Origin of the sequence: Paraburkholderia sp. WS6 (assembly GCF_030464835.1) — a bacterium.
GTDB classification, from domain to species: Bacteria; Pseudomonadota; Gammaproteobacteria; order Burkholderiales; family Burkholderiaceae; genus Paraburkholderia; species Paraburkholderia madseniana.
This window is the reverse complement of the sequence record NZ_JALQCK010000060.1, coordinates 1-46,297: the sequence shown is the minus strand read 5'-3', so window position 1 is coordinate 46,297 and position 46,297 is coordinate 1. Positions and strand designations below refer to the sequence as shown.

Genomic DNA, 46,297 nt, shown 5'->3' with positions numbered 1-46,297 from the left:
CACCCAGACGATTTCGAGCGGTGGCTCGTCAGTCGATACCACCGTCAGCAGCGGCAGCAACGAAACCGTCTCCTCCGGCGGCACTGCGACCAGTACGACAGTCGGCAACGGTGGCGCCCTGACAATTTCAAGCGGCGGATCGTCGGTCGATACGACTGTCAGCAGTGGCGGCAACGAAGTGGTTTCGTCCGGGGGCACCGCCACCAGCACTACGGTCGACAGCGACGGCACACAAACGATTTCGAATGGTGGCTCGTCGGTCGACACGACCGTCAGCAGCGGCGGCAACGAAGTGGTTTCGGCCGGGGGCACCGCGACCAGTACAACCGTAAGCGGGGGCGGCACGCTGACGATTTCGAGCGGCGGCTCGTCGGTTGATACAACGGTCAGTAGCGGAGGAAACGAAGTGGTCTCCTCCGGTGGCATTGCGACCAGTACGACAGTCGGCAGCGGCGGCACCCAGACGATTTCGAGCGGCGGCTCGTCGGTCGATACCACTGTCAGTAGCGGTGGCCGCGAAGTGATCTCCTCAGGCGGCACGGCTACCAGCACAACCATTGACAACGGTGGCAGCCAGACCGTTGCGAACGGTGGCTCAGCTGTCGATGCGACCATCAACAGCGGCGGGACCCAGACTGTCCAGAGCGGCGGCTCTGCTATCGGCAGCATCCTGAATAGCGGAGGTACCGAAACGGTTCTGTCAGGCGGCAGCGCCACAAGTACCACTGTCGGGAACGGCGCAATCGAGAACGTTTCGAGCGGCGGCGCTTCCACCGGCACGATCGTTGATAGTGGCGGCAGTGAAGTCGTATCGGCAGGTGGGATCGCCAGCGGCACAACCGTCGAGGGCGGTGGCACACAAACCATCGTCGCCGGCGGTTCGTCGATCGATACGACGGTCAGTGGCGGTGGCAACGAGGTCGTCTCGTCAGGCGGCACGGCGGTAAGCACGACGCTTGATGCCGGTGGCCAGCAGACGGTCGGCAGCGGTGGCGCAGCAACCGGTACCACCGTAAGCGGTGGTGCCCAACAAACGGTCCAGACTGGCGGCTCGTCCACTAATACCACCGTCAACAGCGGCGGAGCGCTCGATGTAGAGGGAGGTGGCACCGCCACAGGCGTGACGCAAAACAGCGGCGCGGCGATCGTGACCAACACCTCCGCCAATGTATCCGGAACCTACGTATCCAGCGGCACTTCCTCCACTTTTACAATCGCCGACAACAACGCAAGCGGTGTGGTGGTGGAAAACGGAGGGGCCCTGACCGTCCTCGCAGGTGGAACCTCAACCGACACAACCATTAATAGCGGTGGTTCCGAGACTATCTCATCCGCGGGCGTAGCAACGAGTTCCACGATCAACAACAGCGGCACCCAGCACGTACTGTCAGCAGGATCCGCTGTTGACGCAGCGATCAACGGCGGTGGCCAGCAAATCGTCGATAACGGTGGCGTCACCATCAACACGCACGTGAACAGCGGCGGTGATGAAATTGTATCCAGCGGCGGCTCGTCGGTTGACACGATTGTGAGCGGCGGCGGCAACGAAATCGTCTCCTCAGGCGGGACCGCCATCAGCACGACCGTCAGCAGTGGCGGCACGCAGACCATTTCGAACGGCGGTTCGTCCGTTGACACCACAGTCAGCAGCGGAGGTATTGATGTGGTCTCCTCCGGCGGCTCGTCGGTCGATACCACTGTCAGCAGCGGCGGCAACGAAACCGTCTCCTCCGGAGGCACGGCGATCGGCACCATTGTAGACGGCGGCGGCACACAGACGATTTCAAGCGGCGCTTCGTCGATCGATACCACCGTCAGTAGCGGTGGGAATGAAGTGGTCTCGTCCGGGGGCACGGCGACCAGCACGACGGTCAGCGCTGGCGGGTCGCAGACGATTTCGGGCGGAGGCTCGTCCATTGACGCCACCGTCAGCAGCGGAGGCGTTGAAGTGGTCTCCTCCGGCGGCTCGTCGATCGGTACCACTGTCAGCAGCGGAGGCAACGAAACAGTCTCCTCCGGAGGCACCGCGATCGGCACCATCGTAGACGGCGGCGGCACACAGACGATTTCAAGCGGCGGTTCGTCGATCGACACCACGGTTAGCAGCGGCGGAAATGAAGTGGTGTCGGCCGGAGGCGTGGCGACAAGCACGACGGTCGACAACGGTGGTACGCAGACGATTTCGAGCGGTGGCTCGTCAGTCGATACCACCGTCAGCAGCGGCGGCAATGAAATCGTCTCCTCCGGCGGTACCGCTACCAGCACCACGGTCGACGCCGGCGGCGCCCTGACGATCTCAGGCGGTGGCTCATCGGTCGATACCACGGTTAGCAGCGGCGGCAACGAAGTCGTCTCCTCCGGTGGCACGGCAACCAGCACCACGGTTGACAACGGCGGCACCCAGACGATTTCGAGTGGCGGCTCGTCGGTCGATACCACTGTCAGCAGCGGCGGCAGCGAAGTCGTCTCCTCAGGTGGTACGGCAACTAGCACCACGGTCGACAGCGGCGGCACCCAGACGATTTCGAGTGGTGGCTCGTCGGTCGATACCACCGTCAGCAGCGGTGGCAACGAAATTGTCTCGTCGGGCGGCACCGCGACCAGTACAACGGTTGACGGCGGAGGCACTCTGACTATTTCGAGCGGCGGCTCGTCGGTCGATACCACCGTCAGTAGCGGCGGCAATGAAATGGTGTCTTCGGGAGGCATTGCGACCAGCACAACGGTCAGTAGCGGCGGCACCCAGACGATCTCGAGCGGTGGCTCATCGGTCGATACTACCGTCAGCAGTGGCGGCAACGAGGTGGTCTCCTCCGGCGGTATCGCAACCAGCACAACGGTCGACAGCGGCGGCACACAAACGATTTCGAGCGGCGGCTCGTCCGTTGACACAACGGTCAGCAGTGGCGGCAACGAAGTGGTTTCGTCCGGGGGCACCGCGACCAGTACGACCGTCAGCGGGGGCGGCACGCTGACGATTTCGAGCGGTGGCTCGTCGGTCGATACGACTGTCAGCAGCGGTGGCAACGAAGTGGTCTCCTCCGGTGGCATTGCGACCAGTACAACGGTCAGCAGCGGCGGCACCCAGACAATTTCGAGCGGCGGCTCGTCGGTCGATACCACAGTCAGCAGCGGTGGCAACGAGGTGGTCTCCTCCGGTGGTACCGCAACCAGCACGACCGTCAGCAGCGGCGGCACTCAAACGGTTTCGAGTGGCGGTTCATCGGTCGATACCACCGTCGGCAGCGGCGGCAACCAGGTAGTCGCCTCCGGTGGCACGGCGACCAGCACCACGGTCGACAGCGGCGGCACACAGACGATATCGAGTGGCGGGTCTTCGGTCGACACGAACATCAGCAGCGGCGGCAACGAGGTGGTCTCCTCCGGCGGCACCGCGACAAGCACAACCGTCAGCAGCGGAGGGACGTTGACCGTATCGAGCGGAGGGAATGCAAGTGGCACCAACGTGAGCAGTGGCGGATCCATCAGTACGGGTAGCGGTGGCACCGTCAGCCAGATTGTTGTCAACAGCGGAGCAGTCGACGTGGTGTCTTCCGCAGCGTCCCAGAACGACGTTCTCGTCAAAAGTGCAGGCCTGCTGGATGTCCGCACGGGTGGCAGCGCCACGAACGTGGTGCAACAGGCAGGCGGTGAAATGAGCGCCACGACTCTCTCACTTGTCTCTGGCGTGTACGTGTCGGGCGCGACCTCGAGCCATTTCTCGATCGGGAACAACAGTGCTTCCGGTGTTGTCATCGAGAATAGCGGCTACCTGGGTGTACTGGCGGCCGGTATCGCGGTCAACACGCGCGTCAACAGCGGAGGCGAGCTCGTCATCGCCGATGGCGCAACTGCAACCGGCATCGTGCAAAACAATGGTGCCGATCTGCGCCTCACCACCCTCTCCGAGGTGGCGGGCACATACGTCTCGGCCGGCACCTCCCGCACGTTCTCGGTAAACAGGGGCACGGCGTCAGGTGTCGTCGTCGAAAACGGTGGCTATCTTGGCGTGCTTGCTGGCGGCTCATCGCTCAACACAACGATCAATAGCGGCGGTACGGAAGACGTGCGCTCAGCCGGAACGACGATAGGCGCAAACATCAACAGCGGCGGTCAGCAGCTGATTCACTACGGCGCATCGGCCGTCAATGCCACGGTCAACGCCGGCGGCGTCCAGACGGTTAGCAGCGGCGGCTACGTCATCGGTACGAATGTAATGTCCGGTGGACAACAGAATCTCCTGTCAGGCGCCGAGTCCGTCAGCACCACGCTCAATAGCGGGGCTTCGGAGAACGTCGCATCGGGGGCGATCTCGATCAATACAATCATCCGGGAAGGAAGCACTGAGAACGTCATTGTCCAGGGGTATGCCTCCTCCTCCACCGTGCTCGGCGGCGGTACGCTCGTCGTCTCCAGCGGGGGCGTACTAAGCAATGGCGCCGTCAGCTCAGGCGGGACGGAAATGGTCCTGGCCGGTGGTTCGTCGACACAAACCACGGTCAACGACGGCGGGCTGCAGTACGTCGATGGCGCACCGGAGGGCTATGCCTACGCTGCGACGATCAATAGCGGGGGCACGCAGGAGGTGGCGACTGGGGGCACCGCGATCGGGACGCTCGTCAACGCGAGCGCATTCCAGCTCGTCGACAAAAACGGTATCGCGGTTTCGACCACGGTCTACGGCACACAGATAGTGTCGTCCGGCGGGTATGCAAGCGCGACAAACGTTCTCGCCGGCGGCACCACGCACCTTCTGGCCGGTGGTTCATCCAGCGATATCACCGTCACGTCCGGTCAGGCCATCATTGACGGCGTTGCAGACCATCTGCAGGCCAACGCATCAAGGATAGGAGGGACAGGCTCTGTACTTGGAGCGCTTGAGTTGACACCAGGAAGCACGCTCATCGCCGATACTCCTGGCACAGGCCTGCACGTCAGCGGTAACGTCTCGTTCGACACGGGATCAACGTACAACGTGACTCTGGTTAAGGGCGGACAGGTCGGCGTCCTCACTGTGACCGGTAACCTCACGATCGCCAGCGGCACGAAAATGGTTGTCACCGCTCAGGACGGCGCCTATTCGCCGGGCATCATCTATACGCTCGTGCATTATTCCGGCACTGAAACCGGCAGTTTCGTCCAGCCGACCAGCAACCTCGCCTACCTGACGCCGGTGCTCACTTACCAGCCGGGCTTTGTCAATATGCAACTGAGCGCGAACTCAACGTTCTCGCAAACGGGATTCGTCTTGCCGGGAGCCACTGTCAACGAAAGTAATGTCGCCAGCGCGCTCAACCGGATCTACGCTGGCAACGGGAATGTTGGAAACGCCATTACCAAGCAGTTGCTCGTCGCGTCTAACCCGGAGGCATCGAACGCCCTGGATCAGTTGTCAGGCGATGAGTCGGCCGTATCGCGCCAGATTGCTGAAGACCGGGTCGCGCAGGCGCAGGGCGTAATTGCCGACCGTATGGCTGCAGCAGGCTCCGACAAGCCGAACGGGTTGTGGGTGTCAGCTGCAGCTGAGCATGACAGCACAGTCGCGAATGGCTCCCTTGGGTCCACTGCGTGGCAGGACAGATCGGCGAGCCTGTCTATTGGCTACGACCATCAGATCAAGCCAACGACACGGGTCGGCGCCGCCTTGATTGCCAACAATGACGTGGTCGATTTCACGGACAGGAACGCTAATTCCTACATTAATGGTGCGCAGGTTGCGGTCTACGGGGCTTACACGCCGGAACACACCGCGGTCTATCTGTTTGGTATGGCCGGAGTTGGATACTGGAACAACGGCACGTCCCGTACTGTCACTGTCGGGCCGCTTTCAGGAACAGCGAAAGCTTCGTTCGATACCCTCAGTGAGGCAGTCTACGGTGAAACCGGGCTTAACCTGCAAGCTACTCTCGGCACCGTTCAGCCCTACCTCGGCGTACGAGCCGCGCATTACGCACAGAACGGCTACCGTGAAACCGGCAGTGACATGTTCGACCTGAACGTCCAGAATGCCAGCGATAACATGGTATCCAGCGTACTGGGCGTCCGGTTTACGGGCAACTCTGGCAGTCTGTTGAACCGCCCTATCCAGATGCAGACCAGCTTCGCTTGGGAGCATCGCCTGACCGGTACAGGACGCTCGGTGGTGGCCGCACTCTCGAGCAACCCCGACCAATCCTGGAAGGCATTTGCAACACCCGCGGATCGTGATGTTGTGCGAGCCTCCCTCGGTGCATCGTGGCAGGTCTCCCCTCGCACGACGGTCTATGGCAACGTCAACGGTGAAATCGGGTCCCACACCGAAGACTACGGTGTGCGCGTCGGCGTCCAGTGGAAGTGGTGACGAATCACTCGATGCGTTGACAAGCCGGGAAACCACGCAAGATGCATCGCTTGGTTCCCGGCTTGTTTTTTCAGGTCGCGCTACCGCAGCGCCCTCTCTGATTGACCTACGCCACAGGCCCTAAAGCTAGGACTGGATCGCCCAATACGGCATCGTTCCCAAATCCAGTATGTCGTTGCTCTGGATTCCGAAATAAATCGTCTTTCCGTAGAAAAATGGCATACCCAGGTCGAGATACGCCTGACCGAACAGGTTCGTATCGACGCCGATGTTGTTATAAGCCACGAAACTGTTGTTCACCATCGTGCTCATGGCGTTGGCGATCGAAAACGTCACGCCAGTTATCATGCTGCCGTTTGACCCGCCAAGGGCAGCCGTCAACGTTAACGCGGAAGTCGGACAATAGTAGGCTTGCGATGAGAACGTCGTTGGGCACTGTGTGATGGTCGCGTCAGGGAAGAAATACGCACCGGAACCGCTATCGATGATCCCGTTCATGGTTTGGCCGCCGTACGAAGCGCTCAAAGCGCTATCGGAATGAGTCAGCTGCGTGAGGGACGACGCCATCGTGTTGTCGGGTTGCGTGTCGATACCAAAGGTCATGGTCCCCGTTACCAGAGCACTCCCGGTTGCCGGAATACCAGGAAAGGTCAACACCACTCCATTATTGTCGCTTGCGAACCGCGTGGCCGGATTCGGCACCTGGTCTGATATCGGCATCGTCACCGCATGGCAGATTTGCCCCACGCAGTCGTAATAGATGGTCTGCGCGACTGATAAGCAGAGGCTGTTGCAGTCCCGCCGCAATGAACTGACGCCCAGAATCCCTTTTGCGCCAAGGGACTGTGCGCCGTTTGCTGCCATGTCCGCACCAAAGCCTGCACAATCGGCCGGCACGGTCGCGAATGAGTCATCGATGATCTGGATCGGGAGCGAAGACGCAGTTTCACCGGCTATTTTCAGATCGACCGATGAAATCGGACCCCACGAGTGACCAGAACCGAACTCCGAACATTCAGCAAGCGGCAGTCCCGTATTCGGGTTTGTTGAATTCGCAAGCCCCAAAGACGAAGGAAGAGCTGAGCGCAGCAGGCGTAGACCGGTCGAACCGGTGTCTACAAGCACATGATCGATCGTGGTGCAGTTGCTAGTGCCTGGAGCGCAAACCGTCAACGTGACGTACGGCGTGTTGAGCTGCGCATACGTCGAGTCAACTGTAACCGCCACCGTGTTCTGAGCCAGTGCGGTCGTAGTCGTCGCAGGTTGCTGAACCGTTGAGTTGCCGCTTGAGCTGCCAGTCTGTGTCGATGGTGCCGTGCCGCCACCACCGCCACCACATCCCGCAATGGCGAGTGCCAGCAGCCATGCTAAAAGCATCTTCTTCATGGTAGTCCTCGCTTATCGGATATCGGACAGGGAAACGCCAGACGGCACGGCGGCCGGAAGATAGGCATAGCCTTGAAAGTCGCCGGCGTGTCCGTACGACTGCACAACCAGATCGGATGAAGACAATCCGCGCTGCGACGGCCCTGCTGAATGAAGACCCGGGTCGGAGAGTTTGGCTTTTGAGAAACGGCTAAAGTAGCTTCCCAGCAATACGTCGAGGTTTGGCAAACGCGGGCCCGTCCAGGCGACCGCAAATACCAAATTGTTCGCCTTGGCGACGAATTCGCGGACAACAGTTCCCGATTCCAGGGTGACGGTGTTCACGCTGTATGCAGATGTTGCCCCGCTGTTTGCCGACGAGGCGCCCGATGCGCTGTAGCTTCGGGCGCTGATCGCTGCTCTGGGTGATGCCAGAACTGCCGACTGCACGTGAGCACTTCCGCCGCTGAGAGGAAAGCTGCCCAGAGCCGCATGTGCGAAGGTCGCGGCAAAAAGGCTCACCGGCATGACCGCCACAATGACAGCCCGATCGAGCATCCGCCGTATCGTTGCTCCTGACACTGCATATGATTGAATCACTTCTTATTTCCCCGTTTTTATTGGATTCTATTTGTTCAAAACGAATAGATAGAATCCTTTGGCCATTGATTATTCTACTGGTGGAACAAATGCATTGAAATATATCGGTCTGAAAGTTCCGCCTTTCCGTGGTCAATCTCGGATCGTTGGATCCATGGCCAAGACTTTCTCCCACGTCCTGGAAATCGGGTCTCGCTCGAACGCGCGCCTAACCCCATCGGCAAATACGATCTTCATCAAATCAAGGGGCGATCCGGTTACCAGGGGTTTTGCTTGAAACACTCTCAGCTGGTTCGCTTGTCCACAGGTCACTCAGCTTGAGATCTGTGTGTTCACCAGAGTGATGAGCTCTTCGCGAAACGCCTTTGTCCTTTCGACGTTAGCCATGCTGTTCCTCGCTATGCATCTGTTATCGGCACATGCACGCCGACCATGAGGAATTTTCAGTTATTTATGTTTCCCGGTCAACATATATTCGGCCAGAATCGCATCGAGCGCAGCGCCTAAGTTACGCAGCCCGTGTTGTTTACGATATGCCTCCAAAAACGCCTTGGAACGGGCCTCTACCGCTGCGTCGAGGCGGACCTTGCCGACGTTGGCCACACGCTCGCGGTGAGCCACCTTGCCCGCTCTAAGCTGTTCCTGTCGTCGCTCTGGTGTCAGGGACGCTGGGCGTCCACGACCACGCTTTTCTTCACTCATTTAAACGACCTCAAGCACTTCGCGAACCGCCGTTTCCAACTGGGTAAGTTCGACATACAACGACTCACATAACGGACTGTCAAACGCGGGTGACAGGAAACAGCACGAAAACCGAATCATGTTGTTAGCCGTACGAACCGCACCGGGACGTGTCGTGCTGAGCAGGCTAATCGCCTCTTTAGTCAATGTGGTTTGTGCGGTCACTATGGTTTCCCGGCTATTCGCCCACTTGCTGAATGGCGAGGCATGCCGCGATCTGATATTCGACCGGTTCAAGTATCCAGAGGTTGTCGTTACCCGGATACGCACCCAGCATTGAAAGAGCACGGTTCATCTTGGCCCCAATGGTTTGCCCCCACGAAAGCTCCTTGACAATCTCGGCAAACGTCCACTTCACTTTCGTCATTCTGAGCAGTCCTTTCTGGATTGAACCCGTGGGAGACCATTCAGCCGGTCCAACCTAACCAGCAACAGGCCGAGCCTTCAACAATGAACAGGCGACGCCCAGGACAGCTTGCTCGTCAGGTTCTCTCGAAAAAGCGACGGCAACTTTTGGGGTTTCGGACCGCGATCCGACTTGCGCACCCGCTTTGTCGTACAGGCGTGACGCCTGAATCCACGTTGAATCGCCACCACACGCACCGACGCGCTGATATTCGATCACAGCAACTTTGCCTTCCGGTGCTGTCACTGTGCGGCGCTCCCAGTAACTCACGCGTCCATCGTTTCGAAGCGCAATGGAGTTCGCATCCACGTAGAGCCCATTCACTTGGTTAGGGCTCCACTGAACAGCCCTCCAATCCGATCCAGAGTCCGGGGGAAGCTCCGCTTTGGCAGCAATTGCGACCGTCATCAGTCCAGCAGCCAGAGTTAGTTTTTTCATAGTGTTTTGTTCCAGTTTAAAGAGTGGCGACGCGCAGCTCGCGGCCTATGGGCATTCCACGTGGCGGCTTTTCCGCTGCCTACTGATACTCAGGAATTGTCGCAAACTCAGCGGAGGTCGTCTGTTAATCCACACCGCGCGCATTTCTCGCGAGCGTAATCTAGATCGCCGACGATTTTTCTGTCGGTCTCTTCCCATTGCGGCCCGACGAGACAGCATTTGACCTTTCCAACAATGTCTGATGCCTTGCAGTTGTCCGGGGCCTTGCATAGCTTCATCGCTTTCGCTCCTTTTCCTATGGTTTGCCAACTCGCTTCGCCGCTGGCAAATCGCCACAACGCAGCCAGCTCGATTCGTCTTCTACCCACGACCGTCGGTCATGTGCCGTGTAGTCGAAGTTGCGCAGCCTAAACCACACCCACCACGCGACAAAGCGGGATTCAGTTTCGCGGACTGCGTCGCCCTGCGCATCTGTGAACGAACAATAGAGTTAGACACAACGCAATCAATAAAATCAGTCACCTAGCGACTCACGTGATCGCGCTCCTTCGAAATAGAGTTTGACACGATATCAACTCAAAGCGATCCGAGAAGATATCTTGCGACAAAACAGTTTGACACAACCTCGTGGACAAAATCGAGACGTCATTGCTCATGCCCGCAAGCGTCATGCTCGCGCGTCTCTTTTCTCGCCGAACGCCCGCTGCGGGGAACAGGCTATCGGTTGGGTCGAGCGCGTCCCTCGTACAGAAAGCTCATCGACTTCGGGCCGGGCGCGTAACCCGTGTCGAGGTGGTCAATGACGAAGCCGCCGCTCTCAATCATGAGCGCAATAGGCCGATTCAGATGGCAACCGCCGCTGATGCACTTCCAGGCGGGCGTCAAGCGGTTCTGCCATTTACACACGCGTTCGTCCGGCGCGAGACCGTGCTCGACGAAGAGCAGGTGCCCGTCTGGTTTCAGCACGCGGCGCATTTCTTCCAGCGCACGAAGCGCCTCCGGGATCGTGCAAAGGGTCCAGGTGGTGACGACCGTATCAACGCTTCTGTCTTCCAGCGGGATGGCTTCTGCCGAAGCGTCCAGAAAAGTCACCGGTCGCCTCGCCTGCTTCGCGTTGCGCCGCGCCATAGCCATGAGCCTAGGATCGGGCTCGAGTGCGAGAACCTCTCTCACGCCCGCTTCGTACAGCGGCAAGTTCAGGCCTGACCCCGCACCGATCTCGAGCACCGTGCCTTGGGCCCTACCGATGACCCGCTCCCGGTAGGGCCCAAGGAACGTATTGCGCATCGCGAGATCGCAAAGATGCGGTAGAACGACATTGCGGTAGAAGCCCATGTCCTGTCTCCCCTCTCCCATACAGCGACGCGTGTCCGAGGTGCGCTCGTCCCGCAATCGTCGAACCGCCTTTGGTACTACTTGGGGCGCGTGCACGCGTTGGGCACCGCCGGTCCCAAAGGGCATCGATATCCCCGGCGCCCGCGCCTCACCGTGCGTCTGATTTCACCTACTTCGGCTGCGCGCTACAACCCGTAAATACGGCTTGAGCGTCTTGAAGCCCTGCGGATACTTCTTCCTGGCGTCTTCATCGGAAACGGACGTCGGGATGATGACGTCGTCGCCCGGCTTCCAGTTTACCGGAGTAGCAACAGAGTGTTTCGCGTTCAGTTGCAGAGCATCGAGCAGGCGCAGCACCTCATCAAAATTGCGGCCGGCGCTCATCGGATAGACGAACATGGCCTTGACCTTCTTGTCGGGCCCGACGATGAACACTGCACGTACCGTGGCATTGTCTGCTGCGCTTCGCTGTCCGCCGCTCGCGTTCGGGTGAATCATGTCGTAGAGCTTCGCGACCGTGAGGTCCGCGTCGCCGATCATCGGATAGTTAACCGCGTGCCCCTGGGTTTCTTCGATGTCACCGACCCATTTTTGATGGTCGCTGACGGGATCGACGCTGAGTCCGATAATCCTGGTGTTGCGCTTGTCGAATTCCGGCTTCAGACCGGCCATGTATCCCAGCTCGGTGGTGCAAACGGGGGTGAAATCTTTTGGATGCGAGAACAGAATAGCCCACTTGTCTCCGATCCACTCGTGAAACCGGATCGTTCCTTCAGTTGTCTCGGCCGTGAAATCGGGCGCTTCCTCGCCAATGCGGATCGACATGTCAAACCTCCACTACGTGTATGAATCGGAGTAACCATGCCGCGAAACAGCGGGCACTCCGGGTTGAGAATCACGAATATTCGGCAATAGCATTCGTTGCGACAGTTCCAACGAAATGACCATCCCGTGACCGCGGCGTCATGAGAATTTCGCCGGGAACCGCCGACTACGGCGATACCCGGCTATTACCCGGCTCGGATCACGGCTGTATAGCCAGCATCCGAAATGGCTCTGACCATCTCACCGGACGACACGTCGGAAATGATGGTCACGCATTTCGCACCAACATCCACGGTGACCGAAGCCGCGGGGTCTGCTTCCCTCACGGCCTCCGTGATTGCGCGCGCGCAATGCTCACAGGTCATATCATCGACTGAGAACTGCATGATCTTGCTCTCCAGTTTTACGCCAGCATGTGGGTCTTGTCACGTATTGACGCGACCAGCGGTCGGGAGGAAGGATGCTCAGCCCATTGGACGGCGATCGTGTATGAAAGTATCCGTTTCCGAATCAACGGGGCGGACGTTGTCCGCCTCGATCCGTTGTATGCCTTGCAGAATCGCGCAGCTTGACCGGCTGTCGCCCGCACATTGCTGCGCGAGTTGATCGAGCGAATCGCGCATGGACGTCAATTCGGCTATCTGGGCGTTGAGTTCCGCGATGTGTTTCAAGGCAACGGCCTTGACGTCGGAGCTGGCCCGGTCCTCGTCGCGCGACAGGGCCAGCAACTGCCGGACGTGTTCGATGGGAAAGGCGAGCGAGCGCGCTTGCCGGATGAAACGCAGGACGTGAACGTCGCTATCCTTGTAGATCCGATAGCCTTTATCGGTGCGCCCGTGCGGCTGAATCAGGTCAATACTTTCGTAGTACCGGATCATCTTGACCGACATGCCAGTGGCCTTGGCGGCGTCTCCAATGTTCATGGTTGTTCCCCTCCAATGGTTATCCATAGATTTAAACGCGTTCGTGGCGTTCACTCGGCGAGCGCCACCACTTGAGAAGAAGTGCATTGCCCACGACGCTGACGCTGCCAGGCCTCTCGCTGCCAGAGCGTGCCTGTCTTGCATGTGCCGGTTGTACATCTGCCGCATCGTCATGAGAAAGTTCAGGCGGCGACGTGCGCGTACTCCCAATGCGGTCATGAGAGCATGCCGCATGGGCGTTCTTGCCGGGGTGAACGCACGCGATGGCGCATTCGCCCAGCACGGCACGGCAGCCGTCGCGTATCGCTACTTGGTGATACGCGATTGGGGCTGCCGATCCTGCGCCGTGTCGCTCGAAGGCGATCGATGATCGTCCTTGTTGGAGTGCATGCCCTTCATCATGAAAAGCATGGAGAGCGGGCACAGAAGGAACAGCAGGTAGGGACCGAGGCCCAGCACCAACGTCCGGAATTGCGGCAATGCCGCGTAGGCGAGCGCCAGGACAGCCAGCATGGCGACGCCCGTGATAACCATTGTTTTCGTGCATTTCATGGTATTGCTCCTAAATCAAAGCCCGGCGATTGCCCGAATCAACAGGCACTACCGAGTCATTTCGCGGGTGGGGTCTGGATCTTGTCGGCGTACTTGAGCATGATGTCGCCCATCGCCTTCATCATTTCCCCGTGCATCTGCATGGCGAGTCTTTCGTTCCCAGGAGGGAGCTGCCCCATCATCGGGCAGCTGCGCATCATCTCACCGCTCATCATTCCCCCGCCCATCATGGCGCCGCCATGATCGTGCATGCCCGATGGCGGTGTTCCTGCCGCCGAGCTGAAACCACTCGTCCCCAACAGCGCAAGGGCGAGCAACACAGCAGCCACGTATTTGGTATGCATATCAATCTCCTTGGTTATTCCAGAAATCGAGAACTGAAGTTCGTGTGTCCACCCCCCGTGGCATCGGACGAATATCTCTGGCTGAATCCGGCAAGCCGAGATGTCACCGTGCCGGCTCGAGGACGTACGCGCGCGTTGACGCCTGCGTACCGTCTTGACGCCCAATGCCAGCGAAGGGAGCTACAGAACCTGAGGGGGGCGCTGCGGAAGGTCGGGGATGAATTGCGGAAGAAGTGCGGCGTCGAATGACGCGTAGACGGGCATAGCGGTGGCGGCGACCACCGCCACCAGGGGTGCCGGGATCGCTGCAAGATTGCAGCCAGCGCTGCCGATACTGCCGTGGCAATCGGACTGGTGCATGGTTGATACGGGAGTGGCCGCGTGGGTCGCGCCAGCCGGGGCTGCCGTATGCTGCACTGCCGGTTGGTGCATCGTCGTAGGCGATGCGCTCATAGCGCCTGACATATCCGGACAAATTGATACCGACGCGGCAAAGCCCGCCAGGGGCAGCCAGGCGATCAGCAGATACAGTATCAATTTAACGGCGTGTTTCACGTGTCGGTTCAGACTCAGAATAATGACTTCAATCAGGCGATGCTTGTACCCGGACTCGCATCATGATGCGAGCGCCGCACCGCGGTCGGCGGTTTTATGATCCAGTATCTGCCGGATATCGGGGCGGCTGATCCCTTCCAGAATCGGACAGTGAGGCCGTCTGTCGCCCGAGCAATGCCGCGCGAGATAGGAGAGCGTGTCGCGCATTATGACGAGCTCGGCAATGCGGGCGTCCAGTTCGCCGATGTGCCGTGTCGTGATCGCCTTGACTTCCGCGCTCGCGCGATCCCGATCCTGCCATAACGAAAGCAGTTGCCTGATCTGCTCGATGGGGAATCCCAGCGTGCGTGCTTGCCGGATGAAACGCAGCACGTGAACGTCGCTGTCACCGTACGTCCGGTAACCACTGTCGGATCGCGCAGCGACCTGTACCAGGTCGATACTTTCGTAGTATCGGATCATCTTTGCCGAAACACCCGATGCGCTGGCCGCCTGTCCGATATTCATTCCACACCTCACCTATTCCATTGCCGCGGCTTGCTAACAACATCGCCGGAGCGGCATTTAAACGCTATGCGCCCCACGCTCCGACAGAGCGACCCGAGGGAAAGCCCGCGACGCCGTTTGCGTCCTGCGCCGTTCCAACCTGATTTCACTCTAGACCTTCCAGTTACGGGAATGTCAAGGTTTTTTGAGGGAATTGCCCCATCAAAAAAGACCTTGACCTGCCCCCTTGACACTCCAGCGGTGGGAGTGTCTAGACTCCGCTCCATCGTTCGATTACGCGGTGTGCAGGCACGGCAAGACAGTGGACGCCTGTGAATGTCATCAGTCGGCGTTGCCCTCTTCGAGGGCGATCCGGATGGCCAGAATCACGGCAATCATGCCGCCCCAAGAGATGAAAATAATGCAGAGTGCGATAACAATGAAGGCGACGACTGTGCAATCCGGGGACCGGATGGCCGGACCTGCTGCAAGCGAATTCGCATGTCCCACGCGATGGTTTGCCGGCGTGCCGGGTGCGTTGACCCTCCCCCAACGCGAGGCCTGACCCGACTCATGCGCCGCCGCACCAAGCGTACGTTTACTGTCATAACGCTGCTCATCGCGCTGTTCTTCAGCCAGATGTGGGTCGCGGCGTATGCCTGCGCAACAACACCGCATTCCACGTCGACACACCAGACGGTAACGGCCGTCGCCTCTGATGGACACGGTGATCTCCGCGATCATCACACTGCCGCGGTTTGCCATGCTCACTGCGACAATTCGGCCCAGCCTGATCATGCCGGACAACCGGCGCCGTCACCGCTCGCCTGGCTGCCGCTCATCTGGGGCGGCTCCGCGATACCCGAACTGGCCGTCCAGCAGCACCTGCCCGCGCAGTTCGAGCCGATCATGATATCGGCGCCTCCCCCTCCTCGAATCCTGTTCCAGGTTTTTCGCACGTAGCCCCTGACGGCTGAACGTTGGTCGTGCCTTGCGCAAGCTGGCACGCGATCCCGCTCACCCGTTCGGAGGCCTCCATGCCCTTCCCACCTCGTGGTCATTCGCCGTGCGCGACAGCATGTATTGCTGGCACGGCTGCCGTCCTGCGTGGACGTGCTCACATCCGACACGTTGCCGCCATCTGGCGAACCAGACATCGCTCTGGCGATCGCGTCGGTGCGAAATCGCGCCCTTCGCACGATCCGGGTCGACGCTCCGGGCTCTCCTGAAACCGGGTGATCGCAGTGTTTGTTTAGCCCTGGCGGAAAGGCCTGCAGGCCCGGCTGTGCGCGCCCGTTTCCAGGCATTTCTCGCCGTTGATTTCCGTCACTGCGCATCCGCGCATGACGCTGTTTTCCTTACTTCTGATGGAATCGATCATGAAAGTTACTATCCTGCTGAACCGCACGGTCCTCGCGACATTGCTCCTTTCTGCCTCCGTTACGGCCTTTGCCGGTGGTGGCGGTGGCCCCCGTGGCTCCGGCCCCACCCCCTATTCGTCACCTGCTTCGCGCGTCGAGCACGTTTCGGCGAACACCGAGCGGGCCGTCCCGCTCGCGGCGGATACCGCACCCGTCGCCGATGACCAAGTCACCCACGGCAAGACCCGGGCGCAGGTCCGCGCGGAGTTACTGCAGGCCGAAGAAGCTGGCCTTGTGCCCGTTCGCAGGAACGACTACCCGCCCAGCGCCGAGACGGTCGCTCGCAACCGCGTGCGATTCCAGCAGATCGAGCAGGCGTGGAAGGCGGGCGGACAGCTCACCGCTTCGGACCAGTAACGGGCGCACTGTCATGACCCCGGAGCTGAGCCGATGAACGCGGCCGTTCGCACGGTCGGAGAGTCGGCGGCGCTCCGGGTCGACGCATGTCGACGACCCGTAAGTCGCGCGGTCGCCACAACTTGTCCGGGCGCGAAGGTCCGCGCCGGCACGTGCCTTCACGAGAGGACCGCGCATCGCCGTCGCGGCGTATTAACGCGCGACGTCTTTCAGACATTCAAGGAACCAACCATGAAACTCACTACCTTGCTCAATCGTTCAGTCTTCGCGACGCTACTGCTGTCAGCGTCCGTATCCGCCATTGCCACTCCTCCCCGTCTCCCACAACCGGACTGGCATCCGTATGTCAACGCGGCGTCCACGTCTGCTCCGTTACTGGCAGAGGTTGAGGTCACCCGCGCATCTGAGCCGACGGTAGCTGCCAACCCCGCGCAAGACACCGGGACGGTCGTCAGCGCAGGGGCAGCCGCTCATGGCAAAACGCGGGAACAGGTCCGCACGGAATTGCTGCAAGCGGAAGAAGCGGGCTCAATACCGATTGGGAACGTTCGCTACCCGGCCAGCCCGGACTTGATGGCGCGCAACCGGATGCAATTCCAGCAGGCGGAAAAATGGTGGCGAGCGAGGGGACAGCTGAACGCTTCAGGACAATAAAGGCGCGTCCGGCTCGCGAGAGATTAGTAGCCGCCAGAACGTCTCTTCGCGAGGTCGATCATGTGGCAAACGTAACGATCAGCACATTGTTCCAGCTGCGTTCTACCGTGAAAGCTGGTGCTTCGTCGCGGGTGCAAATCGACATGTTTACTCTTCACCGTATGCGTGAGTCGGAGCATTCCGGCGACGAGTGGCGTTGCACACTCCGGATTGAGAAACACGAATGATCGTGACGTTCCCCTCAGGAGCGAGATGCCGATTCGCGAACGAGATGCGGTCATCGCACCCAGCCGCGCTTTGGCCGCACTAGGTGCGGTTCGATGGCTACCGCGGACGACTTGTTACACGCGTACCAGAAGCCGATCGCGTCCAACTGAATGCGACCCACTCCGAGTAAAGTCGACGATTGCTGAACGCTGCATTACCGAACATCTCAATGTCATGGTTCATCGCGGCAAAGGCGTCTGACTCAAGGTATAGTCCCGCGCACGCACCGGATCGGAAACGCCAGTCCAGCCAGGCGTTGCCAGATTCTCCGAATCGTGTCACGTGACCCCGGCGTCGGTGGAGTAGACCGTCGCTGAGGTGAACTCATAGGCGGCGATGTCTTTGCACTTTCTAGACGCTGCAACCAACTGCAGCGGATTGTTGGGGTTGATGGTGATACTGCTTTCACTTCTTGCGTCGCTCCGACTGGCGCCGAGAGTCACCTGAATGTTGGCCGTTGCTCCCTATCCTTTTCGTGCGCGCTTGTTCACGGATCCGCACGGCTGGCTCGCGCCTGCACAAACGGGCCGACTCGATCGCGCCTGTCAGATCTGAAGCGCACCGCCACCAACGCAACGCGATCCACCGCCGTCGATACGGTGGATCGTGCACGCCGCTCACGCTGACGCACAGCTGCGCACGTCTATCCGAGGTAGTCTTGCATCGCGCGAAAATGCGGACGCCGATATGCAGCCGCCGTGACGACAGACGTCAGCACGTTGGCGAATCTTCACACTTCGCGCTGGTCGCCTATCCTTTGCCTTCAAGACGCTTGACTTCCTGTTGAGCTACATGCGCCACCATGGCCATGGCTGCTCTCTGAATGCCGATACCCCCGGGACTGGCGACAAGCGTGGCGATCCGCTGGATCGCGACACCCAGCAGAATATCCAGTTCGGGTCCCCAGGGCGGAATATGTACGATATGCCCGCCCACGATCTCGTCGCCACCGCCGTCCTGAATGATGCCGTCCAGAATCTGGGCGACCTGCCCATACAGGCCGGGTGGAATCCTGACCTGTACACGGGCCGGCACGATGTCGGTCCAGAGTTCCTGGATACCAGTCCGGGTGTCCGTCCAGAGCGGATAGAATCCCCGCGTGCTGGCGTCCAGCCCGAAGTAGTCACCGATGAAGGTGACGTTGGAATCTCCATGGGACCACGGTGCGTCGATGGCCGGATCCCATGGCTGGTCCGTCACGGTGGCACGATCGAACGAGATCCCGCCATCAACCGACTGGGCAATCATCACATCGATGAGTGGCGTCGATGGCTTGGGTCCGAACTCGTAGAAGGCGCACCCGATCACGCCGTTGGGATCAGTGACGATCTGCGGGTGGAAGTGCTGCAAACCCGAGGGTAGCGGTCCTGCCAGCAACGGCTTTCCCGAGAGACCGGTGGGCCAGCTAGCGCCACCGTCAGGCGACACTGCGCAGTAGATACGGGACACGCCTTCGCGGAAGTCGGCCCATGCCACGGCGACCGTGCTCCCGAAGACGCTGACCGATGGGATCGTCAGCACGCGAAAGTTTCCGCCCGGAAACACCGGCCACCCATGAGGCGCCGGCAATCCGGCATTGAGCGTCGTCACGCCCGTGGCCGGCGATACCGCCGGCGCAAAACTGTCGCCCCCGTCCGTCGACACGATCATCTTGATCTCGCTTCCCGCGATCCAGGCGATATAGATGTCACCGTTGGCCGCGACTCTTATGTCCGGTGAAAACGAATCATTGACGAGCACCGTGCCGGCGGGCGTCACGCCAGGTCCCGCACCGATCCAGGTCGCGCCATGGTCTGTGGTGCGTGCGAACCGCATGTCGGATCCGTCGTCCCAGACTGCATAGACACGGCCGCGAAACGGACTCGACGGATTCGTGTCTCCTGCCGCCCACTGCTTGTCATCGCCAGCGCTGTTGTGGATCGGCAGCGGAGCGCTCCAGGTCTGTCCACCATCCGACGACTGGTAGATCACGATACCGACAGTGTCGAAGGTCGGCGGATTGTTGCCCGACAGACCCACCAGATAAACGTTTCCCACATCGTCCCAAGCAAGCGCAGGGTCGGTGAGAAGCGTAAAGCCGGGTAGCGCTAGGGCGGCAGAATCATGCCATGAGAGGCCGCCATCCGTGGAGTATTCGGTGGCCAGAATGAAGTCGTAGTTGTGAATGTCCCGGAACTTCTTGGATCCCGCCACGATCTGTTTCGGGTTATTGGGATTGACGACGATATTGCTTTCGCTTCTCGCGTTGTTCACGCTCGAATCGTGCGTGACCTGGATATTCGACATGATCCCCCCTTATCGGTTCTTCGAAAGGTCGAGTGATTGTCCGCCGCGAAACCTCCATTCATGGTTCTGGTCACGAAGACGTGACCAGAACCATGAAAAGGTCCCGGACGGTAACGGCTGGCCAGTGGAGCCCGACAGCCCGGCTCGATCAACCCAGCTGGGAAAAGGTGCTTCACAAAATCATGTGTAGTCAACGATGCGGGCAGGCCGATTTTGTAACGTGCACGCAGTAAGAGCGGGAGGCCGATGGTACGTGGCGTCATCACCCCTTTTTGCGCGCCGAAGAAGCACGTTGTTTCGGTTCGTGGCTCGCGTGCTCGGCATGGCCGCGAACGAGTTCCAGGGTAGCGCTGCCGGTGGTGACATGGCCGTCATTGCGCTGGAAGATGGTCAGCTTTGTCGGCGCGTCGAGATCGAATGCCGTGGGAAGCTTGACCGATAGCTTCAGGCGAACCGTCTGCCCTGGTTCAACCGCAAAGCCGACTCCGGCCACTCGATGGGTCAGGTTCCAATGCTTGCCAGTAAGCTTGGCGCCGTGCATGTGATTCCCGTCAGGTACAGGCGGCTTCTCCCCCTTCCTGGGCGGAAGCACTTCAAGAATCATCGGAACGTCCTCGAGCCGGTGGCCCTTTTGGACGAAGACCTCGATGAGCTTTGTATGGCTGTACGGGCTGCCGATGATGAAGGGCAACTCGATCAGGCTCTCGGCATCAGCGAAGACATGTGCATAGGACAGGTTGCGCTGACAGACGTTGTTGTCGCCCCAGAAGTAGCTGCCGTAGTCGCACGTGCCGGGCGAGACCAGCAGGGGCGCACCATCAAGCCCGCCTGCGGAGTCGTTGTTGTCCCCGCGCGCCTCGGCCAGGAGGCATGGGTGCCAGGTGCCCTCCTGAGGAATCTGGGCGGCTGGCCAGCGAATGGGTCCGAAGATACGGGTGGCGCCCACTGCCAGATTCATCGGCGCACTCTCACCGAGGTACAGGTGCCTCTGCTGGACCGCTGCTGTCTGCCAGTCGCCCGGATACCAGTCCTGCGGATAGCGAAACTCCAGACCGGGCAGCGCATCGAGTGCGGGATAGTTGCCCACGGTGACCGCGAGCGTGACGTTCTCCGCGGGATTGGGCCCGAGGTTGCTGATCTTGCCGTAGATGAAATGATCCGTCACACCGTCGCGCAGCAGATCCTGATCGACCCAGACAGCATTGCCGTCCTGCTGCCGGCGCACGATCAGATCCGGAGCCTCCCAGTGATTGCCGGGTGACGGGACAGTTCCAGTGTCGCTCGAGGAGTCCCTGATGTAGACGTTCGCGGGACGGACCGCGACACGCGCAGTGAACATTTCCTGGGTACCGGTGCGAGTGTCCATCCAGAACGGGAAGAACCCGAGCAGGCTCGCGGCCAGACCGAAGTAATCGCCAATGAAGGTGACGTTGGGATCTCCGTGCGCCCAGACGGCATCCACTGTGGGGTCCCACGGCATCTCGGTCACCGTGGCCCGATCGACGAAGGTTGCCGCGTTGTCGGCCGACGCTGTCAGGACAACGTCGATCAGCGGTGTCGTGCCGCCGCCCTTCGGCCCGAAGAGATAGAAATCGCAGCCGACGTCCCCCTGTGGCGTGCAGGCAAGCTGCGGCTGGAACTCGTGCTGATCAGGGGCAGAGACAGCGCCGCCGCTCATCAGCGGCATGCCGGAGCCACTGCCCGCCTGCCAGACGGCTCCGCCATTGTTGGAGCGCGCATAGTAGATGCGGGCGACTCCCTGTCGATAGTCGGCCCAGGCAACAACCAGGTCGGTCGCATTGACGCCGACACAGGCCGTCGCTACCGTGGGCGTCCGGAAAGTGCCACCAGGTAGCTGGCCGGGCAAGCCCGTGATTCCGCTCGCAACCGTGGCCGGGTTCGAGAACGAATCCCCGCCATCGGTGGATTTGACGAACTGAATGTCGGCGCCGGCGATGAAGAAGATGTAGACGTTACTGTCCGCGGCCACGACGACCTGGGGTCCGAACGATGCCGGAGCAAGCGACGTTCCGACCGGGTTCGCTCCGGTCCCACGCCAGCTGGTTCCGTAGTCGATCGTGCGCCCGAAGAGCAGTCCACCCGGACCGTCCCAGGCAGCGTAAACACGGCCATGATAGGGGCTGCCGGGATTGGTATCGCCTGCGGCCGACTGCTTGTCATCGCCAGGCGCCGAGTGAATGAGGTTCGGAGCGGACCAGGTCAAACCACCGTCCGTAGACTTGTACACGGCGATGGCCATCGGCTCGGGTCCCTGAAACGGAAGAGCGACGAGATACGCGCCTCCGACATCATCGAAGACGACCGTCGGATCCGAAACGCCGTCCCAGCCCGCGAGGAGCCCGAGGGGCGCAGCCTCCTGCCACGATCGACCCGCGTCGAATGTCGAATACGCGGCGAGCGAGAACGCATAGGTGTGCGGGTCGGTGAACCGTTTGGACGACGCGACCATGTTGTACGGATTGGTCGGATTGACTTCTATCGTCGATTCACTTCGGTCATTGCTGGGGCTGGCATCGCAGGTGACGCGGATGTTGTATCGTGGTCCAAGAATGAGCGGGAGCATCGTTCCTCCTAGGTAACGCCATTGGCAGTAGCCTCTCTATTTTCTAATCCACCTCGGGAAACAGTTTTGCATCCGTGGTCGACACTCAGAGAGGGATTGGACTACGAATCCCCGTTGTTGTTAGCTCTAAGACGAACTGACCCGGCTAGATTCGCAGTCGACCACCGCAAATTTTTCGATGACCCGGGCGACCCTGATAGGGGAGCGGTGGTCGGTAGGCATCACGCACGGTGCGGGCGTACTCGCGTACCATGTATATCGTTTCGCGCCGGGCCAGCATGCGGCAATCAACTGAGGGTCGACAACGGCAGTTCGACCGTGGGTTTTCGAGACATGGCTGTCAGCGCTGACCCAGGGGCTTCGCGGCCAGCGGCTGCAGACATGTGCATGACTTGCATCACCGCTGTTCACTCCTTCAGCAGACGCCCAACATCGGCTGCCATCGCATCGATGCTCGTCCCGGGGCTCATCAACAGACGCAAGTGGCCTGTCGGATCGAAGACATAGATCGCGCTCCCGTGATCGACGCTGTAGTTGCCATGCGCGTCGGCCTTCTGCGCGCGGTAGTAGAATTTGAACTCGCTGGCCACGGCCGCGGTGCTGTTCTCGTCGCCGTAGAGGCCGAGAAAGCTCGGGTCGAACGCGGAAACGTATTGCGCAAGCACCTGCGGGGTGTCGCGCCTGGGATCGACGGTGACGAAGAGGCCCTGCACCCGGTGGCCGTTTTCCCCCAGCTTGCCGCGAACCCCGGCTATCTCGGCCATAGTGGTCGGACACTGGTCGGGGCAATGGGTGTAGCCGAAGAAGAGCATCACCACTTTCCCCCTGAAGTCGGCGAGGCTCCGCGGTTTGCCAGTGTGATCGATCAAATGAAAATCGCGCCCCCAGCGAACGCCGGTGATGTCGGAGGACACGAATCGTGGCGGTGTCGATGGAGAGCCGGCGTGGTCGTCGCAGGCGACCAGTGCCAACGCCAGTAAGACGGAAAGGACGCCCCGGGCGATATACATACTTCGATCTGTCGGCAACTTACTCATGGTCTTTCGTCTCCTCTCCTACGGTCTACGCCGGCAAGTAGCGTCGTATCAGCTGTAGCATTCGCGGGTCGTCCCACGTTGCGGGCCCAAGCTTGCGGCCCGCCTCGCGGCCGTTACGGTCGACCAGCAGGGTGATCGGAATGCCGGTCGTGATCACGGCCGCTGCGTCGTGGAAGGTGTCAAGATACGGGTGCAGGTGCTTAACGCCAGTCTCGCGAAAGAATGCTTGAACCACCGGCAAGCCGCCCGCGTCGACGGACACCGCTACGACTTCGAAGTGCGGTCCTCCCAGCGCTGCCTGCAGGCGGTCCAGCGTTGGCATCTCCTCACGGCACGGACCGCACCAGGTAGCCCACACGTTGAGCAGCACGACCCGGTTGCGAAATGCGGCGAGGCTCGTCGCTGCGCCGTTCCCATCCGTGAATCGCAGCGACGGCAATTCGCGCGCACGCGCATGGACCACGACGCCACCTACGATGTCACCAGACAAGAGGCGCCAGTACGCTGTCGCGCCGGCGGCCAGGCCCGCGGCTCCGAGCCCTGCTATCAAGGCTCTTCTCGTTGTGCGCCGGTTGCGCCCGGCTCCAGGTTTCGCGGTGGCGTCGCCTGGAGGCATTGGCGCATCGGAGTGGCCGGGGGGCTCGTTGTTCATGCGCACTGCCTCCGAATGAAGCCGGAGATTTCCTCGGGGCGCGAGAAGACCACTGCGGCACGGTCGCCACGCATGCCGGTGCCGAGGAGCACGGGCTTGCCAGCGGGGGGCCCCTCAGCGCTGCCATCCGTTTTGAATCGCAGGTTGAACTCCCAGAAGGCGTGGGTTTTCCCGTCGGCCGTAGTGAGGCGGTAGGTATCGCCGCAGTAGCGGATCGCAGTGACCTGCGAAGCCGCGTCGGCCTCCTTCAAGTTCGGCAGGCCCCGATCGGGTGCGGACACGCGACCGCTGGACACCGCCTTGACGTAAGCGAGCAGATCGGCCCGAGTGCGTGAATCGGCAATGCCGGGAAAGTCCATCGCATTGCCCGGGACCACCGCCGCAGGTTTCGTGAGCCACTCATCCAGGTGCCGTTCGTCCCACACCAGACCCGATCGTTTCAGCGCATCCGAGTAGCGCGCGAAACCGGCGGCGGTGCCCGCTTTGCGACCCCAAACACCGGCCAGACTCGGCCCCGTCATGTGCCGCCCCGGCGCAAACGAATGACATTCCATGCAGGCGCGGGCGGCTTGCGCACCGCGCACGAGGTCGCCTTCGCCGTGAGCTGGCGCACCGAAGGCAAGCGTGGCCAGTGCGGCCAGGATCGCGCGTCGGCAAGGTTGCCGCTTCATTCGACAGATCCAGTTTGTGCACGAGATCAAGCGTTGACCGTGATGTGGGCGTAGCCGCGCAATGGCGTGCCGAGTCGCTGCCGCTGCGTCTGCCAGAACCGCTGGCGCAAGGGCAAACAGCGCAGCGGTGATCGTAGCGTGTGGCCGTATCATGTTCTCGCTCCTTCCGTCGGCTCTCATACACAGATCCGTCCAACCTTGAGCCCAGGTCCCAGCAGGCGGCCCGACCTCACGTCTTGAGCGCGCTCTCCTTACTTCGACTCCGAGAGCGCTTCGCCAATCATCCGGTTCAGTTCGGGAAAATCGGCCTCTCCAAGAATGCGCTTGAGGACTCTGCCTTTCCCGTCGACCAGGTACGTTGTCGGAGTGAGTTGCACGTTATGAAACTGCTGTGCAAGGCTGCCGTCCGCGTCCATCACTATCCTGAACGGCAGATGATGGGTCTCTGCGTAGTTCCTGACATACAACGGCTGGTCATAGCTCATCGCCACTGCGACGAAGTCAAAGTGTTCGCCCCTGAACCGGTTGTAGGTCTGAATCATCTGCGGCATTTCCTTGATACAGGTTGCGCAACTCGTGGCCCAGAAATGAACCAGATACACCTTGCCGCGCAGGTCAGTGGTACTCAGCTTTTGCCCCGATATCAACGTGAACGTAGCGTCGGGAACGGTTTCTGTCCTGCCCAGAGTCATGTACGCCGCCGCGGCAAGGACGGCGATCGCGAGAACCGTGAGAATCCTGCTAACTGAAAACCTGAACCTGCGAAGGCCTGCCATGATAAAACTCCCAACCAACAACCTACCGGTCAGCGTTTCGGGCTCCAGATCCCGGCAACCCGCGCAGACCATCTCGGCGCAATGCAGTCTGTCACCGGACAACCGATGTTGCTGTTTACACGGCCAGCGTTGCAGCGACCACGACTTGAGATCAAGCCCGCACCTGGACCGCCAATCGGGACTGCCGGCGCCCAGACCGCATTGCTGATCGTAATCGCATCACGCCTTCTTCACGTACGCGCTGCACCACCCTTTCGCGTTCACCACCTTGCCGGCAAAAATCGTACAGGGCGCCGTTGCATCACCGGCCTTGCCCTGGAAGAACTGGCAGTTCGCACACGCCTGCCCTGCCTGAAACTTCGGGTACTTCGCACGGTCGACCTTCCCGACATCGGTTCTGTACCCGAGCGCCTGTGCGTTCGCATCGGACTCGAGGACTGGCGCGGCGTCGGCCCATGCCTCGTGCGGCAGTACGAGCGACGACGCAACGCCCACAACACTGATCATGAAACTACGGCGGGATGATTTCATGGTTTCACTCCAGATGACCTTTCACTGTTTTCGCTTCGCGACCGGATAGCGCAATCGCGGATAGCGGGCGCCACCTCGTTACGTCTCGATCAGATAGTTGCGCATCAAACCGGTATCCTCGTGCTCCAGCATGTGGCAATGGTAGAGAAACATGCCTGCATAGTGCTCGAACCGGAGCAGCAACCGGATGCGCTCGCCAGGCATTAGCAGCACGGTGTCTTTCCACCCGTCGTCGACCAGTCCCGCAGCCACGGTGCGGTGCGCGGAAACGAAGTCAGGCAGTACGGTACGGCCGAGCACGCGGAACTGCAGGCCGTGGACATGCATCGAATGAGCCATCAGCATCATCGACTTCTCGTTACGGAATTCCCAGAGTTCCGCACTGTTGCGCCTCACGGTTTCCGTCTTCGTCACGTTGCCCATGTCGAAGCTGCGCCCGTTGATCCCCCAGACCATCATTCCCATCGTGATGTTGAACACCTTCGGAGCTCGCGCATTGATCGCGTCCCGAGGCAAAGCCACCGGTAGCGACGCGAGCCGCTTTGGAAGTTCGGCCTTTGTATTTATGCGCTGTTCGACCCGAACCTTCAGGACGGGGAACGACGCACCGTTCGGTAGTGATGCATTACCCATCATGCCGCCCATTGCCATCTCGCCATCGAACGCCAGGCTTTGCAGCGTGAGTTCAGTTCCAATTGATCGCTGACTGAAATCCACCCAGATGTCCGCGCGTTCCGCGGGCGACAGCGTGACGTACGGACGCGTCGCCGGCCTCTCCAGCAGTCCACCGTCGGTACCGATAATCGCGAGAGGCGAGCGGTCGCTCCACCCCAGCTTGTAGATGCGCGTGTTCGAGGCATTCAGCAGCCTCAGGCGATACGCACGGGTCGCTACCGGCAACACGAAATCGGGTTTCCCGTTGACCAGAATCCGGTCGCCCAGGAAACCCACCATCCGCGCCATCATCTGCCCCATGCCATCACCACCCATCATGCCTCGACCCATCATCCCGCCGCCGCTCATCATCCCCTGCGCCATCATGCCGCCACCGCCCATCATGCCGCGTCCCATCATTCCGCCATCGCTGTCGGGCAGGTACGTGAACTGGTTCTGGCCGTCCAGCACGCGGTCCTGAATCACCAGCGGTACATCGTAAGCACCACTGGGCAAGCCGAGGGCTGCCTCCTCGTCATCTGCAACGATCAGGAGCCCGGCCTGGCCGAAGTAAATCTGCGCGCCGGTACGCCCGTCCGGGTGCGCATGAAACCAGTACGTCCCCGCCCGGTTAAGCACCTCAAACTCGTAGACGTAATGCTGGCCGGTCGCAATAGCATTACGCGGATGCCCATCCATGGCTGCCGGCACGTACAGGCCGTGCCAGTGGATGATGGTCGGTTCGGGCAATTCGTTGACGAGGTCAATCCTCACTTTCTGACCGCGTTGCACGCGCAACACGGGCAGGTAACCGTTCGACAGGAAACCGAGCCCGCCCGGATCGCCCTTCAGGACCTTGCCGTCGTAACGCCAGACGCGGGTGGGTTCTCCATGCAGGATCTGCACGTGGTCTTCCCTGGCGCGCAACTGGACCTCAAGGTCCGGAACGAACTGCGGATTCCTGACGCCCGGTTGCGCTCGCGCGGGGCGCAGCGTCAGTAGCCCGGACGCACTGGCTGCGACAAGACAGGACAGAGTGGACGCGCGCAGAAAGGCACGCCGCGTTGCATCCTCCAGTCGTAACATATCGTTCTCCGTGCCGCTGGCCTTCAGACCCGTTGATTGAACGTTCTACCCAGTTCGTCATTGACAGCGGGTCCGGGCTGCGGCTCAAGGCATCGCTTCGGACGAGGTGCTGATACGGAAGAACCTTTCGACCGGGAACACCGCGACGACTCCATCCCCGCCCGCGCCCGTATGCGCGATGGCCGTAACCTCCCTGATCAGAGCGTCGACATTCGCTTCCTGGGCAAAGATTTCGATCTTGATGTGATCAGTCGTCCAGTCATCGGAGAAGTAGTTTGGGTGTTCGCCGAACCCTTTGACCTTGCAGACCGTGACACCGTGGATGTGTATCGCGCCGAGCCGCTTTTCGAGCTTCTCCAGCACGTCGGACCTGACAATGGCGACAACGCATCTGATTTCCATGATCTCCTCCTGAGTAGCGGATGAATGAAGCCTTATTCATGCTGCCAGGGTCAGCGTTGGGGTCACCCTTTAGGTGCCCATTTGGCATCGACCGCGGCCTGAATTTTCCCGGCGTCCCGAACCCCGTTCTGCGTCATCTGATAAGCGATTTCCGCGGTCCCCTGGCACACCGCGCAGTCGACCGCCATCTTGTCTTCGAAGCATTGCAGGTTGGAGCGATGCACGCCGCGATTTTCACAGCCGCACCAGCAGTAGAGCTGGTTCAGTACCGCGGGTATCTGTGTCGCCACCCAGTAGGAGTGCCTGATGTCCTTGTCGGAAAACTGGTTCGGATCAAGAACGTGAGATGCATCCGACCGTCCGCTTGGAATGATGCGCAATCCGTTCGGGCGCAGCATGCCAACCTGCCACTTTGACTGAGGCGCCGCAGGTGAATCCGGTTTCGCAGTGGCAAGGCTGAGCAGCCGGTGCCTCGTGATGAGGGGCAGCAAGGCGAAGCCTGCGGGGAACATGGCGAACGCCAGTATGAGTAGTGCCAGCAGGCGCCATCTCCTGCCGTCGGGACGGTGCGTTGCTGCGGGTATGCCCGTTCCCTGCGTACCCGTCGCCTTCCGGTTGTGATCTCGATGTTTCATTACAGCCTCTCTCGTCGTCACAAGACGCCTGCTACAGCGCGGCATGCGTAGCCGCACTGCAGAAGCACATGCGATGCATCCTGCTTACGTTCACATCAGTCCTCGTGGTCCGCTCGATCCCTGTCCGGCCGCTTGCCTCGCATCATGAACAGCATCGACAGCGGGCAGACCACCAGGCAGGTGAGAACGATGAGGTTCAGCCAGGAAACCCGGAACTGAGGCAGCAGCCAAAATCCCAGCGCGACCAGGACCACGAGACCCAGCACCATCGTGACCGTCGCTTTCACGTTGCGTTTCATAGAATGTCTTCCCGACACATGGCGTGTCCTTCGAACCCGGAATGTCGCCACATCACTTCGACGGCGATATGCACGGTCCGTCGGCATACCTCGACGTGACATCGTCCGTCGCCCTCGTCACGCCTGTCGCCGCAAGCGTGACGGGTATGAGCAAGTACGTTCCCGGGCAACGCCGCCTGTGGCGCACGTGCGCGCACTCGCACTGCCACGCAGGCAGCGGAACCGGGACGTGTTGATGACGGACTACAGGGTTCGCGGGGGAGGCTGAAGCGGTTCGGGGATGAACTGCCCGAAGAGGAACGGAATCGTTGCCCGGTACACCGGCAACGATGGGATGTCGAGCGCGGCATGCGTGGCCGGCAAGATAGCCGCGCCACATGACAGACCGCCAGAACCATGACAGACCGACGAGGCGCCGCTGGCATGCGTGGACGCTTTCTGCGCATCGGGCGCCATGCCTGTCATGGAGGAAACGCCTGCCGGTTGCGACATGCCCGAAGACGTCATTTCCGGACACGCGCCCGCCTGCGCGGTGTAGCCAAGCAGCGGCAACCACGCGATCAGGAAGCAGGCGACGAAGCGGTTCCAGAATTTCATGGGTTCAGTATAGGCGCTGTGGCTGCACGTTGCCATGACGCGGCGACTGTCTCAACAGCGGTTTCATGAGCTACCGGTCCCATCGTTTGAGGTGCGTCAGGAACGCGTCGGCACTGACAAACCCCACCAGTTGTGCGTCATCTTGCTCCTCACCGTTGCGGTCATAGAAAATCAGTGCTGGCGGCCCGAACAGGCCGTAGTGCCGCAGCATCAGGATGTCCTCGGTGGTGCCCTTTGTCACATCAATCTTCAGCAGTTTCCAGTGCGCAAATTCATTCATCACGCGCGGGTCGGCGAAGGTGAAGCGTTCGAGTTCTTTGCAGGTGACGCACCAGTCCGCATAGAAATCCAGCATGACTGGCTGGCCACGCGCCGCCTTGAGCGCCTGGTCGAGCTCGGCATTCGTCCGTACCATTTCAAACCGCGCCGTTGCACTTGCGTCCGCGTTTGCGCTCACCGGTAACGATACGCGCACCACGCCGCCGAGCGGTTTCAGAACGTCGAAGTTGCCCGATGCAACACCAATGAATTCAGCGACTCCGGCAACCAGCAACAATAGGCCGAGTGCCTTGCCTATCCGGACAACACCAGCCGCATCTGGCGGCAACGGGTCGATGGCGCGCAGCATCATGCCGCAGCCGGCCAGCAGCAACGCGATCAGCACCATCAGCAGCCAGTCTGGCAGTAACGAATAGACGAACCACAGGGCCGCAGCCAGCAGCATGACACCCAGCGTGTTCTGAACCGCGACCATCCAGTGGCCCGACCTCGGCAGGACGTGCGCCCCGAACGTGCCAACCAGCAACAGCGGAAGACCGATTCCGATGCCCATCACATACAGGGCCAGCGTTCCGCCGATCACATCACGGCTATTGGCGATATACAGCAGCGCGCCCGCCAGTGCCGGTGTGGAGCACGGCCCGACAATCAGCGCGGAGAGCATGCCCATCACGAACACCGGAACAATCCGGCCACCGGGCAGACGGTTGCTCCATTCGGTCAGGCGAGTCTGCGCGCTTGCGGGTAACTGCAGCCGGAACACTCCGAACATGGCAAGTGCAAATAGCACCATGAGCACGCCGAAGCCGGCCAGTACCCAGGGTTGCTGCGTCAGGGACACCAGCGGAATACCGGCAAGCGCCGCAACGGTGCCTGCCAGCGCATAGGTCAGCGCGAGTCCTTGCACGTAGGTGAACGACAACGCGAAGCCACGCCACCTGTGCGGTAGGTCCCGGGTGCCACCGATAACGGCGGTCACGATCGGGATCAGCGGATACATGCACACCGTGCCCGCCATCAACAGGCCGGCCAGGAGGAAGCCCAGTAATTCAGGTACACCAAGACCGTTCGCCGGTCGCAGGTTCAGACCGAAAACAGTAAGCGTCCGATTTTTACCGATCACTGTGGTTTCACCGGAGCCGGCCGTTGCTGTTGCGGTTCCGTCCGGCACGATGGCGGCGACAGTCCCGTCGGCCGCGATCCGGTAGGTTCGCGTCAGCGGCGGATAACACACCCCCAGGTCCGCGCAGCCCTGCGACGTGACGGAGAGCACGATGCCCGATGCGATGACGTGAGGAAGGGGAAGCTGTAGTTGCACCGGTCGGTGATAGACCTGGACCACCCCGAACGTTGGATCATTTTTCGATTCTGACGCCGGCATCCCGGCCGGCTTCACGGGCACACCGTCCACAGCGAAGCTGAAGCGGTCGCGGTACAGGTAGTACCCGGGCTTTGTACCAAAGTCGAGCGTCACCTGCTGCGGCCCGCTGAGGCTGACCTTCAGTGGGAAGGCATCATGGGGCGACAGCAGATCGGACTCGTTCACTGCATGCGCAGCGAATGGAGCGAGCACAAGCAGAAAAGCGAACACCATGCGCAACGCCCGGTTCAGCGTTTCCGCGAGACAGCGAGTACCGCGACGTCTACTGGATGATGTCATTCGCATGGCAATGCTCCTACGCAAGACGTGAGCGAAAACGCACCCCAGGCCCGCCGTTACGCGACGGGCCTGGGGTAATGGTGTCAGCGCCCTGTCACTGCTGTTTTTCCAGTTTCACGATGGTCAGCGTGCCATTGACGCTTTCAACGCGGACCTTGACCTTCTCGCCTTCCTTCGCCCTTTTGACCATCGATGTGTCCTTGGCCTTGTATGCCATCGTCATGGCCGACATGCCAATGTTCTTCAGGTCGCCGTGCTGCAGCGTCACCATGCCGGTCGACGGGTCGACCTTCTTGACCACTGCGTCAGTGAGTGCGGTATCTGTCGATGAAGCTGTGTCCATGGCACCTGTCTTCATTTTCATACCCGCCATGTCGTCGGCTGCCAGCGCGGTGCCGGCAAACACGCTAGCGGTACAGAACAGAACGGATACGATAATCAACTTCTTCATTGGCTTTCTCCAGGGAGGGTTTGCGGCACGGACGTGCCAAGAGGTACTGCATGAGATTGAGATGCTTTTCTGGTACGAATAACGCGCCTGCGTTGCAGTAGAAACCACGCGGCCGGAATGATTAACATCGACAGCAGCGGCGCGGTCACCATCCCGCCCACCATCGGCGCAGCGATGCGCTGCATGACTTCGGACCCGGCACCATGGCCCAGCATGATCGGGATGAGACCCGCCAGCACCACGGCAACCGTCATGGCCTTCGGTCTGACCCGCAGCACGGCACCCTCGCGAATAGCGTCCACGAGTGTCGCCTCCGTAAACGGTTCACCTCGCTCGAGCCGACTGTTGAGCGCCCCCTTCAGGTAGAGCAGCATCACGACCCCGAACTCGGCCGCGACCCCTGACAGCGCGATGAATCCCACCGCCGTTGCGACAGACACGGCGTGACCGAGAATCCAGATCAGCCAGAAGCCGCCGACCAGCGCGAAGGGCACGGTCGACATCAGCAGGAGCGCGTCGGCCGCCGAGTTGAACGTCAGGAAGAGCAGCACGAATATGACCACGAGCGTGACCGGAATCACTGTGCGCAACTTGGCTGCCGCGCGTTCGAGGTACTCGAACTGGCCGGACCAGGCGATCGAATAGCCCGGCGGCAATACGACGTTCTGCGATACGGCCTGCTGCATCGCCTTCACAGCCGATTGCAGGTCCGTATCGCGAATGTCGACGTAAACATAGCCCGACAGCCGCGCATTTTCGCTACGGATCATGGGTGGGCCATCGGCAATCCTGATGGCAGCGACGTCGCCCAGCGTGATCTGCGCGCCCCGGTCGGTCACAACCGGTAATTGACGCAGATTCTCGACCGAGTCCCGGACCTCGCGTGGATAGCGGATATTGATTGGGAAACGCTCGCGACCTGCGATGACCTCGCCGACGTTGTCACCTCCGACCGCCGATGACACGACCGACTGGATGTCGGCCACCGACATGCCGTAGCGGGCCGCCGCCAGTCTGTCGATGTCGACGTCGATGTAGTGCCCGCCATTCAGCCTTTCCGCCAGCGCCGACGTGACGCCCGGAACGTTCTTCACCGCAGCCTCGACCTGCGTTGCGATCCTGTCGATCTGCCCAAGATCCGCGCCGGAAATCTTGACGCCCACAGGCGTCTTGATGCCGGTCGACAGCATGTCCAGCCGGTTGCGGATCGGCGGTACCCAGACGTTCGACAGGCCCGGAATTTTTACCCGCGCATCGAGTTCATCAACCAGCTTCTCCGGTGTCATGCCGGGGCGCCATTCACTACGTGGCTTGAACTGGATGGTGGTCTCGAACATCTCGAACGGCGCAGGGTCGGTGGCCGTGTCAGCGCGGCCCGACTTGCCGAATACGGTGGCCACTTCCGGAACCGTCTTGATCAGGCGATCCGTCTGCTGCAGCAGTTCGGCCGCCTTGTCTGCCGAAATGCCCGGTAACGCGGTCGGCATGTACAGGAGGTCACCCTCGTCGAGCGGCGGCATGAATTCGCCACCGAGCCGCGACACGGGAATCAGCGTGATGGCGAGCGCGACGACCGCCAGCCCGATCGCCACCCACGGCCGCCGAAGCGTCGCTTCGAGCAGCGGGCGGTATAGACGGATCAGTACGCGGTTGATCGGATTGGCGTTCTCGTGCGGAATCCGGCCCCGAATCAGATAACCCATCAGCACGGGTACGAGCGTCACCGACAGTCCGGCGGCAGCGGCGATCGTGTACGTCTTCGTGAACGCCAGCGGCGAAAAGAGCTTCCCTTCCTGACCTTCGAGCGAAAAGACCGGAATGAACGAGAGCGTGATGATCAGCAGCGAGAAGAACAGTGCCGGCCCCACCTCCGCCGCGGACGTCGCGATGAGCTCCCAGCGCTGTGTCGTCGTGATTGGCGTATCCGGGTTCTTGTGGTCGTACGCTTCCAGATGTTTGTGAGCGTTTTCAATCATCACGATGGCCGCGTCGATCATCGCGCCGATTGCAATCGCAATGCCGCCCAGCGACATCAGGTTCGCGTTGACACCCTGATAACGCATCACGATGAACGCGGCCAGCACACCCAACGGAAGCGACAGGATCGCGACGAACGCACTGCGCAGGTGGAACAGGAACACTGCGCAGACAAGCCCGACGATGATGAACTCCTCGATGAGCTTGTCCTTGAGGTTGTCGACCGCGCGTTCGATAAGCTGCGATCGGTCGTAGGTCGTCACGACTTCAACTCCGGCCGGCAATGACCGCTTCAGGTCAGCCAGTTTCGCTTTCACCGCGTCGATAGTCGTCAGCGCATTCTTGCCTGAGCGCATCACGATCACGCCACCCGCGACTTCGCCTTCCCCATTCAGCTCGGCGATGCCGCGGCGCATCTCCGGCCCGATCTGGATGCGCGCGACGTCCCCCAGCAGGACTGGCGTGCCCGTGTCGTTGGTACGCAGGACGATGTTGCGGAAGTCATCCAGTGAACGGAGATATCCGGACGACCTGACCATATACTCAGACTCGGCCAGTTCCACCACCGACCCGCCCGACTCCTGGTTCGCCTTGCCAAGCGCGTCCGCGACGGCGGCTTGCGTCAGGTTGTAGGCTCGCAGTTTGTCTGGATCCAGGACAACCTGGTATTGCCGCACCATGCCGCCGATGCTCGCGACCTCTGAGACGTCCGGCACTGACTTCAGCTCGAACTTCAGGAACCAGTCGTTCAGTGCGCGCAGTTGTCCGAGGTCGTGCTTGCCGGTACGGTCAACCAGCGCGTACTCGTAGACCCAACCCACACCGGTTGCATCGGGCCCGAGCGAGACGGTCGCGCCCTGCGGCAGGCGGCTCTGGACCTGGTTCAGGTATTCGAGCACACGGGAGCGTGCCCAATACTGGTCCGTCTTGTCGTCGAACAGCACGTAGACGAAAGCGTCGCCGAACGACGAGTACGCGCGGATGGTTTTCGCGCCCGGCACGCCGAGCAGCGTCGTCGTGAGCGGATAGGTCACCTGATCTTCGATGACCTGCGGCGCCTTGCCCGGATACGACGCCTTGATAATGACTTGCGTGTCCGAGAGGTCGGGCAGCGCGTCGAGCGGGGTCTCCGTCAACGAATACACGCCCCAGGCAGTGACGAGCAAGGTCGCGAGCAGCACCAGAAACCGGTTGTGGATGGACCAGCGAATCAGGCGGGCAATCATTTGGCACCTCCGACTGGCTCGACTTTCGTCAACATGTATCCGTCATCCGACTGCCTGAAGACGAAATGCACGGCCTCGCCAGACTTCACGTCCGGAAAAGCCGTCGGCGACGGCTTGCCAAAGGTCATCGTCATTGCACCCCAGCCCAATGCCGGCACGGGTTGGTGCGAGAACGTGATGTCGCCAGGCGTGACCTTTTCAACCTTGCCGGTCGTTTCGTAGGTCTGGGCAGCCGTCGCAGCAGGGCTGGAGGCAGGCGCCGCTGTCGACGCGCCGGCGCCAGGCGCGGCGGCACCTTCCAGCTTCGGCAGCACCGACTTCAGGCTTGCTTCGGAGTCGATCAGGAACTGGCCCGATGCGACGACCTGCTGACCTTCCACGAGGCCGCCTGTCACTTCCGTGTTGTCGCCGGCATCGTTGCCGACCGTGACCTCAACGGGTTGCAGCCGCCCGTCACTGTTCCTGGCGATCACGACGGACCGCTTGCCGGTAGTAATCACCGCTTCCGAAGGTACGAGAAGGCGCGACACAGGTTTCGCTGCACCGATACGCGTGCGCATCAGCATGCCTGGGGTCAGCTTCAGCCCTGCATTGTCGATTTCGAGACGCGCCTGCAGTGTGCGACTGCTCGTGCTGATGCCGGGCAGGATTTCGCGAATGTGTCCCGTGAAGTGTTGCGTCGGGTCACCGACAAACACCGCGTCCACAGTCATCCCGGGCCGAACCTGAAGGGCCAGTGCCTCGGGCACTTCGACGATGAGCCATAGTCTGCTCAGCCCGGATACCTTGGCCAGCGTCTGGCCGGGCGACACCATCGCGCCATCGCGCACATTGAGTTCGGTCAGCACGCCGGTTTCCGGCGCGGACAGCGTGACGTGTGTCTGTGCCTTTCCGGTCCGGTCGAGACTGGCAATCACGCCCTCCGGAATCGACATTGCCCGCATGCGCGCACGGGAAGCGGCCAACATGCCGTCATCCATGCCGCCGCGCTTCAGCGCCAGATATTCCTCCTGCGGCGCCAGCCAGTCGGGAACGAAGAGCGACGCAATGGGCGCGTCCTTCGCCACACGCTGCATCGGGGCACTCGCGTAAAGGTGGTCGATGTAGCCCGTCACCCGCGACTGGACGACGTCCGCCATCGACTCGTCGAACTGCGTCGTGCCCACCGCGTCGAAACTTTCTGCCGTGTCCTGCCGCCGCACCGTTGCGTATCGAATCCCCAGATTCTGCTGCAGCCCCGCGTCGATCCTGATGCCGCTCGAACCGCCTTCGTCCGCATAGACCGGTTCGAGCTGCATGTTCATGAAAGGCGATTTGCCGGGCTTGTCGAAGTGCTGGTTCGGCACCATCGGGTCGTGCCAGTACAGCACCTTGCGCCCCGTCTTCGGGTCGATTTTGTCGCTGGACGGTGTAGCCGCGACAGCGCTTGCGCCACCCATCTCCTCGCCATGCGTGCCTGCAACATAACCTGCACCCACGAGCACGACAGCGGCAAACACAGCCAGAACCGCGCGCACCAGTTGTTTCTTTTCCATAGCTTTCTCCTTCACTGAGCGGCGGACATGGTGGCGGGCACGACCTGGTATTCCAGCTGCGCCCACGTCAGGGATACATCACGCTGGAGGTCGAGCACCTGCAATTGCGCGTCGAGTTGCCCACGTCGGGCAGCGAATGTATCGGCAAGCGAGCCTGTGCCCGCCTTGTACGCCGCCGTCGCCAGTTGTACGCGCTGGTTGGCCGCCGGCAGCAAGGCCTGATTGAGACTGGCAATGCGCTCGCGGCCGTTAGCCAATGTGGCTGACAGCGTCCGGACATCCGCTGCGACTTGCCGCTGGGTGTCCTCATACATCAGGCGTGCCTTGGTCCCGAGTTCTGCTTTTTCGGCCGCGTCCCGGTCCTGGCGGTTCTTCCGGTTGATGGGCAGTGGGATGCTGACCCCTACCGACACCATGTTCGAGAACCCTCCTCCGCGCTGCTGGTAAGAGACTTCCCAGCTCCAGTTCGGACTCCGGTCGCTGTTCGCGACAGCCGTGTCGGCATCCGCGACGGCAATCTCTGCAGAAGCCGCGATGAGCGCCGGCTCCACGTGCTGTAGCTCCTCGGGCGGCAGGGAAGTCACGAACGACTGGGGCGCCGGCGGTTCTCCGGCTACGTCAGTGACCGGCGCGGCAGTCCATCGCGACAGCGCAATCAGTGCGGTCTGTAATGTCTGTTGCGCCTTGAGCAACTGGTCCTGCGCCTGCGCCAGCATGAGCTGGGCTTGCGTAACGTCGGCCGCCGACGCTTTGGCACCCCTGTAGGAGGCTTGCGTGGCCGCAAGCTCATGCGTCATATGCATGATCAGTTCCTGCTGCAACGACACCGTCTTTTTTGCGTAGGCGGCGTTCAGCCACGCGGTCGCGGTTTGCTGACGCACGTTGGTGAATTGCGTGAGATAGCCCGACCGCTCGCGGTCGACGACCTGGTTCGCCAGCGCCGATCGTAGCCGGCGCTTTTCAGGCGAAACCCATTCCTGCTCGATGCCGATACGGCGCATCGTCATGAAATCCTGGCCGATGGTGAACCGTTGCGGTCCGTTCACCGGCAGGTTGTCGACGCCGGCCTTGAGCATCGGGTCCGGCAACTGGCCGGCACTGATGACCGCCTCTGAGCTGGCCCGCACGGATGACTGGGCGGCCTGCATCGCAGCGGAGCGGTCCGTTGCGGATTGCACTGCGGCGTCAAGTGTGAGTGCTGCCTGCTGGGCGTGCGCTGCCACACTCGCAAAGGCGAGCAACGCGAAAAGCGTGCGCGCGTGCACCGTTGCACGCCGTAACGACGGCGTGCCGAATGTTAAAGACATGTTCTAACCCCAAACGGTCGAATCCCATACGGAATCACGTCCTGGACGCAGGACGACCTCACCGCGAACGCGGCGAACTTGCTAGGGGGTTAGATTGCGCGAGGCGGTCGCCAGAATCCGCCCGGCTCACGGACGGACAGCGACTGTGCGTAGTGGAAAACAACGGGGCTGGAGCGCCCGGCGGGACGGGTCACCTCGGTGCTGGAGACCGGGTGATAGAGGCTGCCGACCTGGCATTGCGCCGTCACCTTGCACGAAAAACCTTTCGTCTTCCCAGCCGGTGCAGACTTCATGTTTTCGCAGCCGGACATGTCCGATGACATTGCGCTGCTTTCACCTGCGCCCATGCTCATCTGCATCGGACACGCACCCGTCAGCCCGCTCGCTGCCAGCCCACTGATGGGCAGCGCAACGCAGAGCAGCAGCAGGAACAATGTCCGGAAGAATTTCATGGCGGCAATTATAGCGTGAAAAATATGGCCAGTTTGTGGCGTCGTCTACCGGTTGTGCCACCCAGCTCGACGTGATGGTGCAGTTGGCTACGGCGGGTATTTTGCGGCAGTGGGACGGTCACTGGAATTGCGCCGGCACGCAGTCTTGCGCTATTCATTTTGGGCTTCAGTTGGACGCGACCAGATTCTGGTATGCATGTAGCAGGTCGTCCGCAGTAGCGAGGCCATCGATCCGCAGCCAGGGTTTTCCGGGCGCCGCGCGCAGCAGTACCACAGGGTTATGGTCCATCTTGTCCTCGTGATACACATTGAACGCCTTCTGGGTTGCAATGCTCGCAGCGACGGTACCGGTATAGTGATGCCATTCAGGACCCGCTCCAAATCTCGTCGCGTACTCCCTCAGACGTGGCGGCGTATCGTGCTCCGGATCGATCGAGATCGAAGCGATGTGCACACTGTCCCGGTCCCGGCCGAGTTCGCTCTGCAATTGCGAGAGCGTTTGACTTGTCACTGGGCAGATCGTCGTGCAGGAAGTGTAGATAAAAGTCAGGACCACAGGGCGGCCGTCGTCCAGTTCATTCTTCAGGGAGACAGTCTGGCCGTCATCGCGCACCAGCATCACGGACGGGAGCGTGTAGTCCGCCGTTGATGTAATCGCCTCTCGCATCATGTGATGGTGGGCATGCGGATCGACGTCGTACGCGAGTGCATAAGGGGCAGCCGTAGCGATCGTGCTCACGGCCGCGATCGCCAACGCCCGGCCCCATGCTTTTGTGAACGTTCTCATTGCACCCTCCAGCAACAATCGACAGGCCGCCGCAACTGATCGCCCTGCGTCGAAATCGTCTCCGATTGTGCGTTCTCACTTCTCCCCGCATTTGCATTGTGCAGACGGGCGATGGAGCCTGGCATGGGTGAACTCCCTACTGATGCGGTAGGGCATTCCATCGAAGTTCGCTTGACCAGGCGAGTGCCAGATTTGAGACCAACGCATGATTTGCTAAAGCGGCGCGCAGGCGCAGTCACCATCATCACGCAGGTGGTGGTCTTTCGCTGATTCTTGCTGCGCGGCCACGACAGAATCAGTAGCGAGTGGATGTCGGTCGGCTTGGCGTGGAATATTCAGGCGGATGACCAGGCTGCGCATCGCATGAAGGGACCGGCTTCGAGGCGTTCCGCGAACAAAGGCCGCATGCTCGCGTCCTTCGCGCTTCGGATGCGACTCGGGTCACGCGCAGTCGATCGCCGTCAACCGTTCAGTCGTATACGGGGAATGCGGCAACACGTCGGCGCTGATAGCTTCTCCCCCCGACTGCTCGCCCCCGAAATTCTGGTGGGCCGTCCCACTGCCGCGAAATACCCGCTGCGGCCAGTTGCACCATTACGTCGAGCTGTGCGGCACGCTGCAACAGCGGTGCCCATCCACAATGCTCGACGATTGCACGGACTGCTTCGTACCCCACGCCCGACACAACGGCCGCGTTGTTGATAGATAGCAGATCACCACGCGTAGCCAGCACGCCGTATGCCCACCACGTCCGGCGGGCGCGGAAGTGCCACGTGGACTCACGGTTCTCCGCTATACGCGCCAGCGTCATGGGGTAGCGCGCCCGATGCGAAGCAATGTCAGCGAGGCGCCGCGGCAGCGCGTCAAAAAGTCGACTCTTTGTCACCTGTAGCGGTTTTCCGACCGCAGCCAGAACGTCGGCCGCAACTGCATCAACTTTTACCGCGAAAATCGCGTCGTCCGGCGAAACCGCCGTCAATACGTCCGCCGGTTGCTTCGCCAGCTCCAATGGTAGCGACATCGCGTTGGAGAGCCACGCCCGGTCGTGATCGTATAGCCATGCCGTGGGACGATGCGCCTTGCGCCAAAGATCTTCAATTGTCATGGCCGGATTACGGGCGAGTTCGGCCTGTATCCGGCTTCGATGTACAGCCCTGGGCATTGGCGCGCCCGTCTCACCGGACAAATCAGGACTGTCGGCCGCGGATCGGGTTCGCCGGACTGGCAGGGTGTCCGCCTCGCCACGCTGCAGACTCAACGCAAACCGGTCGCGCGTCCCGAACAGGAACAGCGACAGTAGCAGGTGCCGCGTAATGGGCATGTCCCACGCGGCGCCACCTTGCGGAGTGAAGCGCAACCAGAAGCGCATTCTGCGCGCAGCATACGCAGGATCAACCGAGGCAAGAAACGCGTCGCCCAATTCCTCGATCAGATGAGCCTGAAATTCCCGGATGCGGAGCCCCGCACCGTAGGCAAAACCCAGCTCGCGGATGCGACGCCTGTATGTTGCCCGCAGACATTCGGAGGTCGTTCGATCGAGCGGCCGATCGAGGAGATCGTGCGCGAAGCGCGCGTAATCGAGCGCGACCGTTTCGGCCACTGGGCCCGACTGTTCCCACGCAACGGCCTGCCACCCGCATGGGCACGCGTGCCAAGGCTGCCGCAACAACCGATTGTGAAATTGAAATGGTCGGCGACAACCCGGGCAACTCGACAGGAGAGTCAATTGATGTATCCAGCACACGCTAACGCCGGGGACATGGTGTGCACGGCGCCAATACGCCATCCCATGGTCGCGCACGTCTTCCACCGCGCAGGCTGTGCATAACTGTGCTTCGCCATGCATTCCGACAACGCGGCGTGGCAACCGGCTCAATGCCGCCTCGGCTGTGAGCGACGCACTCTGCGAATCACTGCCCTCGCCGAGAAAGGGCGCAAAGAGCGGCAGCAACGTGTTCTGCTCGAGAAGCATCTTGAGTGCCGCGTCTGGGTCGTCCGACAGGCGAGCGGCGAGCCGTGCCAGACCCGGCGGAACGATTTGCTCCAACGTAAACGGCGGGCTGTCGAACAGATCGAGAAACGTGTCCGCCTCGGTTCGGTTCCCGGACAGGACGTGGTGGCGAGCAACGCGTGACTGGATCGTCTCGTCAGGCAGTGAGGGAGCAAAAAACAGAAGACTCGGCATGCAATATCAAAAACTGAAAAGCGGGCAGCCCTATCGTCGTTCTGCGCGGTGGCAGCTCAAACGGCACCACGCGCTCAACGCCGGGACACGTCCCGGAGGACGATCAAGAAGCGTCATAGACGGCGGAAAACTCTAGCGCGTCCGACGACACCCATCCCGCCTCACGGAGCGCACCGAGCGGATCTTCGCACGCGGCAAAGCGGCTCGCTTCCGACGTCGCGATAGATTCTGGCTCGCCCGCGCCGGTCGCCGCAGACCGTTCTGACTCGACATCTTCTACCGGTGCCGTAACGTGACTGGCTTCGGAACGTCGCAAGGCGTGAAGAACGGACAGCCGGGTCGAGACCATTTCATCCCGGTCCTGCATGGCCATCATCGCGGCGATCTGACGGTCGGCCGGAAGCAGGTCTTCGAATTGCGCCATCCGTCGCGCGTCGCCGCTGCGCAGGGCACCGAGCGCAGGCCTGAGTAACTGCATGCGCGTGTCCGCAATCGTTCGCAGCAATCCGACTGTCAGTCGTTCTTCGCCGGTATGGATCGCGTGCCGTTGGGCAAGCACCAGCAGTTTGATCAGAAAATCCGTCACGCCCTGCGTCAGGTCGTACAGCACCGCGCGCATCTCTGGCGTCAAGGGCTCGACATGGCGCACCCATTGATACTGCCATGCCGCCTCGACCAGCAACGCCCATGCGGGATCATCCGCCTTCGGCTGCATGAAATCGCTTAGCCCCAGTCCCGCCGCCCGACGCGCGTTGCGCATCACATCGGCAAACAGTTCGATCATCGAGTTCGTGCCGACAAACACGACCGGGATGCCAATGCTGTTGATCAGGTTGACGAAGAAATTCAGCATGTTGTCCTTGCCGCCCGTTTTTGCCGCGCGCAAATGCTGCAGTTCATCGATGATCAGAACACCGACGAAATGCGTGCTGGCGATCTGCTCGATCTGATGCACGAGCTGCACGATGCCCCTGACCGAGCGGTAGCGCGTCGCATACCGGTCCTCGCCGATTGCCCGATCCAGCGCCCGGAAGAACGCGTGACACAGCCCCGATAGCGAACCGTCGAACGGACACTCGACCTTGAGCCATGGAATCTGCGCCTGGATCAGTTCCTTTCCGCGATACCGCCGGTGCCGGATGGCCTGGGGGTAAAGCCGCAAAATCGATTCCAGGGCGGTCGATTTGCCGATTCCGCTCAGGCCCACCACGCTCAGCGTGGATGCGGTCGACCGGAAGCCGCTGTCGGGGCCGCCATTGACAGCCAGCGAGTACACATGCCGCCAGGTCGAAGGCATCACCGGATTGCGGCCGACATAGCCGCTCCGCATCAGGGAAGATATCGCCGATTCGAGTTCGAGATGAATCGGCAGCGGCTGAATCAACTGCAGCAGCCGATCGATGCAGTGCAACCTGACTTCTTTCGAGAGACTGCGTTCATCGCCGGGCTCGTCCGGAAACAGAGCCATTGCGGTCGCCGCCTCCGCCTCGGTTCGGATCGCTGGCAGGGCTTCAATCAGCGGATTACCTTGGTACTGTGCGACGGCAGGTTCACGATATGTGGCAGCGACCAGATTTCCGCTCGACGTCATGTATTGCTGCCCTTCGGGCGCAACCGCCCCAGCAGACTCAACACCTCACCGCCACGTTCGCCCGCGTAAGCTTCGGCCACACTTGCCGAGGCCGGCTTCGGTGTATCAACCCGCTCAGTGGGCCCGGCTTCCAGACCGGCGGCGATGACGAATCGCTGCTGTTGGATACGTTTTTCAAAGGCACGATTGGCCTTGATATTGCCGATCTGCTGACTGGCGGGAACGGGGGTTATAGGCCGGACCTCTTCCTTATGGTGCCGGGCGTGTTCGACGGTCGCCTCAATGTGCGCGTCCAGATGAATCTTGTCGTTGAGCGCGGAGTAGGTATGCTCCGCTGTCGGCGTACGGATCATTTCAAGCATGTCTATGACCTCCTCGAGGCGGTGCTCCGCGACCCGCTCCTCTGATGCCAGCAGATCGCAGCGCACAAAGTTCCGCTGTTCGTCCTGAAGCCAGACATGAGCGGTCGAGTTGGGGTCGTACCAGACGGTGATCGGTTTGCGGCCATCCTTGCGCGATTTCGCAAACCAGTTCTGCTGCATGGCGTGCGAACACGTGTAGTACATGCCTTTGAAGCAGATGCCACCTCGCTGGATTGATGCGGTTTCACGCGGCAGCAGGTGCAGATAGACGAGATCGTCGGGCTGCATGTTGGGCGTCGCAAGTCCATTGTCCATGCCCCAGCGCCACAGGTTGATGGGCGAGGGTTCGAGCTCATCGCGAATCATCCCAGCGGTGAGCCGTTCCGGCCGCCGACTATGGTGGTTATAGTGCAGCACGCTGCGAATCATGATGCTCGTGAATTCGGCCAGATCGAGTGTGGCATCGAGCCGATAGTCGCGCTGCCCGCGCTCCGCAATGCGCTCTCTGACCGCGCCGGGAATCCAGTGGATCTGCGAGGTCCTGTTCAACAGCCTGAAGCGGCTTTCGACGATCGATTTCCAGTCCGGGCGAAATGGCGGGGCAATTGCAATATCGATGTTGAGTCCCGACACAATGCCTTCGGCCGCCTGCCCGAGCATTTCCGCCCGGTCAGCCATGAGTTCCTGCGGCAGATGATGGGACGGCCACGCGGACGATGCGATCTCGACGCCGTACATGCGGCAGAAAGCTGCCTTGTCGGTGAACGCGTTGAACACGGCGTGGCGTGCACCGTTCCAACTTGGGCCTTCCAGCCCTACGAAGATCCCTGCGATCAGCGTCGAGAACACGTCGACGATGACGTACACAACCGGACGGCCGATCACCCAGTTGCGGTTATACCGGCTGACAAGATAGATGTCCGCAATCGTCGAATCGATTTCGAAGCGATGGCAGGGCCCGTACACGCCGTCGCCGGCGCGCCCGGTCAGCCCGCGATGATCCTTCTGCCACCGACGCTCTCCTACGCGTGAGCGCAACACCGTCAGGTCGTCGAATGCCTTTTTGCCCCAATAGCCGAACTGCCTCAATGTCGGCAACTGGTCCAGCGGCTTGAGAGTCAGATCGTCCGTCGTCGTACCCCGCACGACGTGTTCCTCGACATAGAACCGCCGCAGGGTCTGGTGATAGGCATCCGTCACCGTCCCGACAGCATTGCTTCGGTACAGTGAATAGCCGATCCTGATGAAGCTCTTGTCGTCGTCGCCGAGAATCTTGCCGACCCGCTCGCCGGCCGACGCCAGTCGCCGAGGCGGTCGCCCCGGACGCTTTCCGCAGGCAAACACACGAGCCTTGCCAGGCGCGCCCACGTTTTCATAATCGGGCAGGAGCGCATTGCGAATCTGCCCGTACATCCAGTATCGATACAACAGACGGTACAGCGTCTTGCGTTGCATCCCTGTGGCTTTGGCGTGTGCCGCTACCAGCGAGCCCATAGCACGCGGCTGAAAAATCCCCCCAGCGACCTGTGCGTTGACCAGTCCGGCGATGCGTTGCCAGTTACGCTCGCGGACCGCCTTCCCGGCATCCGGGATATCTTCCTCAACCTGCAGCATGTATGCCGGCAGCCGCAACTGGCTGCGTCGGACTTCACCCCGCAGCAACCACGCCCGGATATCCTGACTCGCTACCGTCCACGGTCGCCGCGGCGTTTCGGCGACCGTAATCAAGGTCATCGATGACGCATGCTCGTCGATCCACAGGATGCGCGCCAGCTTTTCAAACGGCAACGCATCGGACACCGCTTCAAGTACGGAATTGACGGCAGGAAGCGTATCGCTCATATTAAGCGGCTCGTTTCACGGAAGACGCATCTGCCGGCAGGACCCGCAACGTCGGCGCCTGCGACGTCAGCAGCATCGGGGTCGATAGGTCCACAAGGATCACCTTGTTCCAGACCAGATGCTTAAACAGCCTGACTGCATCGGAATAGGCCAGATTCAGTCGATAGGAGACGGCTCGAAGCAATGAAGAAAGCGTCCGGTCATGAGTTCCCGCTTCATCGAGACATTCAACAAACCGCGCCTGCAAATCGCTGGCCTGCAAGCCACCCTCGACCTGCGCCCCGGCGTAGAGCCAGATAAGATTCCGCGCGAGCGCCGGCGCGACGCTACGTTGGGTGACGATCTTCCAGTCGATGTCGCGCGCCATCCAGTACGAGCGTTCGAGCTCAAGTTTTTCGAGAGTGCGCGTGAGGCTACGACCGGGCGACAGCTCGTCTTCGTACTTGACCGTACGCGCAAACTCACGGAGGGATCCATCATCGGTTCTCAACGAGACGACGAAATCGGTGGTCATCACGTAAGGTACCTGGGTGCCTGCGTATCGCGGATAACGGATGTTGTGCCGCCGAGCGCACTCTTGGATCGGTGCAATGGGAAACAACGGAAACTGCTCGCGGATGTCGACAACCCGCTCCGAAAATTCCAGCGCGAGCAGATAGGCATATTCAAGATCGGACAGGACGTGGTGTATTCGACCCGTCTTCAGACCATGAACCTTACGCGACCGGCCTCGCGATGGCACGTCCTGTACTCGCAGCCACGGCTTGTAGGTAAGCGGCTCGCGCCGGCCGTTATAGGCGGTGACTGAGATAGACACCAAAGTA

The 46,297-nt window shown here is 61.0% G+C and carries 40 protein-coding genes and 1 pseudogene; 4 read left to right on the top strand and 37 right to left on the bottom strand.

Annotated features, from left to right (window positions below; genetic code table 11):
- Positions 1 to 10 precede the first annotated feature (10 nt).
- Positions 11 to 3,397: pseudogene (locus M0D64_RS44980) on the top strand (AIDA repeat-containing protein); the annotation flags it as partial.
- 147 nt (positions 3,398 to 3,544) lie between these two features.
- On the top strand, positions 3,545 to 6,340 hold the full coding sequence (locus M0D64_RS41050; protein WP_266261835.1) for an autotransporter domain-containing protein: 2,796 nt from the start codon (positions 3,545 to 3,547) through the stop codon (positions 6,338 to 6,340).
- A gap of 126 nt (positions 6,341 to 6,466) precedes the next feature.
- Here M0D64_RS41050 and M0D64_RS41045 read toward each other — a convergent pair whose 3' ends face one another.
- The 14 genes from M0D64_RS41045 to M0D64_RS40980 form a co-directional block, all read right to left on the bottom strand.
- Entirely contained in the window at positions 6,467 to 7,726 is a 1,260-nt protein-coding gene (locus tag M0D64_RS41045) for a DUF3443 family protein (RefSeq protein ID WP_266242220.1), read from the bottom strand.
- A gap of 12 nt (positions 7,727 to 7,738) precedes the next feature.
- Positions 7,739 to 8,263 (bottom strand): DUF2844 domain-containing protein, encoded by a 525-nt coding sequence (locus M0D64_RS41040; protein WP_266242219.1) that lies wholly within the window; start codon positions 8,261 to 8,263, stop codon positions 7,739 to 7,741.
- Between the two features lie 489 nt (positions 8,264 to 8,752).
- Positions 8,753 to 9,007, bottom strand: coding sequence for a hypothetical protein (locus tag M0D64_RS41035; protein ID WP_266242218.1), 255 nt, complete (start codon positions 9,005 to 9,007; stop codon positions 8,753 to 8,755).
- Between the two features lie 217 nt (positions 9,008 to 9,224).
- Positions 9,225 to 9,413 carry a hypothetical protein gene (locus M0D64_RS41030; RefSeq protein WP_266242217.1) on the bottom strand — a complete coding sequence of 63 codons (189 nt, stop codon included), beginning with the start codon at positions 9,411 to 9,413 and terminating at the stop codon, positions 9,225 to 9,227.
- Positions 9,414 to 9,467: 54 nt separating this feature from the next.
- Positions 9,468 to 9,890, bottom strand: coding sequence for a hypothetical protein (locus M0D64_RS41025; protein ID WP_266242216.1), 423 nt, complete (start codon positions 9,888 to 9,890; stop codon positions 9,468 to 9,470).
- A gap of 717 nt (positions 9,891 to 10,607) precedes the next feature.
- Complete coding sequence (locus M0D64_RS41020; protein WP_266242215.1) at positions 10,608 to 11,225, bottom strand: class I SAM-dependent methyltransferase; 618 nt, start codon at positions 11,223 to 11,225, stop codon at positions 10,608 to 10,610.
- A 165-nt stretch (positions 11,226 to 11,390) separates the two neighbouring features.
- Positions 11,391 to 12,050: a peroxiredoxin gene (locus tag M0D64_RS41015; RefSeq protein ID WP_266242214.1), complete on the bottom strand. Its 660-nt coding sequence runs from the start codon at positions 12,048 to 12,050 to the stop codon at positions 11,391 to 11,393.
- 185 nt (positions 12,051 to 12,235) lie between these two features.
- Complete coding sequence (locus tag M0D64_RS41010) at positions 12,236 to 12,436, bottom strand: heavy-metal-associated domain-containing protein (RefSeq protein ID WP_266242213.1); 201 nt, start codon at positions 12,434 to 12,436, stop codon at positions 12,236 to 12,238.
- A gap of 78 nt (positions 12,437 to 12,514) precedes the next feature.
- On the bottom strand, positions 12,515 to 12,973 hold the full coding sequence (gene cueR / locus M0D64_RS41005; protein ID WP_266242228.1) for a Cu(I)-responsive transcriptional regulator: 459 nt from the start codon (positions 12,971 to 12,973) through the stop codon (positions 12,515 to 12,517).
- Positions 12,974 to 13,279: 306 nt separating this feature from the next.
- The gene (locus M0D64_RS41000; RefSeq protein ID WP_266242212.1) at positions 13,280 to 13,525 is read right to left on the bottom strand and encodes a DUF2933 domain-containing protein; all 246 of its coding nucleotides are present in this window, start codon (positions 13,523 to 13,525) and stop codon (positions 13,280 to 13,282) included.
- 56 nt (positions 13,526 to 13,581) lie between these two features.
- On the bottom strand, positions 13,582 to 13,869 hold the full coding sequence (locus M0D64_RS40995; RefSeq protein WP_266242211.1) for a hypothetical protein: 288 nt from the start codon (positions 13,867 to 13,869) through the stop codon (positions 13,582 to 13,584).
- A 615-nt stretch (positions 13,870 to 14,484) separates the two neighbouring features.
- A complete protein-coding gene (cueR, locus tag M0D64_RS40990) occupies positions 14,485 to 14,931 on the bottom strand; it encodes a Cu(I)-responsive transcriptional regulator (protein ID WP_266242210.1) in 447 nt (148 codons plus the stop codon).
- Between the two features lie 321 nt (positions 14,932 to 15,252).
- Entirely contained in the window at positions 15,253 to 15,675 is a 423-nt protein-coding gene (locus M0D64_RS40985) for a hypothetical protein (RefSeq protein ID WP_266242209.1), read from the bottom strand.
- A gap of 487 nt (positions 15,676 to 16,162) precedes the next feature.
- A complete protein-coding gene (locus tag M0D64_RS40980) occupies positions 16,163 to 16,291 on the bottom strand; it encodes a hypothetical protein (protein WP_266242208.1) in 129 nt (42 codons plus the stop codon).
- Between M0D64_RS40980 and M0D64_RS40975 the strand changes: the two genes are divergently transcribed.
- Positions 16,290 to 16,688 (top strand): DUF4148 domain-containing protein, encoded by a 399-nt coding sequence (locus M0D64_RS40975; RefSeq protein WP_266242207.1) that lies wholly within the window; start codon positions 16,290 to 16,292, stop codon positions 16,686 to 16,688. The two genes, M0D64_RS40980 and M0D64_RS40975, sit on opposite strands and share 2 nt — an antisense overlap.
- A gap of 231 nt (positions 16,689 to 16,919) precedes the next feature.
- Complete coding sequence (locus M0D64_RS40970) at positions 16,920 to 17,342, top strand: DUF4148 domain-containing protein (protein ID WP_266242206.1); 423 nt, start codon at positions 16,920 to 16,922, stop codon at positions 17,340 to 17,342.
- Positions 17,343 to 18,359: 1,017 nt separating this feature from the next.
- Here the strand turns inward: M0D64_RS40970 and M0D64_RS40965 are convergent.
- The 23 genes from M0D64_RS40965 to M0D64_RS40855 form a co-directional block, all read right to left on the bottom strand.
- Positions 18,360 to 19,895 (bottom strand): sialidase family protein, encoded by a 1,536-nt coding sequence (locus M0D64_RS40965; protein WP_266242205.1) that lies wholly within the window; start codon positions 19,893 to 19,895, stop codon positions 18,360 to 18,362.
- Between the two features lie 262 nt (positions 19,896 to 20,157).
- A complete protein-coding gene (locus tag M0D64_RS40960) occupies positions 20,158 to 22,479 on the bottom strand; it encodes a sialidase family protein (protein WP_266242203.1) in 2,322 nt (773 codons plus the stop codon).
- 407 nt (positions 22,480 to 22,886) lie between these two features.
- Complete coding sequence (locus M0D64_RS40955) at positions 22,887 to 23,516, bottom strand: SCO family protein (RefSeq protein ID WP_266242199.1); 630 nt, start codon at positions 23,514 to 23,516, stop codon at positions 22,887 to 22,889.
- A gap of 25 nt (positions 23,517 to 23,541) precedes the next feature.
- Positions 23,542 to 24,066, bottom strand: a complete 525-nt coding sequence (locus M0D64_RS40950; protein ID WP_266261834.1) for a TlpA disulfide reductase family protein — start codon at positions 24,064 to 24,066, stop codon at positions 23,542 to 23,544.
- Between the two features lie 98 nt (positions 24,067 to 24,164).
- A complete protein-coding gene (locus M0D64_RS40945) occupies positions 24,165 to 24,839 on the bottom strand; it encodes a cytochrome c family protein (RefSeq protein ID WP_266242195.1) in 675 nt (224 codons plus the stop codon).
- A 251-nt stretch (positions 24,840 to 25,090) separates the two neighbouring features.
- Positions 25,091 to 25,615, bottom strand: coding sequence for a TlpA disulfide reductase family protein (locus M0D64_RS40940; RefSeq protein WP_266242193.1), 525 nt, complete (start codon positions 25,613 to 25,615; stop codon positions 25,091 to 25,093).
- A 219-nt stretch (positions 25,616 to 25,834) separates the two neighbouring features.
- Entirely contained in the window at positions 25,835 to 26,146 is a 312-nt protein-coding gene (locus tag M0D64_RS40935; RefSeq protein WP_266242191.1) for a high-potential iron-sulfur protein, read from the bottom strand.
- A gap of 78 nt (positions 26,147 to 26,224) precedes the next feature.
- Complete coding sequence (locus tag M0D64_RS40930) at positions 26,225 to 27,886, bottom strand: multicopper oxidase family protein (RefSeq protein WP_266242189.1); 1,662 nt, start codon at positions 27,884 to 27,886, stop codon at positions 26,225 to 26,227.
- Positions 27,887 to 27,970: 84 nt separating this feature from the next.
- Entirely contained in the window at positions 27,971 to 28,288 is a 318-nt protein-coding gene (locus M0D64_RS40925) for a P-II family nitrogen regulator (RefSeq protein WP_266242187.1), read from the bottom strand.
- Between the two features lie 62 nt (positions 28,289 to 28,350).
- A complete protein-coding gene (locus M0D64_RS40920) occupies positions 28,351 to 28,923 on the bottom strand; it encodes a PCYCGC motif-containing (lipo)protein (RefSeq protein ID WP_266242185.1) in 573 nt (190 codons plus the stop codon).
- Between the two features lie 95 nt (positions 28,924 to 29,018).
- Positions 29,019 to 29,222, bottom strand: coding sequence for a DUF2933 domain-containing protein (locus tag M0D64_RS40915; protein ID WP_266242183.1), 204 nt, complete (start codon positions 29,220 to 29,222; stop codon positions 29,019 to 29,021).
- A 243-nt stretch (positions 29,223 to 29,465) separates the two neighbouring features.
- Entirely contained in the window at positions 29,466 to 29,819 is a 354-nt protein-coding gene (locus M0D64_RS40910) for a hypothetical protein (RefSeq protein ID WP_266242181.1), read from the bottom strand.
- A gap of 70 nt (positions 29,820 to 29,889) precedes the next feature.
- Positions 29,890 to 31,764, bottom strand: coding sequence for a protein-disulfide reductase DsbD (gene dsbD, locus M0D64_RS40905; RefSeq protein ID WP_266242179.1), 1,875 nt, complete (start codon positions 31,762 to 31,764; stop codon positions 29,890 to 29,892).
- An 88-nt stretch (positions 31,765 to 31,852) separates the two neighbouring features.
- Positions 31,853 to 32,209 carry a copper-binding protein gene (locus M0D64_RS40900; RefSeq protein ID WP_266242177.1) on the bottom strand — a complete coding sequence of 119 codons (357 nt, stop codon included), beginning with the start codon at positions 32,207 to 32,209 and terminating at the stop codon, positions 31,853 to 31,855.
- The gene (locus tag M0D64_RS40895; RefSeq protein WP_266242175.1) at positions 32,206 to 35,412 is read right to left on the bottom strand and encodes an efflux RND transporter permease subunit; all 3,207 of its coding nucleotides are present in this window, start codon (positions 35,410 to 35,412) and stop codon (positions 32,206 to 32,208) included. The genes M0D64_RS40900 and M0D64_RS40895 overlap by 4 nt, the downstream gene beginning before the upstream one ends.
- A complete protein-coding gene (locus M0D64_RS40890) occupies positions 35,409 to 36,947 on the bottom strand; it encodes an efflux RND transporter periplasmic adaptor subunit (protein ID WP_266242173.1) in 1,539 nt (512 codons plus the stop codon). Before M0D64_RS40890 ends, M0D64_RS40895 begins: the two co-directional genes overlap by 4 nt.
- 11 nt (positions 36,948 to 36,958) lie before the next feature.
- Positions 36,959 to 38,254: a TolC family protein gene (locus tag M0D64_RS40885; RefSeq protein WP_266242172.1), complete on the bottom strand. Its 1,296-nt coding sequence runs from the start codon at positions 38,252 to 38,254 to the stop codon at positions 36,959 to 36,961.
- Between the two features lie 89 nt (positions 38,255 to 38,343).
- Positions 38,344 to 38,706, bottom strand: a complete 363-nt coding sequence (locus M0D64_RS40880) for a hypothetical protein (RefSeq protein ID WP_266242170.1) — start codon at positions 38,704 to 38,706, stop codon at positions 38,344 to 38,346.
- A 166-nt stretch (positions 38,707 to 38,872) separates the two neighbouring features.
- Complete coding sequence (locus M0D64_RS40875) at positions 38,873 to 39,493, bottom strand: SCO family protein (RefSeq protein ID WP_266242168.1); 621 nt, start codon at positions 39,491 to 39,493, stop codon at positions 38,873 to 38,875.
- A gap of 469 nt (positions 39,494 to 39,962) precedes the next feature.
- Entirely contained in the window at positions 39,963 to 41,678 is a 1,716-nt protein-coding gene (locus M0D64_RS40870; RefSeq protein ID WP_266242166.1) for a TniQ family protein, read from the bottom strand.
- A 103-nt stretch (positions 41,679 to 41,781) separates the two neighbouring features.
- On the bottom strand, positions 41,782 to 43,146 hold the full coding sequence (locus tag M0D64_RS40865) for an ATP-binding protein (RefSeq protein ID WP_266242164.1): 1,365 nt from the start codon (positions 43,144 to 43,146) through the stop codon (positions 41,782 to 41,784).
- A 119-nt stretch (positions 43,147 to 43,265) separates the two neighbouring features.
- Positions 43,266 to 45,473, bottom strand: a complete 2,208-nt coding sequence (locus tag M0D64_RS40860) for a Mu transposase C-terminal domain-containing protein (RefSeq protein ID WP_266242162.1) — start codon at positions 45,471 to 45,473, stop codon at positions 43,266 to 43,268.
- A gap of 1 nt (position 45,474) precedes the next feature.
- Positions 45,475 to 46,297: TnsA endonuclease N-terminal domain-containing protein (locus M0D64_RS40855; protein ID WP_308102547.1), on the bottom strand; the 823-nt coding region annotated here is incomplete at its 5' end.

Bases quoted from the DNA above. Each gene is read 5' to 3' on its own strand.
- M0D64_RS41045 (WP_266242220.1), bottom strand. From the start codon at position 7,726: ATGAAGAAGATGCTTTTAGCATGGCTGCTGGCACTCGCCATTGCGGGA.
- M0D64_RS41040 (WP_266242219.1), bottom strand. From the start codon at position 8,263: ATGCTCGATCGGGCTGTCATTGTGGCGGTCATGCCGGTGAGCCTTTTT.
- M0D64_RS41035 (WP_266242218.1), bottom strand. From the start codon at position 9,007: ATGAGTGAAGAAAAGCGTGGTCGTGGACGCCCAGCGTCCCTGACACCA.
- M0D64_RS41030 (WP_266242217.1), bottom strand. From the start codon at position 9,413: ATGACGAAAGTGAAGTGGACGTTTGCCGAGATTGTCAAGGAGCTTTCG.
- M0D64_RS41025 (WP_266242216.1), bottom strand. From the start codon at position 9,890: ATGAAAAAACTAACTCTGGCTGCTGGACTGATGACGGTCGCAATTGCT.
- M0D64_RS41020 (WP_266242215.1), bottom strand. From the start codon at position 11,225: ATGGGCTTCTACCGCAATGTCGTTCTACCGCATCTTTGCGATCTCGCG.
- M0D64_RS41015 (WP_266242214.1), bottom strand. From the start codon at position 12,050: ATGTCGATCCGCATTGGCGAGGAAGCGCCCGATTTCACGGCCGAGACA.
- M0D64_RS41010 (WP_266242213.1), bottom strand. From the start codon at position 12,436: ATGCAGTTCTCAGTCGATGATATGACCTGTGAGCATTGCGCGCGCGCA.
- cueR (WP_266242228.1), bottom strand. From the start codon at position 12,973: ATGAACATTGGAGACGCCGCCAAGGCCACTGGCATGTCGGTCAAGATG.
- M0D64_RS41000 (WP_266242212.1), bottom strand. From the start codon at position 13,525: ATGAAATGCACGAAAACAATGGTTATCACGGGCGTCGCCATGCTGGCT.
- M0D64_RS40995 (WP_266242211.1), bottom strand. From the start codon at position 13,869: ATGCATACCAAATACGTGGCTGCTGTGTTGCTCGCCCTTGCGCTGTTG.
- cueR (WP_266242210.1), bottom strand. From the start codon at position 14,931: ATGAATATCGGACAGGCGGCCAGCGCATCGGGTGTTTCGGCAAAGATG.
- M0D64_RS40985 (WP_266242209.1), bottom strand. From the start codon at position 15,675: ATGGCAAACCGCGGCAGTGTGATGATCGCGGAGATCACCGTGTCCATC.
- M0D64_RS40975 (WP_266242207.1), top strand. From the start codon at position 16,290: ATGAAAGTTACTATCCTGCTGAACCGCACGGTCCTCGCGACATTGCTC.
- M0D64_RS40980 (WP_266242208.1), bottom strand. From the start codon at position 16,291: ATGATCGATTCCATCAGAAGTAAGGAAAACAGCGTCATGCGCGGATGC.
- M0D64_RS40970 (WP_266242206.1), top strand. From the start codon at position 16,920: ATGAAACTCACTACCTTGCTCAATCGTTCAGTCTTCGCGACGCTACTG.
- M0D64_RS40965 (WP_266242205.1), bottom strand. From the start codon at position 19,895: ATGTCGAATATCCAGGTCACGCACGATTCGAGCGTGAACAACGCGAGA.
- M0D64_RS40960 (WP_266242203.1), bottom strand. From the start codon at position 22,479: ATGCTCCCGCTCATTCTTGGACCACGATACAACATCCGCGTCACCTGC.
- M0D64_RS40955 (WP_266242199.1), bottom strand. From the start codon at position 23,516: ATGAGTAAGTTGCCGACAGATCGAAGTATGTATATCGCCCGGGGCGTC.
- M0D64_RS40945 (WP_266242195.1), bottom strand. From the start codon at position 24,839: ATGAAGCGGCAACCTTGCCGACGCGCGATCCTGGCCGCACTGGCCACG.
- M0D64_RS40940 (WP_266242193.1), bottom strand. From the start codon at position 25,615: ATGGCAGGCCTTCGCAGGTTCAGGTTTTCAGTTAGCAGGATTCTCACG.
- M0D64_RS40935 (WP_266242191.1), bottom strand. From the start codon at position 26,146: ATGAAATCATCCCGCCGTAGTTTCATGATCAGTGTTGTGGGCGTTGCG.
- M0D64_RS40930 (WP_266242189.1), bottom strand. From the start codon at position 27,886: ATGTTACGACTGGAGGATGCAACGCGGCGTGCCTTTCTGCGCGCGTCC.
- M0D64_RS40925 (WP_266242187.1), bottom strand. From the start codon at position 28,288: ATGGAAATCAGATGCGTTGTCGCCATTGTCAGGTCCGACGTGCTGGAG.
- M0D64_RS40920 (WP_266242185.1), bottom strand. From the start codon at position 28,923: ATGAAACATCGAGATCACAACCGGAAGGCGACGGGTACGCAGGGAACG.
- M0D64_RS40915 (WP_266242183.1), bottom strand. From the start codon at position 29,222: ATGAAACGCAACGTGAAAGCGACGGTCACGATGGTGCTGGGTCTCGTG.
- M0D64_RS40910 (WP_266242181.1), bottom strand. From the start codon at position 29,819: ATGAAATTCTGGAACCGCTTCGTCGCCTGCTTCCTGATCGCGTGGTTG.
- dsbD (WP_266242179.1), bottom strand. From the start codon at position 31,764: ATGCGAATGACATCATCCAGTAGACGTCGCGGTACTCGCTGTCTCGCG.
- M0D64_RS40900 (WP_266242177.1), bottom strand. From the start codon at position 32,209: ATGAAGAAGTTGATTATCGTATCCGTTCTGTTCTGTACCGCTAGCGTG.
- M0D64_RS40895 (WP_266242175.1), bottom strand. From the start codon at position 35,412: ATGATTGCCCGCCTGATTCGCTGGTCCATCCACAACCGGTTTCTGGTG.
- M0D64_RS40890 (WP_266242173.1), bottom strand. From the start codon at position 36,947: ATGGAAAAGAAACAACTGGTGCGCGCGGTTCTGGCTGTGTTTGCCGCT.
- M0D64_RS40885 (WP_266242172.1), bottom strand. From the start codon at position 38,254: ATGTCTTTAACATTCGGCACGCCGTCGTTACGGCGTGCAACGGTGCAC.
- M0D64_RS40880 (WP_266242170.1), bottom strand. From the start codon at position 38,706: ATGAAATTCTTCCGGACATTGTTCCTGCTGCTGCTCTGCGTTGCGCTG.
- M0D64_RS40875 (WP_266242168.1), bottom strand. From the start codon at position 39,493: ATGAGAACGTTCACAAAAGCATGGGGCCGGGCGTTGGCGATCGCGGCC.
- M0D64_RS40870 (WP_266242166.1), bottom strand. From the start codon at position 41,678: ATGCCGAGTCTTCTGTTTTTTGCTCCCTCACTGCCTGACGAGACGATC.
- M0D64_RS40865 (WP_266242164.1), bottom strand. From the start codon at position 43,146: ATGGCTCTGTTTCCGGACGAGCCCGGCGATGAACGCAGTCTCTCGAAA.
- M0D64_RS40860 (WP_266242162.1), bottom strand. From the start codon at position 45,473: ATGAGCGATACGCTTCCTGCCGTCAATTCCGTACTTGAAGCGGTGTCC.